At 55.9% G+C, this 55,035-nt stretch carries 55 protein-coding genes and 3 pseudogenes (2 of these 58 cut by a window edge); 25 read left to right on the forward strand and 33 right to left on the reverse strand.

Features of this window, described 5'->3' with window-relative positions; genetic code table 11:
• Nucleotides 1-987: the 5' portion of a terminase large subunit domain-containing protein gene (locus AB6V08_RS06730; RefSeq protein ID WP_368541963.1), read on the reverse strand. The gene continues 321 nt to the left of window position 1, outside the view; 987 of the gene's 1,308 nt are visible here — the first part of the coding sequence; it begins with the start codon at nucleotides 985-987; its stop codon lies beyond the left edge, outside the window.
• On the reverse strand, nucleotides 965-1,954 hold the full coding sequence (locus AB6V08_RS06735) for a terminase small subunit (RefSeq protein WP_368541964.1): 990 nt from the start codon (nucleotides 1,952-1,954) through the stop codon (nucleotides 965-967). The genes AB6V08_RS06730 and AB6V08_RS06735 overlap by 23 nt, the downstream gene beginning before the upstream one ends.
• 481 nt (nucleotides 1,955-2,435) lie before the next feature.
• Here AB6V08_RS06735 and AB6V08_RS06740 point away from each other — a divergent pair, with 481 nt between their 5' ends.
• Nucleotides 2,436-2,720 carry a hypothetical protein gene (locus AB6V08_RS06740; RefSeq protein ID WP_368541965.1) on the forward strand — a complete coding sequence of 95 codons (285 nt, stop codon included), beginning with the start codon at nucleotides 2,436-2,438 and terminating at the stop codon, nucleotides 2,718-2,720.
• Nucleotides 2,721-3,007: 287 nt separating this feature from the next.
• Here AB6V08_RS06740 and AB6V08_RS06750 read toward each other — a convergent pair.
• Nucleotides 3,008-3,424: pseudogene (locus AB6V08_RS06750) on the reverse strand (terminase small subunit); the annotation flags it as partial.
• A 24-nt stretch (nucleotides 3,425-3,448) separates the two neighbouring features.
• Between AB6V08_RS06750 and AB6V08_RS06755 the strand changes: the two are divergent.
• On the forward strand, nucleotides 3,449-3,778 hold the full coding sequence (locus AB6V08_RS06755) for a hypothetical protein (protein WP_368541967.1): 330 nt from the start codon (nucleotides 3,449-3,451) through the stop codon (nucleotides 3,776-3,778).
• Nucleotides 3,779-3,907: 129 nt separating this feature from the next.
• Here the strand turns inward: AB6V08_RS06755 and AB6V08_RS06760 are convergent, their stop codons facing one another.
• From AB6V08_RS06760 to AB6V08_RS06780, 5 genes and pseudogenes are all read right to left on the reverse strand, one after another.
• The gene (locus AB6V08_RS06760) at nucleotides 3,908-4,705 is read right to left on the reverse strand and encodes a serine protease (RefSeq protein WP_368541968.1); all 798 of its coding nucleotides are present in this window, start codon (nucleotides 4,703-4,705) and stop codon (nucleotides 3,908-3,910) included.
• Between the two features lie 69 nt (nucleotides 4,706-4,774).
• On the reverse strand, nucleotides 4,775-5,182 hold the full coding sequence (locus AB6V08_RS06765) for a lysis protein (RefSeq protein ID WP_439649862.1): 408 nt from the start codon (nucleotides 5,180-5,182) through the stop codon (nucleotides 4,775-4,777).
• A 65-nt stretch (nucleotides 5,183-5,247) separates the two neighbouring features.
• Nucleotides 5,248-5,726 (reverse strand): annotated as a pseudogene (locus AB6V08_RS06770) (lysozyme).
• Nucleotides 5,704-5,925 (reverse strand): class II holin family protein, encoded by a 222-nt coding sequence (locus tag AB6V08_RS06775; protein ID WP_368541970.1) that lies wholly within the window; start codon nucleotides 5,923-5,925, stop codon nucleotides 5,704-5,706. The pseudogene AB6V08_RS06770 and the gene AB6V08_RS06775 overlap by 23 nt, the downstream one beginning before the upstream one ends.
• A 358-nt stretch (nucleotides 5,926-6,283) precedes the next feature.
• Nucleotides 6,284-6,448: a hypothetical protein gene (locus AB6V08_RS06780; RefSeq protein WP_368541971.1), complete on the reverse strand. Its 165-nt coding sequence runs from the start codon at nucleotides 6,446-6,448 to the stop codon at nucleotides 6,284-6,286.
• Nucleotides 6,449-6,822: 374 nt separating this feature from the next.
• On the opposite strand from AB6V08_RS06780, the gene AB6V08_RS06785 reads away from it, so the two are divergent.
• The 3 genes from AB6V08_RS06785 (at nucleotide 6,823) to AB6V08_RS06795 (ending at nucleotide 9,724) form a co-directional block, all read left to right on the forward strand.
• Nucleotides 6,823-7,380 (forward strand): DUF6037 family protein, encoded by a 558-nt coding sequence (locus AB6V08_RS06785; RefSeq protein ID WP_368541972.1) that lies wholly within the window; start codon nucleotides 6,823-6,825, stop codon nucleotides 7,378-7,380.
• 271 nt (nucleotides 7,381-7,651) lie between these two features.
• Nucleotides 7,652-8,050 carry a hypothetical protein gene (locus AB6V08_RS06790; RefSeq protein ID WP_368541973.1) on the forward strand — a complete coding sequence of 133 codons (399 nt, stop codon included), beginning with the start codon at nucleotides 7,652-7,654 and terminating at the stop codon, nucleotides 8,048-8,050.
• Between the two features lie 411 nt (nucleotides 8,051-8,461).
• Entirely contained in the window at nucleotides 8,462-9,724 is a 1,263-nt protein-coding gene (locus AB6V08_RS06795; protein WP_368541974.1) for a colicin-like pore-forming protein, read from the forward strand.
• A 16-nt stretch (nucleotides 9,725-9,740) separates the two neighbouring features.
• On the opposite strand, the gene cui is transcribed toward AB6V08_RS06795, so the two are convergent.
• The 3 genes from cui to AB6V08_RS06810 are packed head-to-tail and all read right to left on the reverse strand — an operon-like array spanning nucleotide 9,741 to nucleotide 10,818.
• Nucleotides 9,741-10,271: a colicin immunity protein Cui gene (cui, locus tag AB6V08_RS06800; RefSeq protein ID WP_368541975.1), complete on the reverse strand. Its 531-nt coding sequence runs from the start codon at nucleotides 10,269-10,271 to the stop codon at nucleotides 9,741-9,743.
• A gap of 44 nt (nucleotides 10,272-10,315) precedes the next feature.
• On the reverse strand, nucleotides 10,316-10,492 hold the full coding sequence (locus AB6V08_RS06805; protein ID WP_368541976.1) for a hypothetical protein: 177 nt from the start codon (nucleotides 10,490-10,492) through the stop codon (nucleotides 10,316-10,318).
• On the reverse strand, nucleotides 10,489-10,818 hold the full coding sequence (locus AB6V08_RS06810; protein WP_368541977.1) for a hypothetical protein: 330 nt from the start codon (nucleotides 10,816-10,818) through the stop codon (nucleotides 10,489-10,491). Before AB6V08_RS06810 ends, AB6V08_RS06805 begins: the two co-directional genes overlap by 4 nt.
• A 173-nt stretch (nucleotides 10,819-10,991) precedes the next feature.
• Here AB6V08_RS06810 and AB6V08_RS06815 point away from each other — a divergent pair.
• A pseudogene (locus tag AB6V08_RS06815) lies at nucleotides 10,992-11,533 on the forward strand (tyrosine-type recombinase/integrase); the annotation flags it as partial.
• A gap of 7 nt (nucleotides 11,534-11,540) precedes the next feature.
• Entirely contained in the window at nucleotides 11,541-12,476 is a 936-nt protein-coding gene (gene ttcA, locus AB6V08_RS06820) for a tRNA 2-thiocytidine(32) synthetase TtcA (protein ID WP_368541978.1), read from the forward strand.
• 44 nt (nucleotides 12,477-12,520) lie between these two features.
• Here ttcA and dbpA read toward each other — a convergent pair whose 3' ends face one another.
• The 3 genes from dbpA to zntB form a co-directional block, all read right to left on the reverse strand.
• Nucleotides 12,521-13,894, reverse strand: coding sequence for an ATP-dependent RNA helicase DbpA (gene dbpA, locus AB6V08_RS06825; RefSeq protein ID WP_368541979.1), 1,374 nt, complete (start codon nucleotides 13,892-13,894; stop codon nucleotides 12,521-12,523).
• Nucleotides 13,895-13,924: 30 nt separating this feature from the next.
• The gene (gene ynaL / locus AB6V08_RS06830; protein WP_368542120.1) at nucleotides 13,925-14,101 is read right to left on the reverse strand and encodes a proline-rich small protein YnaL; all 177 of its coding nucleotides are present in this window, start codon (nucleotides 14,099-14,101) and stop codon (nucleotides 13,925-13,927) included.
• Nucleotides 14,102-14,379: 278 nt separating this feature from the next.
• Entirely contained in the window at nucleotides 14,380-15,363 is a 984-nt protein-coding gene (gene zntB / locus AB6V08_RS06835) for a zinc transporter ZntB (RefSeq protein WP_368541980.1), read from the reverse strand.
• A 196-nt stretch (nucleotides 15,364-15,559) separates the two neighbouring features.
• On the opposite strand from zntB, the gene AB6V08_RS06840 reads away from it, so the two are divergent.
• Nucleotides 15,560-16,690 carry a GGDEF domain-containing protein gene (locus tag AB6V08_RS06840; RefSeq protein WP_368541981.1) on the forward strand — a complete coding sequence of 377 codons (1,131 nt, stop codon included), beginning with the start codon at nucleotides 15,560-15,562 and terminating at the stop codon, nucleotides 16,688-16,690.
• Nucleotides 16,691-16,724: 34 nt separating this feature from the next.
• On the opposite strand, the gene AB6V08_RS06845 is transcribed toward AB6V08_RS06840, so the two are convergent.
• A complete protein-coding gene (locus AB6V08_RS06845; protein WP_368541982.1) occupies nucleotides 16,725-17,879 on the reverse strand; it encodes a methyl-accepting chemotaxis protein in 1,155 nt (384 codons plus the stop codon).
• Nucleotides 17,880-18,332: 453 nt separating this feature from the next.
• Between AB6V08_RS06845 and AB6V08_RS06850 the strand changes: the two genes are divergently transcribed.
• The 3 genes from AB6V08_RS06850 to AB6V08_RS06860 all read left to right on the forward strand — a co-directional run bounded on the left by AB6V08_RS06850 (nucleotide 18,333) and on the right by AB6V08_RS06860 (nucleotide 22,002).
• Complete coding sequence (locus AB6V08_RS06850) at nucleotides 18,333-20,462, forward strand: putative bifunctional diguanylate cyclase/phosphodiesterase (protein ID WP_368541983.1); 2,130 nt, start codon at nucleotides 18,333-18,335, stop codon at nucleotides 20,460-20,462.
• A gap of 92 nt (nucleotides 20,463-20,554) precedes the next feature.
• A complete protein-coding gene (locus AB6V08_RS06855; RefSeq protein ID WP_368541984.1) occupies nucleotides 20,555-21,787 on the forward strand; it encodes a GGDEF domain-containing protein in 1,233 nt (410 codons plus the stop codon).
• Nucleotides 21,788-21,861: 74 nt separating this feature from the next.
• A complete protein-coding gene (locus tag AB6V08_RS06860) occupies nucleotides 21,862-22,002 on the forward strand; it encodes an Ecr family regulatory small membrane protein (RefSeq protein WP_368541985.1) in 141 nt (46 codons plus the stop codon).
• A gap of 151 nt (nucleotides 22,003-22,153) precedes the next feature.
• Here AB6V08_RS06860 and AB6V08_RS06865 read toward each other — a convergent pair whose 3' ends face one another.
• The 7 genes from AB6V08_RS06865 to AB6V08_RS06895 form a co-directional block, all read right to left on the reverse strand.
• On the reverse strand, nucleotides 22,154-22,684 hold the full coding sequence (locus tag AB6V08_RS06865; RefSeq protein WP_368541986.1) for a DUF3833 domain-containing protein: 531 nt from the start codon (nucleotides 22,682-22,684) through the stop codon (nucleotides 22,154-22,156).
• A gap of 21 nt (nucleotides 22,685-22,705) precedes the next feature.
• A complete protein-coding gene (locus AB6V08_RS06870) occupies nucleotides 22,706-23,926 on the reverse strand; it encodes a class I SAM-dependent methyltransferase (RefSeq protein WP_368541987.1) in 1,221 nt (406 codons plus the stop codon).
• Nucleotides 23,923-24,645 (reverse strand): DUF1365 domain-containing protein, encoded by a 723-nt coding sequence (locus AB6V08_RS06875; RefSeq protein ID WP_368541988.1) that lies wholly within the window; start codon nucleotides 24,643-24,645, stop codon nucleotides 23,923-23,925. Before AB6V08_RS06875 ends, AB6V08_RS06870 begins: the two co-directional genes overlap by 4 nt.
• A gap of 1 nt (nucleotide 24,646) precedes the next feature.
• Nucleotides 24,647-25,903: an NAD(P)/FAD-dependent oxidoreductase gene (locus AB6V08_RS06880; protein ID WP_368541989.1), complete on the reverse strand. Its 1,257-nt coding sequence runs from the start codon at nucleotides 25,901-25,903 to the stop codon at nucleotides 24,647-24,649.
• Nucleotides 25,900-26,619, reverse strand: a complete 720-nt coding sequence (locus AB6V08_RS06885) for an SDR family NAD(P)-dependent oxidoreductase (protein WP_368541990.1) — start codon at nucleotides 26,617-26,619, stop codon at nucleotides 25,900-25,902. Before AB6V08_RS06885 ends, AB6V08_RS06880 begins: the two co-directional genes overlap by 4 nt.
• A complete protein-coding gene (locus AB6V08_RS06890; protein ID WP_368541991.1) occupies nucleotides 26,616-27,050 on the reverse strand; it encodes a nuclear transport factor 2 family protein in 435 nt (144 codons plus the stop codon). Before AB6V08_RS06890 ends, AB6V08_RS06885 begins: the two co-directional genes overlap by 4 nt.
• Nucleotides 27,051-27,214: 164 nt before the next feature.
• Complete coding sequence (locus AB6V08_RS06895) at nucleotides 27,215-28,117, reverse strand: LysR family transcriptional regulator (protein ID WP_368541992.1); 903 nt, start codon at nucleotides 28,115-28,117, stop codon at nucleotides 27,215-27,217.
• A gap of 132 nt (nucleotides 28,118-28,249) precedes the next feature.
• On the opposite strand from AB6V08_RS06895, the gene AB6V08_RS06900 reads away from it, so the two are divergent.
• Nucleotides 28,250-29,179 (forward strand): aromatic alcohol reductase, encoded by a 930-nt coding sequence (locus tag AB6V08_RS06900; protein ID WP_368541993.1) that lies wholly within the window; start codon nucleotides 28,250-28,252, stop codon nucleotides 29,177-29,179.
• A 72-nt stretch (nucleotides 29,180-29,251) separates the two neighbouring features.
• Here AB6V08_RS06900 and AB6V08_RS06905 read toward each other — a convergent pair whose 3' ends face one another.
• Nucleotides 29,252-30,232: an NAD(P)H-dependent flavin oxidoreductase gene (locus tag AB6V08_RS06905; RefSeq protein WP_368541994.1), complete on the reverse strand. Its 981-nt coding sequence runs from the start codon at nucleotides 30,230-30,232 to the stop codon at nucleotides 29,252-29,254.
• Nucleotides 30,233-30,431: 199 nt separating this feature from the next.
• Between AB6V08_RS06905 and AB6V08_RS06910 the strand changes: the two genes are divergently transcribed.
• Nucleotides 30,432-31,322 carry a LysR family transcriptional regulator gene (locus AB6V08_RS06910; RefSeq protein WP_368541995.1) on the forward strand — a complete coding sequence of 297 codons (891 nt, stop codon included), beginning with the start codon at nucleotides 30,432-30,434 and terminating at the stop codon, nucleotides 31,320-31,322.
• A gap of 78 nt (nucleotides 31,323-31,400) precedes the next feature.
• Here AB6V08_RS06910 and AB6V08_RS06915 read toward each other — a convergent pair whose 3' ends face one another.
• Nucleotides 31,401-33,017, reverse strand: coding sequence for a peptide ABC transporter substrate-binding protein (locus tag AB6V08_RS06915; protein WP_368541996.1), 1,617 nt, complete (start codon nucleotides 33,015-33,017; stop codon nucleotides 31,401-31,403).
• A 184-nt stretch (nucleotides 33,018-33,201) separates the two neighbouring features.
• Between AB6V08_RS06915 and mpaA the strand changes: the two genes are divergently transcribed.
• Nucleotides 33,202-33,915 (forward strand): murein tripeptide amidase MpaA, encoded by a 714-nt coding sequence (mpaA, locus tag AB6V08_RS06920; RefSeq protein ID WP_368541997.1) that lies wholly within the window; start codon nucleotides 33,202-33,204, stop codon nucleotides 33,913-33,915.
• Here mpaA and ycjG read toward each other — a convergent pair.
• A complete protein-coding gene (gene ycjG, locus AB6V08_RS06925) occupies nucleotides 33,906-34,871 on the reverse strand; it encodes an L-Ala-D/L-Glu epimerase (protein ID WP_368541998.1) in 966 nt (321 codons plus the stop codon). The genes mpaA and ycjG overlap by 10 nt on opposite strands.
• Before the next feature lie 109 nt (nucleotides 34,872-34,980).
• Between ycjG and tpx the strand changes: the two genes are divergently transcribed.
• On the forward strand, nucleotides 34,981-35,487 hold the full coding sequence (gene tpx / locus AB6V08_RS06930; RefSeq protein ID WP_368541999.1) for a thiol peroxidase: 507 nt from the start codon (nucleotides 34,981-34,983) through the stop codon (nucleotides 35,485-35,487).
• Between the two features lie 59 nt (nucleotides 35,488-35,546).
• On the opposite strand, the gene tyrR is transcribed toward tpx, so the two are convergent.
• The 7 genes from tyrR to pspA all read right to left on the reverse strand — a co-directional run bounded on the left by tyrR (nucleotide 35,547) and on the right by pspA (nucleotide 41,297).
• Nucleotides 35,547-37,088 (reverse strand): transcriptional regulator TyrR, encoded by a 1,542-nt coding sequence (gene tyrR, locus AB6V08_RS06935; RefSeq protein WP_368542000.1) that lies wholly within the window; start codon nucleotides 37,086-37,088, stop codon nucleotides 35,547-35,549.
• Between the two features lie 121 nt (nucleotides 37,089-37,209).
• Nucleotides 37,210-38,256: a TIGR01620 family protein gene (locus tag AB6V08_RS06940; protein ID WP_368542001.1), complete on the reverse strand. Its 1,047-nt coding sequence runs from the start codon at nucleotides 38,254-38,256 to the stop codon at nucleotides 37,210-37,212.
• Nucleotides 38,253-39,650: a YcjX family protein gene (locus tag AB6V08_RS06945; RefSeq protein WP_368542002.1), complete on the reverse strand. Its 1,398-nt coding sequence runs from the start codon at nucleotides 39,648-39,650 to the stop codon at nucleotides 38,253-38,255. The genes AB6V08_RS06940 and AB6V08_RS06945 overlap by 4 nt, the downstream gene beginning before the upstream one ends.
• 113 nt (nucleotides 39,651-39,763) lie before the next feature.
• The gene (gene pspD / locus AB6V08_RS06950; protein WP_368542003.1) at nucleotides 39,764-39,982 is read right to left on the reverse strand and encodes a phage shock protein PspD; all 219 of its coding nucleotides are present in this window, start codon (nucleotides 39,980-39,982) and stop codon (nucleotides 39,764-39,766) included.
• A gap of 12 nt (nucleotides 39,983-39,994) precedes the next feature.
• Nucleotides 39,995-40,351: an envelope stress response membrane protein PspC gene (pspC, locus tag AB6V08_RS06955; RefSeq protein WP_368542004.1), complete on the reverse strand. Its 357-nt coding sequence runs from the start codon at nucleotides 40,349-40,351 to the stop codon at nucleotides 39,995-39,997.
• The gene (gene pspB, locus AB6V08_RS06960; RefSeq protein WP_368542005.1) at nucleotides 40,351-40,575 is read right to left on the reverse strand and encodes an envelope stress response membrane protein PspB; all 225 of its coding nucleotides are present in this window, start codon (nucleotides 40,573-40,575) and stop codon (nucleotides 40,351-40,353) included. Before pspB ends, pspC begins: the two co-directional genes overlap by 1 nt.
• Nucleotides 40,576-40,628: 53 nt before the next feature.
• A complete protein-coding gene (gene pspA / locus AB6V08_RS06965; RefSeq protein ID WP_368542006.1) occupies nucleotides 40,629-41,297 on the reverse strand; it encodes a phage shock protein PspA in 669 nt (222 codons plus the stop codon).
• A gap of 166 nt (nucleotides 41,298-41,463) precedes the next feature.
• Here pspA and pspF point away from each other — a divergent pair, with 166 nt between their 5' ends.
• The 10 genes from pspF (at nucleotide 41,464) to pdeR (ending at nucleotide 54,208) form a co-directional block, all read left to right on the forward strand.
• Nucleotides 41,464-42,441 (forward strand): phage shock protein operon transcriptional activator, encoded by a 978-nt coding sequence (gene pspF / locus AB6V08_RS06970; RefSeq protein WP_368542007.1) that lies wholly within the window; start codon nucleotides 41,464-41,466, stop codon nucleotides 42,439-42,441.
• A gap of 88 nt (nucleotides 42,442-42,529) precedes the next feature.
• The gene (sapA, locus tag AB6V08_RS06975) at nucleotides 42,530-44,167 is read left to right on the forward strand and encodes an ABC transporter substrate-binding protein SapA (RefSeq protein WP_368542008.1); all 1,638 of its coding nucleotides are present in this window, start codon (nucleotides 42,530-42,532) and stop codon (nucleotides 44,165-44,167) included.
• The gene (gene sapB, locus AB6V08_RS06980; protein WP_368542009.1) at nucleotides 44,164-45,129 is read left to right on the forward strand and encodes a putrescine export ABC transporter permease SapB; all 966 of its coding nucleotides are present in this window, start codon (nucleotides 44,164-44,166) and stop codon (nucleotides 45,127-45,129) included. The genes sapA and sapB overlap by 4 nt, the downstream gene beginning before the upstream one ends.
• Nucleotides 45,116-46,006: a putrescine export ABC transporter permease SapC gene (gene sapC / locus AB6V08_RS06985; RefSeq protein ID WP_368542010.1), complete on the forward strand. Its 891-nt coding sequence runs from the start codon at nucleotides 45,116-45,118 to the stop codon at nucleotides 46,004-46,006. Before sapB ends, sapC begins: the two co-directional genes overlap by 14 nt.
• Nucleotides 46,006-46,998: a putrescine export ABC transporter ATP-binding protein SapD gene (gene sapD / locus AB6V08_RS06990; protein WP_368542011.1), complete on the forward strand. Its 993-nt coding sequence runs from the start codon at nucleotides 46,006-46,008 to the stop codon at nucleotides 46,996-46,998. Before sapC ends, sapD begins: the two co-directional genes overlap by 1 nt.
• 1 nt (nucleotide 46,999) lies before the next feature.
• Nucleotides 47,000-47,806 carry a putrescine export ABC transporter ATP-binding protein SapF gene (gene sapF, locus AB6V08_RS06995; protein WP_368542012.1) on the forward strand — a complete coding sequence of 269 codons (807 nt, stop codon included), beginning with the start codon at nucleotides 47,000-47,002 and terminating at the stop codon, nucleotides 47,804-47,806.
• Between the two features lie 124 nt (nucleotides 47,807-47,930).
• Complete coding sequence (fabI, locus tag AB6V08_RS07000; protein WP_368542013.1) at nucleotides 47,931-48,719, forward strand: enoyl-ACP reductase FabI; 789 nt, start codon at nucleotides 47,931-47,933, stop codon at nucleotides 48,717-48,719.
• Nucleotides 48,720-48,872: 153 nt separating this feature from the next.
• Nucleotides 48,873-49,868, forward strand: coding sequence for a CMD domain-containing protein (locus AB6V08_RS07005; RefSeq protein ID WP_368542014.1), 996 nt, complete (start codon nucleotides 48,873-48,875; stop codon nucleotides 49,866-49,868).
• Nucleotides 49,869-49,956: 88 nt separating this feature from the next.
• Nucleotides 49,957-51,891 (forward strand): exoribonuclease II, encoded by a 1,935-nt coding sequence (locus AB6V08_RS07010; RefSeq protein WP_368542015.1) that lies wholly within the window; start codon nucleotides 49,957-49,959, stop codon nucleotides 51,889-51,891.
• 325 nt (nucleotides 51,892-52,216) lie between these two features.
• Nucleotides 52,217-54,208, forward strand: coding sequence for a cyclic di-GMP phosphodiesterase (pdeR, locus tag AB6V08_RS07015; RefSeq protein ID WP_368542016.1), 1,992 nt, complete (start codon nucleotides 52,217-52,219; stop codon nucleotides 54,206-54,208).
• Here the strand turns inward: pdeR and AB6V08_RS07020 are convergent.
• Nucleotides 54,205-55,035: the 3' portion of a crotonase/enoyl-CoA hydratase family protein gene (locus tag AB6V08_RS07020; RefSeq protein ID WP_368542017.1), read on the reverse strand. The gene runs 39 nt beyond the window's last position; the window shows 831 of its 870 coding nt (coding positions 40-870); the start codon falls outside the window, past its right edge; the stop codon is at nucleotides 54,205-54,207. The two genes, pdeR and AB6V08_RS07020, sit on opposite strands and share 4 nt — an antisense overlap.

A 55,035-nucleotide genomic window follows, 5' to 3' on the forward strand; every position in this document is an offset into this window, starting at 1 on the left:
GTTCTGTGATTTGCGGGAATCACCTGACGCATCTGGATAGATGTAAATCTCCCGGCTCTTCACGTAGCGACCATCCTCATAGCGCCAGAACTCTTCCTGAATGCGCTTTATCATCGCCGGCGTATCGTAGACCTTCACCAGTTCACGAACAGCGCGCGGCAGGCCGTTTCGCTTTACGTGAACAATTGCTGCCATTTTCCCGACGTTGAAGTCCATGCCGATAAATAGCGGATCCCCATCCTGAATCTCGTCAGAACAGTTATTCAGCTTACGGTTGAACGTGTGGTAAATGGTCCCGCTGTTGAGGTTGGTGAACTTCCCGCGCAGGTATGCCTGAATCAGTTCGTCAGGGTAAGAGCTCAGCAGCGATGGGATGTAATCCGCGGGCAGGTTCTTAGCGTTATCGAACGTGCTGGCCTGTATCAGACCATACATAGCCGAGAGCTCTGGTTTTTCACTCACCGCCTTCACGAACTGCTGGTAGACGAACTTGAACCCTTCCGGCATGGTCGTGACATCGATGCCGTTACGCAGTCCATCTACCTTGTAACGCATGCGGGCGATGATTTTTCGCCATGCCTGTTGCGCTTTGGCAGCCGCCATAACGTCCAGCTCATCCACCATCGCGTTACCGATTTTGGAGCCGACTATCGAGCCGGGCTTTTCCACGGAGCGGCAGATTGTCGTCCCGCGGTACCGTCGCCCCTCGTAGAAGTGAACCTCTTTATTGCCTTCGTTGATTTTGACGCTCAGACCCCAGTCAAAGGCCACCTCTTCAATCGTAGGATAAAATATGTCACGAATCTGCGGGTAAGTCGGCGCGAAGTAACCCTGGTTAATCTTCGGATGCTCCCACATCCCTTTGCAGATGCCGCCACAGCCCACCCACGTCTTACCGGAACCGAACCCGGCAACGTAGGCTTTGAACTTGTGCTGCATCGCGAGGAAGCGCGCCTGAGGAATGTTAAGTGTCGGGCTGATCCCCATCTTCCGCCCTCGCGTCCACTACGTTGATATTGATCTGCACTGGGGTTGGTTCGTCGTCCTCACCATCACCGGCTAGCTCTTTACGGAGTTTCTCGACCTCCAGTTGCCGGCGTTCGATTTCTATCTGCTGCAGGCGCTGCGCAAACTCGCTGTCAGCCAGGCCAAGGCGCTTCATAACAACCTCGAACATCCGCTCGCGGCTGATTGCTGTGATTTCGACGCCATTTTTGCCGACCTTCACACCGGAGTAAGCGAGCCGAGAAGCTGCCGGGAGTTTGCGCGTATCGGGGAAATAAGGCTGGCCAATGCCGTCGCCATTGCAGCGCGGACATTCAGGGTTAGGCTCTCTGTTGTGGTCATCGCCGTAACCGCCGGAATCTTCAGGTTCACGTCTGTCACGCTCAACAGCCTCGAGTCTTTTCTCTTCGAACTCCACGGCATCCCGCCACTGGTAGTGGTGACCGAAGCCCCAGCAGTAACGGCACGCGCCGCGGCGATATTGTGAGAGCTGGTTTGCATCGAAGGTTGCGAGTTGCCACATCTGCGCCAGGACTTCATCGGCACTGCCAAGCGTGCGCGCAATGGAGGCTTTCTGCTGCTGCGCAATGGCCTGAGCAACGTTAGGATTCGTTATGAGCTGGCGACCGTAGTTTGGGTCACTATAACCAGCACGTGCAGCGGCAGCGGTCGCGTTGTTGTCTTTCAGGTATTCCGCGACAAATAAGCGCTGCTGTGCGGTAAGTCCATCATCATCCACCAGTTCATTTGCGCTTTTTTCTTTCTGCGCAGTGCGCATTTTTTTCTGCGCAGGTTTTTGCGCAGTTTGCGCAGAAGGTTTTTTGATATATCGACGGGCGGTAGCATAGTTCAGTCCCTGCGCTTCACACCATTCCTTTGGTGATACGCCGGTTGCGGCATGTTCGGACAGAAACCGTTGCTGAAGGTCGCCCCAGTCCGGTTTTGCCATTTCTTACTCCAATAAAAAAACCGCCCTGAGGCGGTTAAACTTTGTTGAATGCTACGTACTGTATCCAGAGGTTTTCTCGAAGCCTCTGTTTTTCAGCCATTAAGGACTCTAATATGTCACCTGAGGATTGTCCACCATCGCAACTGTAGACTTCACCATACGAATACGCCGGTAAGTGCTCCCATGTGGTTGCATCGTAAGCATTCCATGAAAAAACCACTTCTCTTTCTCTTCCATAACCCCTCCATATGCCGAGGAGTTATTGTGCATTATCACAGGCACTCAGTGAATACCTGCAGTAATGCCGATCCCCTTGGTGGAGGCAACCATTATCAAGCCTACTTACAGGCGGCTTTTACCGCAGTCGTTGCTACTGAAGTGATCATACCCATGCCTAAATCTCAGTTCGAGTAAAAAATCTTTAAAGAAACACTCTAGAGTTGCCGTCTTTATTGTTTAGACACATAAAAAAGGAGAAAGTATGAGTATAGATTCGATGATGGCAGCCCAAGACTACCGTGGATATTTGGGTGTTGCAACCGAAACTGTTGCAGAAGTGACCGGTTACGTGAAGGGGTCTGAATATAAAATCACTGTGACTATTGACCATAACAAAGTAGAATTTGCATTTAATGAGCCGATTGGTCAGTTTCAGTACTTCAACACAGACTGGCAAATCATGGAATGGGACGAAGTAGAAAAGATTTTGACCGTGAGCAACAATAGTCCTAAATACTCCTTCAAAGTATTTTTCCCTCAGCAATAAATAATCTTTTTACGTACGAGCCTTTCAAGGGCTCGTTATTTACACAGTTTCTGCTCCATACCAAATTATGAGCCGAGATGTTTTTCTTCGTCTGCTGGTCCATAACGTTGATACCATGATCAGTCAGGTAGATTGGCTTTACCCGGTCACAGGTGGTATCAACATCCGCCGGCCCGCTTCTGTGTTCCACCCAGTCCGCGAACAACCTCGTCGCAGGCATATGTTTAAAAGTATGCTTTATCTTTCGTTTGTTTAGGTGTCCCTATGCGACTTCAATGCTGGAGATTCCCGAGCGGGTCAAGATTCTTCGCATTATCAGGCCGCTTTATCTTCTTGAGCAGTGCGATGGTGTTTCCTTCAATCGACATCTAAACGATATTCAATCCGGATAGCGTTGTCCTCCAGACTTTAGGCCACAATGACACTGGCTTGACTTCAACGGTCGAGGCTACGATGTCCAGCACGTCCATCTGGTCAATTTCAACGAGGCGATTCAGTGAGTATGTCGCATTTATGCCAACCAGATCATTGCGTTGCGCTTTAAGTTCGGCAATTCTGGAGTTGATGTCAGGTTTTGACAGGTTTTCGGACGCAGTACGGTTAGCTGTCTTTGCGCTGTACCCCGCCCGAATAGCCGCTTGCGTGGCATCTAAATCCATGAGGTACTCGCGACAGAACATTTCTTGTTTGTCGGTGAGTGCCATAACTACTCCCTAAGGAACTTTTAGATGAAAAATTGGGCGGATGACTTAATTTGCGCACACGTTGATTGTGATGCCGAACAGGATATTATTGAAACCTTGAGAGATCTGGGTAATCAGGGGCTGCTTGCAGGTTGGCGTCTTGAACCTTTGAATATTCCAGGGGGATTTCCGTGGTGCTTGTCAAAAGGAGGTATCCAAGTGGCTCTGGTTCAAACAAGAAAAAACATTGCTATGACCTCAAACGTCTTCCCCTCAGATCCCAATGAAGATGCTGCGAGTAGCAATATATATATCAAGCAGGTTCATGAGATCTTTAATAATACAAATGGTGTTGTTAGTAGCAATCTCGGTTGACGCTGAGGAACTTCATCCTCTCATTACATAACAAGTTGGGATTACCCCTTGTGTTCCAGCATGCCATTACGATGGGTCTGCCCATGGTGATGGCAATAAACAACCGCTCGGAGGCGGCTGTCTTCTATCTCAGATACCTAGCAACGGCCTGAGTCCATTCAACTGCTCTGCCTTGATCACCATGCCTAAATTCATCATTAACGTTGTGCTAACCACTGGTGTAGCTACAGTAGGAACATCTACTATGTTAATGCTTCCATTTACATCAAGAGTAGGGCCGGCATATAACACCCCCAAAAAGAGAAATCTATTTCCAATCGCCCAGCCATCTGAGGTGGCAAAGCCTCCTTCATTCATAATGTATACAGGCGAACCGCTGGATCCCCCAAAACAGGCCATATCAATCATGAACTCAGGCCTGCCCTGCCAATCCTCAAGCAATGATGAGGCAGTGATGCCCTTTCTGGTAATAGGCCTATTATTGACCGTATCCCATAAGCCATTTGGATAGCCAGTCATAAAAACTTCTTCAACTGGAGTAACGTGATGCTGGTTAAGAAAACTACGATCGGTAAAGATAAATTTATCGACCTCAATCCCTTGTGAACTTAACTCGTTCAGAAAATGACCAATAGGTAGGGCGCAAAGATCAATATTTGGGTCTGGGTGCTGTATGAAATCACTAGGATTATTCACCGTTGCGTCATAAAATTTTAATTGTGGGTTCGCAGCGGATGAAACGTTGAATCTAATACGAATTGTGGTGGAATTAGCAATCACATGTTTATTTGTTACGAGTAATGGAAGGCCTGTGTCTCCTGTAGTTGAAAAACCAAACCAAAATCCCGTACCAACCGACACGCCACCTCCAACAACATCACACTCAATTCTAACTGTAGATTTTGAGATTAACTGACTCACTGACATAGACTTAGTCCTCTTAATTTAGGCCAGTCCATGATAAAAGACAGTCTGGGCATTCAGTAGTATTTTGTGTTATTTCATACACAGATCTTTAATGTAATCCTGCAGATATCCGACCTGCTTCGTCACTGTGACTATTCGCTCTCTGAGGGTGAAATAATCGCGTTCAGCGGAGTCAGTAAGTTTGGGGCTGGTAGCATCGCCCATGCCGCCGGTGCTGGTCGTTCCGTTCGCGGGACATTTTGCGTTGAGCTGCAGCCGCTTACGGCCAGCAATGACATCGCTATGCAGACGCTCAATGATTTCTTTCGCATCAGCCAGTTCTCCAGTGTATTTGGCATCCAGTGCAGCGACATCGCGCTGGCGCACCTGCATGTCTTTGATGATGGCGTTCGCCAGGCTGAGTTGTTCGGTAGCATTATCGCGCTGGTCTTTGTAGGTGATGGCGTTGTCGCGGTAGTGGTTAATTCCCCAAGCCATGGAAACCAGCAGGCAAATAACGACAGCGCAGATGATTGCGGTTAATCGGCTCATTTCTGTTCCCACTAGCAAACTTCACGCTCAATCTCGCGCCGGGTGATAAGCCCCTTCCACTGTTTGCCACCTGCATAGTCCAGCGCTGCAGTTCTTTGCAGGCCCCCGGCACGTCTCCGTCGTTCAGCTTCTTCAGAAGCGTCGAGCTGGCGAAAGCACCAGAACCAACGTTATAGGTGAAGGAGTAAAGTGCGGCACGCGTAGGTTCAGGGATGCGAACCTTTATAAGCGGATCGATTGTCGTCGCCACCTTGCGCAGATCAGACTGGAGCAGAGCATCACACTCTTTGTCTATATAGCGGTGACCGCGCCGAACGTCAGTGCCAGTATGCCCATCGCAAACAGTCCAGACGCCGACCACATCCTGATAAGCGTCATACCGTCGCCCTTCCAGCCCGTCAGCATTGCCCAGCATCAATGCTGCAATCGTGATTGCTCCGGATCCGCCAACAATGGCACCCACCAGCTTATTCCTGAGTGTCGGGTTCATTTCGGCTCCTGCTGCGGCGGTTGTCTTCACGGATCTTGAAATAGAGATTCGTCAGATAAGTAAGAACGGCGATGATGCCCACCAGCACGCCGATAGCGTTCCACTGCTCGGGGCTGAAGGTATTCAACATGCCGTTAAGGATACTCCCGGCTGAAGCGCCATAGGCTGCACCAGTGGTTATTTTTTTCATGCGATACATGCTCTCACCTCGCGTTATTGGCGGGTGCTATGTGTTTGGAAAGGGTCGGCTCAGGACGATTTCTAAAGTAGGCATGTCGATGATGATTCCCAGGCCCTGAAATAGAAAAAGGCCGCCCAATCGCGGCCTAAAGTTAAGAGCGGAACACTTACTGCCGAGTGAATGTAACGTTATCGAATGAGAACACTTCTCGGACACCGGCAGTATTCGTATAAGCGCGAGCACCACTCATAAGGATTTTGGAAGGATTATTAGAGGAACAACCAACCCATGAGTCAAAAATAACATAACCCCAGTTCGAAGGACGATAGCGACATGTCACTCGCACGGCCAGAGATACTTGTCCCTGTAGGTAATCCTAGCCCCCGTTAAAACCCACTGTTGCATCATAGGTAATATCACCCACAGGTGTATCAAGCGCTGTTAAAGTACCTTCGAATGTACCGTTATTTACATTCACTGAAGTAACAGTGAGTTTGTGTTTACCATCTCCACTAACAAAAACACCCGTTGATAAAGCCATATATAACCTCTGTATGTTGAGAACAAACGACATAAAATCGATTTTGGAAAACAAAAAAGGCCGCCAGTTGGCAGTCTTAGATAAGAATGATGGTATTAAATTGGGGGAGAAAGTGTGCCAGCAAGAACCTCAGCCTCACCATTGTCACAAATGTCATCGCCTCGCGTCAGTTGCCAGATGCCAGTTATGGTTTGGCCGGTTTCAAGGTCTTCGGTCTCGCCGTTGATGTGGTACTTAGGCCAAATTAACTACGCAAACCCAATGGTAAAATCAGACGTTTGCCCATATATAAACTCATTGAAAATGATGCGGATCACAAAATGCGTACGCGCTGTAAGTCATATTAAACAATGAATTAGGAATGGGAGATATCTATGCAGATTTCAGGATTGAAAGAACTACACAAAGACATGAGACGAAATGGTAAAACTCGGACTCAGTTTCAGTACAGGCATAATCAGGTAGCCTTCGATGTGCTGTTTTTCACAGATGGCACCCCATACAAACTACTTTTCGGCGCAATAGGGGAAAAGTGTTGTTTCGTGGTAAACGTCAAACCGGGCTATTCTATCGATCCCTTCTTGCAGCCTAAATCGGCATATAGCGACTTATGTCGTGTCTTAGGTATCGAGTACGACCCTGAAAATCCTTTCAGTACTGCAAAATTCTTTCGACACTTTGCAGAAGCAGTTCCACATACAATAACCACGACTAAAGAACCGAAGACGCTACTAAGCACTCAAGCAAACCTTAATGATGACGGAGATAAAATCTTCTTCAGCCATTGGCGAAACAACGGTAACAGCAGCCATGTAACTGGCCTTAATCTCGATAAAACGCAGAAAGCATTTGGAATCGAGATTGCAAATTTCTGCCTGGAGCGGAATATCAGCAGCTGCTGGACTGTAACGGAGAAGAGAAAACCTGAGTGATACTGAACAATGTAAGCTGTGTGACGAAGTAACGACTTTTAACAGGTTACGATAGTTTTTGCGTACGCGTTAGCTTTATTGTAATGTTTTGAAATAGGTATGACTCTATGCCAGAGCATTGTTACACAGCAAATTATATATAAATTTATATTTTCAAGGTAAGATTTTTATGAGCGGATTCGCTTGTTAGGAATATGGAAACGTCATAGATGACTTCGAATAAGATTGTGGGGCAAATCCCAATGTCGCAACAATCGGCAACCAAAACTTCATGGTTGTGAATGCAATCACAGCACATTTTGAAAAAGAGAAATTTTTTGAGTTTACAATGGGGCAGTTATGGAATCTTACCACTCCTGTCGCTACGGAATTCATTACTAGAATTGAAAAGAAATTTCGTCGCATGAATAAATTCCATAATTACTTAGTCAAAGACACTCTTCCTAATTCAATTCCTACTCTATTATCAAAATTTAGCACAGGCACCATTATTTTCGAAACACTTTGTCAATCTGTGATAAATAAATTGAAATTAAATTCCAATAACGAGGATATTGTATCAAAGTTGGTTGATGGGACATTGGTATTTGTACATTATAAATCTATCAATGACGCCGATGATTTAGGCAAACTCAGTTACGCCGGCTACACGCTCTCTCCTCTAGGGTAAAAAACTTAAGTTGCAGTTGAAATAATCTCATTGGAAAAAATTATCATGATGTCCAAATATGAGAAAATTAAAGGAGATAATGAAATTAAGAAAATTACACGAAGTTCTTTATGTCATTGATAAAAAATTAATACTCAATTAGATAAAGAGAACTTACAGGAACCCTACCAAACCGCGAAAATTCTGAATTTACATTTAAAACATCACTTGCTTTAAACTGTTAACATTGAGTAATTGACAAGCCAAAGCAGCAGTGTATGCTTTTTAAGCACTGTGTGGATGATCAGCATGCTGAGTCAGCATATTGTTTCAGTTGGGAATTAACTTTCTCGCTCAATGGATTGGGCTTCCTATCATATCTTTAGCTTTTCAAAAGCTAAATGCACATTTCGCGCTTAAAAGGAGATAATTATGGCTATCAATTATGGTGATGGAACAAAGTGGAGCTCTGAACGTGGCGAGCAATTACCTCGCCCAGAAGGTAATAATGGTAAACACGACAGTAATAATAACGCACCCTCAACCCCACAGTCAAAACAAGTATCTGCAGTTCAGTCAGATCCAGTAGTACGTGAAAAACTGGCAAATTTATTGATTGCTGTTCGTGCACTTAATCCCACAGCGAAAGTTCATCTCGTAGGTTTATCAGCCTCAGGAACATTGAGTATTTCTATTGATAATTTAGATGTTGATCAGGCTAGTTCTCTAGGACTGAGTGGTATGCTGCTCGGATATAAATTTAGTCAGGGCAAGTTAGTTTTAGGGGAAATTGAAACAGGTCATAAACTCTCTGGGACTAACCCTTCAAAAAACTCAGGAACAGCGGGAGGGCTTGATGGCATTATATCCAATGCGAATAATGCTACTAAGCCTCAGGCAATGCCAACAATAGAAGAAAGGGCTTCAAAGCTATACCGCTCCGATAATGTATCTCGTAAGGCTTTAATCAATATGTATAAAGAGTCTAAGGCCAAAGGTGCAATACCCAGCAAAGTCAAAGGAGATCTTAGAAAAAAAGTTCAGATGATGCTTGATGAAGATAAAAAGATTGCAGATGAAGAGGCATACAAGAAGCTGACAGAGAAAGACTTACTTATCAAGACCGCCGAACTATTGCAGGATAGCGGGGAAAAAGTCACTGGCGTTGCAAGCGCAAGATACAAATCACTGGCAAAAGAAATTGCAGATAACATCAAGAATTTTCAGGGGAAAAATATTCGTAGCTATAATGATGCTATGAAGACTTTAAACCGTCTCACCTCAAGCCCCAACATGAAAATCAGTGCAAAAGATAAAGCAGCACTTGTTAATGCATGGAGAAGTGTTGACAAGTCGAATATGGCCGCAAGACTTGCAAGTTTAAGCAAAGCATTTACTGCTGCGGGTTGGGCAATAAAAATAGGAAAGGTATATGAAAAAAGCGTAGTCGGGTATGATACAAACAACTGGGGTCCACTTATATTAGAAGTCGAGTCCTGGGTGCTCAGTGGTATTACCTCTGCTGTCGCTTTGGCTGCTCTTAGCGCTATTGTCTCAACATTTTTAGTAGTTGGTTCTCTTCCTGCAACAGCAATAATGATTGCAGGAGTATTGGGAATTGTTTACGTTTCGTCTTTGATTGATGATAAAGTCGCAGAAAAAGTAAATTCACAATTAATCAAAGCTGCCTGGTAAAAAAACAGAGGGGCTTCTAGCCCCTCTTCTTCAACTCTTTAACCACGCCGACACTAAACCACAGAAGCATAACAGTAAGGACGTAGATTACTGCGTATAAAAGCATATAGAAAAACGTCAACAGAAAATCATTTTCAGAAAACAATCTAACCCACTTGCGTGTATTAGCTATGTCATGGTCTGAAAATATAGTCAAATAGGCTATCACCGCATAAAAAACATAGTACATAAGTAATGAAAAAATTAACGAACTTACTGCCACACCTTTCTTAATTAACATCAACCTATGAAAATAAAAAAAGAATATTATCGCTATTAAAGGAGCAGTTTTAACATATGTACCCATACTGGTACTCAGTGGGATATTTTGTGAGGATATGACATTTGGTAAATTGGGAATGGCGTCATTTAGCTCATTAAATAAAAGCGAGCAATAAGAAGAAAAGCTAATAATGAAGAGTATTAATAAAGGCACGACTGCAAATACAAGTACCTTTATCATTTCCTTACCGACTTTATTATGTAAATCCTTAATAGTACTTTCCATTTTTCTCACCATGAAAAGGTCATCTGTGGCTATCTCACATGACTCTAATAAATATTTTGCAATACTTCAATATTTATCATGTGGCAAAGAGGAGCATTATCTTTTAGGAAGAAAAAATGCTCCAACGGATTGTCTGCTATTTCTTTGAGGCGGCCAGTGCTTATATCTCCACCGTCAGCGCGGTAAGGACGTTTGTCGATGTTGCTCAGTAAATCGCTCATGCTCGCGCGCTCCCGATAATTTTATGGATCTGATAGCCCTGCCAGTTCTGGCGACACATGTCAGCGATACTGGGCTTCTGACGCACTACAGGCATCGGCTTAATGCGTGCTTCTCCGCCTGGCTGCATCACGTAGACCGGGTGGCGGCGCTGACCGATATTCTTCACGGCGCCAGCAGACACGAGATGCTCCACCAGACGACAGGCCTTTTTGCTGTAGCAGCCCAGCAGCCGGCGAACCTGGCGCGGGGCGATCTCGCCATCGTGCTGGATGGCGCGAATAATTGTCCAAAGATCGCCGTGAAGAGCGGGAGGCAAACCCAGCATAGGCGCAGCACGTAAGCCTTGCTGACATTTTTAATGACCATGTCACTACGACTGAAACGGCTTAGGAATAAGCTCAAAACATCGAAACACTTGCCGACTCTTTCCTTGACCGTATTGAAGCGGCTCAAGGTGCAGATAGTGCCAAAATGCTACGCGCCTACATCGAAACCGCGAAAGGTACGGTGAGCGTTCGGCGCAACCTGAACGCCCTGAGTATGTTCGGTCCGCCCAAAACAGAAGTGGGGTTCCGAACGTTAACCTTGCTAGAGCCAGCGCTCGATGCCCTGATAGCTCAGCGTGAACTGACTGCACTATTTCCCAAGACGGAGATCACCTATTATCACCGTGAATATGGGCTGACTGAAAAGCAGAGCGTGCATTTCGTTTTCATGCCCAGGATGAAGAACGGAGCCCAGAAGCCCTACTACTCTCTGAGCAGTATTGCCGCTCGCTGGAACTCTGCTGTAAAACGTGCTGGCATTCGTCGCCGCAATCCGTACCATACACGGCACACTTTCGCGTGCTGGTTATTATCGGCAGGCGCCAACCCGTCTTTTATTGCCAATCAGATGGGGCACGAAACTGCGCAGATGGTGTATGAAATCTATGCTAATGGATAGAAGAAATGAACAGCGAACAGGTGGCAATGCTGAATGCGAAGCTGGCGCTTAAAAAGCGTTTTGCCCCACTGGTGCCCCATTTGATATTTGAGTAAAGAATAAATGCAACATAATCAAGAAGTTACCAAGAAAGAACAATATAATCTCAACAAACTGCAAAAACGCCTGCGCCGTAACGTGGGTGAAGCCATTGCGGACTTCAATATGATTGAAGAAGGCGATCGCATCATGGTTTGCCTCTCCGGCGGCAAGGACAGCTACACCATGCTGGAGATCCTGCGCAATCTTCAGCAGAGCGCCCCGGTCAACTTTTCGCTGGTAGCGGTCAACCTCGACCAGAAACAGCCGGGCTTCCCTGAGCATATTCTTCCTGAATACCTGGAGAAGCTGGGCGTCGAATATAAGATCGTCGAAGAAAATACCTACGGCATCGTTAAAGAGAAAATTCCGGAAGGGAAAACCACCTGCTCTCTGTGCTCGCGCCTGCGCCGCGGGATTTTGTACCGCACCGCGACCGAGCTGGGCGCAACGAAAATTGCCCTCGGCCACCACCGTGACGACATCCTGCAAACGCTGTTCCTGAACATGTTCTACGGCGGCAAAATGAAGGGGATGCCGCCGAAGCTGATGAGCGATGACGGTAAACACATCGTTATCCGCCCTCTCGCCTACTGCCGCGAGAAGGACATCGAGCGCTTCTCCCAGGCGAAGGAATTCCCAATCATTCCATGCAACCTGTGCGGCTCGCAGCCTAACCTGCAGCGTCAGGTGATTGGCGACATGCTGCGCGACTGGGACAAACGCTATCCGGGCCGTATCGAAACCATGTTCAGCGCCATGCAGAACGTGGTGCCGTCCCATCTGGCGGACGTTGAGCTGTTTGACTTTAAAGGGATTCACCACGGTTCAGAAGTGGTCAACGGCGGCGATTTAGCCTTCGATCGTGAAGAGATCCCGATGCAGCCCGCGGGCTGGCAGCCGGAAGAAGATGACGCGCAGTTTGACGAGCTGCGCCTGAACGTTGTCGAAGTGAAATAAATACAGTTGCGTCCCGGCTCTCGTCGGGACGCCCTTCCCGCCGCTTACTTCAGCAGTCGTACCCGACAGGTTTTGCCCTTAATTTTGCCGTTCTGCAGCTGCTTCCAGGCCTTGTGCGCAACCGACTGGCGAACCGCCACGTAAACGTGCGCCGGATGCACCGCAATCTTGCCGATATCCGCCCCGTCCAGACCAATATCCCCGGTCAGCGCGCCCAGCACATCGCCGGGACGCATCTTGGCTTTTTTACCGCCATCAATGCATAGCGTCGCCATTTCAGCTTCCAGCGGCACGATGCCGACATTGCCCGGCGCGTTTACCCAGTTCAGCTTTAGCTGCAGCATTTCAGACAGAATGTTGGCGCGCTGCGCCTCTTCCGGCGCGCAGAAGCTGATCGCCAGACCGCTGTTCCCGGCGCGCGCGGTACGCCCGATACGGTGAACGTGAACTTCCGGATCCCACGCCAGCTCGAAGTTAACCACCAGCTCAAGGGATTTAATGTCCAGGCCGCGCGCCGCAACGTCGGTTGCCACCAGCACGCGCGCGCTGCCGTTTGCAAACCGCACCAGGGTTTGATCGCGGTCGCGCTGCTCCAGGTCACCGTGCAGCGACAGCGCGCTTTGCCCCGCCGCATTCAGGGCATCACAAACGGCCTGACAATCCTTTTTGGTATTACAGAACACTACGCAGGACGCGGGCTGGTGCTGGCTGAGCAGCTTTTGCAGCAGAGAAATCTTGCCGTGCTGTGAGGTTTCGAAGAACTGCTGTTCGATGGCGGGCAGCGCATCGACGGTATCAATTTCGATAGTTAAAGGGTTTTTCTGCACGCGACCGCTGATGGCGGCAATGGCTTCCGGCCAGGTGGCGGAGAACAGCAGCGTCTGGCGATCGGCAGGGGCAAAACGAATGACCTCGTCGATGGCATCGCTAAAGCCCATATCGAGCATACGATCCGCTTCATCCATTACCAGGGTTTGCAGCGCATCAAGGGACACGGTGCCCTTTTGCAGGTGGTCCAGCAAACGGCCCGGGGTTGCCACAATGATGTGCGGCGCATGTTGCAGAGAATCACGCTGCGCGCCGAACGGCTGGCCGCCGCACAGGGTCAGAATTTTGGTATTTGGCAGAAAACGCGCCAGACGGCGCAGTTCACCCGCAACCTGATCGGCCAGCTCGCGCGTCGGGCAGAGCACCAGAGACTGGGTCTGGAACAGGCCAGCATCGATATGTTGCAGCAGTCCCAGACCGAACGCGGCCGTTTTACCACTGCCCGTTTTTGCCTGCACGCGGACGTCGCGTCCTTCAAGAATGGCAGGCAGCGCGGCGGCTTGCACCGGGGTCATGGTGAGATAGCCCAGCTCGTTAAGGTTATCGAGTTGGGCGGCAGGCAAAACGTTCAGTGTTGAAAAAGCGGTCACAATGTCATCTCGTGGTCAAAAGGCTTACGGTCAGCAGGCGCGTATCCTCGCAGATCTCAGAGTTCGATGCGACAATTTAATGGGTTCTTCATCCGGCGGCGGATCGGGCATCGGCTGCGGACGCGGGATGGGGTCTGGCATCGGGACGGGATCGGTCGGAACGGGATCCGACTGTCGCCAGTGGAGCAACGATACGGTGAGCAGCATTTTCATCTTCCCTCCAGGTTAGCACGCTGTCCTTTTAGGGTAGACGCTGAGACTCTGCAGGCAAAAAAAAAGCCGACTATTAAGTCGGCGTCGTACGAATCAATTGTGCTATGCAGTAATTCAAAAAAGGAAGTAAGACAATATGGAGCGCAACGCCCATCGCTTGACGTTGCATTCACCTGCGGGAGTAATAGTGCACCTTACGGAGTATTTGTTTATTGACTTCGCTCAAATAAAATCGCGTTTTGAAGCCTCATAAGCAGCGAAAAAGTGAAAATTTACAGCCATTTACTACGATGCAACCACCATGTAACACCGCCAATCAAAACGACTAACATGATGCAAAACGCCGAAAAGCCGTACCGGTACGCGCCGCCGGGAATGCCGCCGAGGTTGACGCCAAACAGCCCGGTCAGGAAGGTGCTCGGCAGAAACACCATCGCCATCAGCGACATGGTGTAGGTTCTTCGCGCCAGCGATTCCTGCATCACCTGGGCAATTTCATCCGCCATCACCGCCGTTCGTGCGATGCAGGAGTCGATTTCATCCAGCCCGCGCCCCAGCCTGTCCGCAATGTCCTGCATGCGGCGGCGCTGGTCATCGTTCATCCAGCTCAGGCGTTCGCTGGCCAGCCGCGCGTAGACGTCGCGCTGGGGAGTCATGTAGCGGCGCATCACGATAAGCTGCTTGCGAAGCAGCGCCAGAAACCCGCGCGGTGGGATTTGCTGATCGAGCAGATTATCTTCGAGATCGATGATTTTATCGTGCAGCTCCTCGATAAACTCGCTGGCGTGATCGGTCAGGGCATCGCACACGTCCACCAGCCATCCGCCGCAGTCCGTCGGCCCGGTGCCCTCTTTTAAATCATTCACCACGTCGTCCAGCGCCAGCACCTTGCGCTGGCGGGTGGAGACAATCAGCCTCTCGTCCATATAAAGACGCATCGCGACCAGCTGATCGGGGCGTTCGTCGGTGCTGCCGTTAATGCAGCGCAGCGTGATCAGCGTCCCCTCGCCCAGCCGGCTGACGCGCGGGCGCAGGCTTTCTCCCGCCAGCGCGTCGCGCACGCTGTTTGGCAAAAGCGGGGTCGACGACAGCCACTGCGCGCTGTCCGGGTGCGTGTAGTTCAGGTGCAGCCAGCACGGGTGCTCGTTGTTAATTTCATCACCGTTCTCCAGCGGCTTTGCGCCGCCGCGACCGTCGAGCAGCCACGCAAAAACCGCGTCAGGAACGTTAACCTCAGATCCTTTAATGCTTTCCACAGCACCTCCACCTTTTATCTCTTTCGTTGTCAGTCTAGCTTTCGCCTAAGGTTAAGCAATAAATATGTACGCCATCGCGCTGAATTAGCTCAGGAATTGCGCATTATCCGTCAGGTTTAGCTAGACAGGTAACGGCAAAACGTTAGAGTTAATGAAATGCTGCTGTTTTGATCTAAATGTACTCCGGAGTGAGCTGGTGACCCCAAAAAAGAGCTGTGCCGCATTCGATTCACGCCTGGCTGAGATGCGTTCGATTGCGATTAAAACCAGCATGAACTGGTTCCTGTGGGTGAACATCCTGTTCTCGCTGTTCATCCTGGGACGACGCTACTTCTCCACGTCCGTTGTCTTAACTCCGCCGCTGCATCCGCAGGGATGGCTGGAGGCCATGCAGGTCGTTGTGCTGATGCTCTCCGCGGGGGTGCTCTTTATTCTGCGCATGGCGCCGATACAAAATGCGAAATGGCTCAGGGCGCTGGCGAGAAGCGTGGTGATCGGTCTGAGCCTGTGCTGGGCGGTCTGTTTTTACGTGCTCATCACCAGCGAAGATATCCGCATTATCTTCCCCTTTGCCGCCCTGCTTCTCTTTACGGCGCTGATTTCACTCTATTTTGATGCCAGAGTGCTGCTGAGCTTTATCGCGCCCATATGGCTTACCATCCTGGTGACCAGCCTTTTTCATCCCACAAACCTTACGGTAATGAACGCGCTGCTGTGGATGCTGCTGGCGGGGCTGATTGAGTCGGGCCGCCGCATTCTTAACAGCTGGTTCATGCTTGCGCTGCGCCGGGAGCAGGAGAATATCGACCTGATTCAACAGCTGGGGCAGCTGGCGAGTAAAGACCCTTTGACGGGCATCGCGAACCGACGCGCCTTTGAGTCGCAAATGGACCGGGAAATTGCCAGCCACCAGCGCGACGGCACCGCCTTTGGGCTCATCATGCTCGACGTCGACCACTTCAAGCTCTACAACGATTATTACGGCCACCAGAGCGGCGACCGCTGTCTGACGATGATTGCCCGCACGCTGGAAAGCGCCACCCGGCAAAACGGCGGCGTTGTCGGGCGTTTCGGCGGAGAGGAGTTTGTCGTGCTGCTGCCGGATGCCGATCTGGCTACGTTAGAAAGCACCGCGCAGGCGATAGCCCGCGAGCTGCAAACGCAGGCGCTCGCCCACGCGCGCTCGCCGGTGAGCCCCTACGTGACGGTCAGCCAGGGATTAGCCACCTGGGCATCAGGGCAAACGGCGCAGTCGGTCATTGCCCGCGCCGACAAAGCGCTCTACGCGGCGAAACAGCAGGGACGAAACCGCTGGGTGCTGGCATAAAAAAAGCCTGGCGAACCAGGCTCTATTTTTGCATTTAGAGGGAGTGCTCGGGATGTCGGGGGTAGGCAAGCGTGCGGCTGCGCTGCCCGGCGTTGGCGCTTTGCTGGAAGCCCTCTTCGAGGCGGAAGTTGCGCGTTCTGGCCTGCAGCTCAATCACCTGGTTGCGCAGCACGTCCGATGAGCCGTTCAGCTCCTCCGCCATCGCGACGTTGCTTTGGGTTACGCGCTCCAGCTCGGAGAGCGCCAGCGTAATCTGCGATATCCCTTTTTCCTGCTCCGACGTTGACGATGAGATATCGTCCATCAGCCTGCTGACCTGCCCCGATCCGCTGACGATCTCGTGCATGTTTTTCTCTGCTTCCGCCACCACGTTCGCGCCCTGCGTCACGTTGGTGCTGGTGACGTCAATCAGTGACTTGATGCTTTTCGCGGCCTCGGCGCTGCGGTGCGCCAGGTTCCTGACCTCACCCGCCACCACGGAAAAGCCCTTACCGTGATCCCCTGCGCGCGCCGCTTCCACGGCGGCGTTCAGGGCCAGAATATTGGTCTGGAAAGCAATGCCGTCAATGAGCGTGATGATTTCCGTCATCTGCTGCGCGCATTCGGTAATAGATTGCATGTTATTGGCAACCTGCCCCATCAGCTCGCCCCCCTTGCGGGCCTGCAGCGTCGCGACGTTCGCCTGCTCGCTGGCCAGGCGCGTGTTATCCGCATTGTTGCGGGTGCTGGCCGCCATTTGCTCCATGCTCGCCGCCGTTTGCACCAGCGAGGCGGACTGCTGTTCGGTCTTCACCGACAGCTGGGCGCTGCGGGCAGAGAGCTGCTCTGACAGCGACATCGCCGTTTCCGACGAGGCGCGAATCTCCCGCACCAGCGTCGCGATGTTGCTCGATAGGCTGTTGATCCCCGGGATAAGGCGTCCGGCGCAGTTATTCCCAAACTCCGGAATGGAGACGGCAAGATTGCCCGACGTCACTTCTTCAATGCTTTTTTTCACGGTGTTGATCGGCGTCACAAGATATTTTGTCATGTACGCCCACAGCAAAAATAAGGCAATGAAATTAATAACGGTGACGGCAATTAAGAGCGATGTGTTTTTTGCCAGTACAGCTACCAGTACATCTATCAATAAAAATTCGCTTACCAGAAAATAGAGAATAAAGGTTCGGACACTAATATTTCTTAGCATGATTTTTTCCATAGCTGGATATTTTTGTCGGCATTTATGTTTATAGCACTGGCGCCCCCCTTTTTCACCTCAATCCACGCGGGTTTAACGTTTCGCCTTTTGATTTGCGCGGTTTGACTTAAGTAACAATAAAAAGCTGAATTACGGAAAATGTTATGCGCATCATTCCGCTCCGCTGGTTTTCACGACACGTAAGCGATAGCATCTTCTTATGTGAATGAATAGTTTTACGCTGTTATTTAAGATTCATTGCTGTCACAGAGCACCATTGTTTAGCCACGCTTAATTAGTCCATGAGAGAATATATTCTTTCAACGTTTAAGCCAGCAAAATAATTAAACTGAGTAGATATTCTTCACGATAAATAACTAATATTGTTTGACAGAGCATTCTTTTCGCTCACATCAAACCAGCAGGCGAACTCTGTAACCCTCTTTGTCGCAGGATTGCATAATGCTCAATGTATCGTGGGACCCCGTATTAATTGCTATCTCTTTCCTGGTGGCGTTTATCGCGTCGTTCGTGGCGCTGGACAGCGCGGGCAAGATCCCCTTGTCCACGCGCAAAGCGGCGATGTTCTGGCGCATCACCGGCGGGATGACGCTGGGGATTGGGATATGGGCGATGCACTTTATCGGAATGCTGTCGATGCAAATGCCGATAATCATGAGCTATGCGCTGGGGCTGACCCTCGCCTCGCTCGCCGTCGCCGTTCTGGCCTCTACGCTCGCCATCAATATCGCCGTTCCCAGGAACACGCTTTCCCCGTTTCGCCTGATCCTCGCCACCGCCATCCTCAGCGCCGGCGTGGTTTCCATGCACTACGTTGGCATGGCGGCGCTGATGATTGACGGCGGAATTAGCTGGGATCGCCGCATCGTGTTGCTGTCGGTCGTGATTGCGGTCGTCGCCTCCGGCGTGGCCCTGTGGCTCGCTTTCCACCTGCGTGAAAACCGCAAAGGCATCTTCATCAACCGCATCGCGGCCGCGCTGGTGATGGGCACGGCGATTTGCGCCATGCACTACACCGGGATGAGCGCCGCCCATTTTCACGACATGGCGCACAGTACGCGGGGCGGGATCGGCGAGCTGGGGCTGTCGATTTGGGTGTCCGTCACCACCCTGTGCCTGCTGGGTCTGATGCTGATCATTTCGCTGGTGGACTCCCACTGGCGCACCGCCAGGCTGACGGAAAACCTGCGCCAGCTTAACCGCCAGCTGGAGCTTCAGGCGCGCTTCGACGCCCTTACCGGGCTGGCAAACCGGCACCAGATGGACGTCCGCTTGCAGGATTGCCTGCACAGCGCCCTGCTGAATAAAAAGCAGTTTGCGGTGATTTTCCTCGACGTCGACCACTTTCGCCGCGTGAACGACACCTGGGGACACCACGTGGGCGATGAGCTGCTGATTGGCGTGGCGCAGCGTATTACCGCCCGCCTGACGCGCGACATGACCCTGGCCAGGCTCGGCGGCGACGCCTTTATTCTGCTGGTGCCGGACGCCGACGATGAGAAAATTAACCTTCTGATTACCATCCTGCTCGACGACGTTCGCCGTCCGCTGTCCATCAGCGGCCACGCGCTCACCGTCACCCTGAGCGCGGGGGTGAGCCTCTATCCGCAGCACGGCGAGACCCTGCACGAGCTCAAGCTGAAGGCGGATGCGGCGATGCATCACGTGAAGAAAGAGGGTCGCAACGGCTGGGCGCTCTACCGCCCGGATATGTCCACGACGGTTCCCGCCGTGCCGGGCTTCTTGCAGGAACTCTCCCTGGCGCTGGATCGCGGCCAGTTTGAGCTCTGGTATCAGCCCACCTACTTTGCCGGGCAAAACACCATCCACGGGTTTGAAGCGCTGATCCGCTGGCGCCACCCGGAACAGGGCGTGCTGCTGCCGAATCTGTTTTTACCTTCACTTGAGCAAACCGGGCTGATTATCCCCGTGGGCAACTGGGCGATAGAGGCCGCCTGCCGCCAGCTGCACTTCTGGACGGAACAGGGCTTTAGCCAGTGGACGCTGTCCTTTAATTTGTCCCCGGTTCAGTTCGAGCAGCAGGATATATTCCAGGTGGTGTCGTCTACACTGCAAAAATATAACCTGTCGCCCTCGCGTTTGATTCTGGAGGTAACGGAAAGCACGGCGCTTAAAAATCTCGACCGCAGCATTGAGCTGCTAAGCGCCTTTAACCTGGCCGGTATTACGGTGTCGATTGACGACTTTGGTACGGGCTATTCCAACCTGCTGATGCTCAGCGTGCTGCCTGCGAAAGAACTCAAAATAGATAAAAGCTTCGTCAGCTCAATGCTGGAAAATGAGAAAAGCCGAAAGCTGGTGGAAACCATTATTAATATTGCCCGCACGATGGAGATGAACGTCGTGGCGGAAGGCATTGAAACGGAAGAACAGCAAACGGTGCTGGCCGCGCTGGGCTGTGATTATTTGCAGGGCTTTTTGTTCTCTCGCCCATTACCGGCAGAACAGGTGCCCTGGCTGCTGTTACAAAAAAACTCCGACAAACAAATTATACCAATCGGTAAAAATCAAACGGAGCCCGCATTTATTTCACAAAAAAATCATGCCTGACCTAATGAAGTAGAGTATGTTTCAAAGGAGCCCACGCGAGCCATTTCCGTCGTGATCGTCAGGCATTTTGTGCCGATGAACAGGATTATCCTATGTCGCAATTTTGCTTCGATGCGCTGAATTTAGTGAAAACACCCGTATGGCTGATTTCACCTGTCTCGGAACAAATACTCTTCGCGAATACCGCCGCCAGAGAGGCGATGCGGAATAAAACCGTTAATGACATGCGTAAGGGCACTTATTCTGCCAGCGCGCAGACCGTGCTCTCAATGTACGTTCCCGACCTTAAAACCTGTCAGGAAATTATCGAAATCTGGACGGTGTGGCGCAACGATCTCGAAACGACGATGAGCTGCCGCCTGACGCTCGCCCACCTTGAACCGCATGGCGACGTTATCGTGTTTGAGGGGATTGCCCAGCAAACGCCCTCCGGCCTTAAAGCCAGCCGCTCCGCCACCTATCAGCCCAAAAAACAGGGGTTCTACGCCCGCTTTTTCCTGACCAACAGCGCCCCCATGCTGCTGATCGACCCCGCCCGGGACGGAAAAATCGTCGATGCAAACCTGGCCGCGCTGAACTTCTACGGCTATAACCACGACGACATGTGCCGCAAACACACCTGGGAGATCAACACCCTCGGGCGCGACGTGCTGCCGGTGATGGCCGAGATCGCCTCTCTGCCCGGCGGACATAAGCCGCTTAACTTTGTGCATCGCCTTGCGGACGGCTCAACCCGCCACGTCCAGACCTATGCCGGACCGATTGAGATTTATGGCGACAAGCTGATGCTGTGCATTATTCACGACATTACCGAGCAGAAGCGGCTGGAGCAGGAGCTGGAACATGCCGCCCTGCGCGATTCCATGACCGGCCTGCTCAACCGCCGCCAGTTCTATTACATTACCGAACAGACCAACCCGCCCCATCTGACCGCGCAGCAGCAGTTCAGCCTGCTGCTGGTGGATACCGACCACTTCAAGAACATTAACGACGTGTTTGGTCATCTCAAAGGCGACGAGGTGCTGATATCCCTTTCCCGAACGCTGGAGGCCTGCAGCCGCAAGGACGATTATGTGTTTCGCTGGGGCGGCGAGGAGTTTGTGATTTTGCTGCCCCGCACGCCGCTGGACGCGGCCATGGAGATTGCCGAAACCATTCGCGCCGCCGTGGCGCGCATCACGATCCCCGGCCTGCCGCGCTTTACGGTAAGCATCGGCGTGGCCCGGCACAATCAGGGCGAGAGTCTCGACGATCTGTTTAAGCGGGTGGATGACGCGCTTTATCGCGCCAAAAATAACGGACGCAATAAGGTGCTCGCAGCATGACGCTGGTGAATTAATTAAAGCCTCGCTACAATGCCCACCTCGGAAAAACGGACGTCAGGTGGGTGTATCCAGCAATGGGAAAGACTGAATTAATACTCATCTTAATTATTTCAAGCCTTATCATTTTTGGCCTGTGGTTTATTTTCAGCGGAGAGATCTGGTATTTCGTCGCCTATCTTGAAAACAGCCTTTATCCGTCAATTGAAGCCCCGTGACGCACGTTTAATCCCTTGTTTCACCTACCGAATTTGTCAGGTACACCCCCGCATCGCAGTTGCGTAAAATAGCCGTCGTTAGCCTCCGTGATGGCGGATAACGAATCAATAAATCATTTGCTTATTTCGCCCGTTCTCTGACGGGCTTTTTTTATTGCGCTTTACGCGAGAAAAAGAGCGTGACGGTTCCGACGGTGAAGCCGAATTTTTTCATTTCGGTTTTATTGAACAGATAATTCCCGTCCTGCAGGTACATCCAGTCGTCAAAATGCAGTAGCCAGGTTTTTCCGCTGGCTTTTACATTCATGCTGTACTGCCAGTTGAAGGCGTTACCCGCCGCCCTGCCCGTTGCGACGCCCTCGATGTCGCCCGCGGTGCCTTCATACCTTCCATCCTTCAGGCGACGGATATGCCACACCCGCTGCTGCTTCTCGCCGTCGTCATAGGCAAAGCGTTCGCTGAGGGTTAACGTCTCCCCGACCACATCTCCGGTGATATCCACGTGGAAGCGGCGGATCTGCCTCCCGCTGCGATCCTGTACCATTCCCCAGGCCTGAGTTTGCCCCTGAAAATAGTGGAAGATATCAAGCCGCGGCTGCTGCTGGCGGTAGTCGGCAATCTCTGCGCTACAGCCCGCCAGCTGCACGAGCACCAGCAGGATCAGCGCCAGTAATGCTTTCATTTTCAACCTCCGGTAAGCGATTCAGACCCGCTCTGCCGTGAGCTGCACAACGCTGATGGTACGGGCGTTAAACCCGGCCTCGCAGTAGCCGAAGTAGTACAGCCACATCCGGCGAAAGCGGTCGTCAAAGCCCAGCTTTTCAATATCCTGCCAGGCGTGGATAAAGCGCTGCCGCCAGTGCGCCAGCGTGCGGGCGTAGTCTGGCCCCATGTCAAACAGGTTGCGCACGACAAAATCGGTATGCCGGGTCATGAGTTCATTCATCACCGTGATGCTCGGCAGAAAGCCGCCGGGGAAGATATAGCGCTGAATAAAGTCCACGCTTTTGCTGTAGTCGCGATAGCGTTGATCCTGAATGGTAATAGCCTGAATCACCATTTTGCCCCCCGGACGCAGGCGCGCCTGGCAGGTGCGGAAGAACGCAGGAAGGTAGCGCTCCCCGACCGCTTCTATCATCTCAACGGAGACCAGCTTGTCGAACTCGCCGCGCAGATCCCGGTAGTCGCACAGCAGCACCTCGACCTTATCCTCCAGCCCAGCCCTGGCAATCCGCGCTTTGGCCCACTGGAACTGCTCCTGCGACAGCGTGGTGGTGGTGACGCGACAGCCGTAGTGCCGTGCGGCGTATTCCGCCATCGCCCCCCAGCCCGTGCCGATCTCCAGCAGACGATCCCCGGGGCCGAGCGCCAGCTGCTCGCACAGGCGCGCCATTTTGGCCTGCTGGGCCTGGGTTAGCGGCTGATCCGGGTCGGCGAACAGCGCGCTGGAATAGAGCAGCTCGTCGTCGAGGAAATGCGCGTAAAATTCATTGCCCAGATCGTAGTGCGCGGCAATGTTTTCCCGCGCCTGCCGACGATGGTTGCGCCGCGTCCAGTGCCGCAACCGCTCGGCGGGTTTCCCCAGCAGGCGGAAGCCTTTTTCCAGGCTGCTGCGGGTTTTGCGGTTGAGCGCAAAAATCTGCAGCAGCGCCGTCAGGTGCTGGGTTTCCCACTCGCCGTCCATCCAGGCCTCCGCCGCCGCAAGGCTGCCGCCCGTCAGCACGCGCCAGTAAACTCTGGGCGAAAGAATATGCACGTCGGCACGCAGCGCGGCTGACGCGTCACCAAAATGAAAGGTCTGCGCGCCTTCCCGCAGCGTCAGCGAGCCGCTGTGCATACCGCTCAGAAAGCGAAAAAGCAGCCAGCGCGCGATACGGAGGTTGCGCGGCAGATCGGGTTCAAGCGCAAAGGCGGGATCGGTCATGATCCTTTACTCCTGCTAGCGGGATGAGAATAGAGAGGCACGCGTCTGAGCCACAGCCTGAGCGCCTGCCAGTAAATCGCGAGTACGGTTTTGAGCGTCATAAACGGGATGCGAACCAGCAGCGCGCGCAGGTTTTTCCGCGTCAGCGGCGCGCGCCTGAGCGTCAGTGTGGCATCAAACACCTTCGCGTCCTGATGATTTTCGATGTGCATGTGAAGCCTTTCGCCCGGGTTATTGAACCGCCAGTGATAGACCATATCCATCGGGTTAAACGGCGAAACGTGAAACGCTTTCTCCACCGGCAGCATTTCCACGGCGTCCACGGCATAGTAGTGGCGCTCGTTCCAGGGGGTATTGCGCACTTCAGCCAGCACCCAGCGCAGGCTGTCCGTGCCGTCGTAGCAGTAGTAGAAATTGACCGGATTAAAGTGAAAGCCAAAGTAGCGCAGCTGGGTCAGCAGCATCACGCGGCCATCCAGGGTTTCACCGGTCAGGCGGGTCAAGGCGTTGAGCACCTGCGCCTTGAGCGGCGTGCCCAGCGGGTAATCCGCATCGTAAAAAGACGCCGCCGCGATGCCGTTTCGGCGAATGCCTGCGTCCCGGAGCTGGTGCAGCTTGTCCAGGTCGAGCCAGGCCATAAATACGCTGTAGCTGAACTGGTGCGCTCTGGGCTGGAAGCGGCGATGGCGCAACACGCCCCGGTAAAGGCAGCTGTTCATCTTAGCGTACCTCCGCCGCGGCAATGCCGTGTACCACATCCAGCGCGCTGCGCACCCCGTCCTCGTGAAAGCCGTTGTACCAGTAGGCGCCGCAGAACCAGCTGCGGTTCTGCCCGCTGATCTCCCCGCGACGCGCCTGCGCCCGCCAGCTTTCAGGGTTAAACAGCGGATGTTCATAGACAAAGCGCTGCCAGACGTGGCGTTCATCCACCGGGCTGTCGGGGTTAAGCGTCACGCAGAACAGCGGGCTGTGGTCAGGCAATCCCTGAAGAATGTTCATATTGTACGTGACGCAGGCGCTGGCCCTGTCGTGCTCGCTCAGACGATAGTTCCAGCTCGCCCAGGCGCGCTCGCGCACCGGCAGCCAGCGGCGATCGCCGTGGAGCACGACCTCGTTACGCTGCCAGCCGATTCCGCCCAGCACCTCGCGCTCCGCGGGCGTGGCATCGTGCAGCATCTCCAGCGCCTGGCGGGAATGGCAGGCAAAAATCACCTGGTCAAAAGTGTGCACGGATGATGACAGCTGAACGTCCACCCCGCCATCCCGGCGCGTCACCCGCTGCACGGGGGCGTTAAGGTGCAGCGCAAGCCGGTCGCCGAGCCGGGCCAGCATGGCGCGGATATACTCCCGGGAGCCGCCCGGAACCACATACCACTGCGGGCGATGGCGGATATCCAGCAGGCCGTGATGTTCAAAGAAGCGCAGAAACAGCGGGAGCGGAAAGCGGCGCATTTCGTCCAGCGAGGATGACCAGATCGCCGCGCCCATCGGCAGAATGTAGTGCCGGGCAAAAAACGGGCTGAAACTGTGCTCGTTGAGAAAGGTTTGCAGGGTGGCGTCCGGGGAGACATCCCTGATCGCCCGTTTCGCCAGGCGGTTAAACCGGACGATCTCCTTCAGCAATGTCCAGAACGACGGGCTGAACAGGTTTCTTCGCTGGGCAAACAGCGTGCTGAGGGTGTGGCCGTTGTACTCAAGCCCGCTTTGCGGATTGTGTACCGAAAAGCTCATCTGCGTTTTTTGACCGTGGATGCCCAGCTCGTTCAGGAGCCCGATAAAGCGCGGATAGGTTCGATCGTTGTAAACGATAAAACCGGTATCGATGGCGAAATCCCCCTGCGGCGTGGCGATATCCACCGTGGCGGTATGGCCGCCCGGCGTAGCGCCCGCTTCAAAAAGCGTCACCTGATGATGTCCGGCAAGCCGCCAGGCGCAGGTCAGCCCGGCGATGCCGCCGCCAATAATCGCGATCTTCATGAGCGCACCATCCTGCGCAGCAGCACGCGCTGCAGGCTTTCGGGCAGCGCGGCGAGTAGTCGAAGCGTCATCCCGAAGCCCGTCGGGAACATGATATGGTTTTTGCCTTTTGCAAGACCGCGGCGAATCGCCTTCACCGCGCTGTCGACGCTCACCCGGCCGGGCATGGCAAAGTCGTTTTTCCGGGTTAGGGGCGTATCCACGAATCCCGGTGAAACCACGGTGACGGCAATCCCTTTCGGCTCCCAGTCCAGGCGCAGACTTTGCGCAAACCAGGTCAGCGCGGTCTTCGAGGCGCCGTAGGCCTCTGCCCGGGGAAAATGCAGCCAGTGCGCCATCGAACTCACCAGCACGACGCGGCTGCCGGAGGCTAATTGCCCCTGCAGCGCGGCAAGGCAGTTAACCGGGCCCATAAAGTTGGTGGTCATGACCCGCTCCACGCGCTCCGCGTCCACCACGCCGCGCTCCAGATACTCGCAGGTTCCGGCGCAGAGGATCGCCAGGTCGGGGCTGCACGCCCCCAGCGCCTCACGGCAGGCGTCGCGGTCGGTCATGTCGAAGGCTTTTGTGGTGATATTGGGGCTTTCACGGCCCAGCGCGTCCAGCCGCTGCGCGTCGCGACCGCAGGCAATGACCCTGTGCCCGTCAGCCGCCCAGGACTTCGCCAGCCCGGCGCCAATGCCGGAGCTGGCCCCGGTGATCAGAACCGTCATCATGCGCGCACCCTCCCCTTAACCCTGCGCACCGCCCAGCCCAGCAGGGGCAGATGCTCGTAAAGCATCTCTCCGGCGTCGTAGTAATCGCGCTGGCGGACTATTCTGTCGCGGTGGATGTCGAGCACGGAGCAGCCCGGCAGAATGCAGGTTTCGCCCCGGGCAATGCGGGGATGCGACCAGTGCATAGTCCACTCCACGGCAAAACGGGGGGCATCTTCCAGCATGGGCTCAATGGTAAAACGGCAGCTTTCGACGTTTGCCAGCAGGTGCGTGAAATAGCGCTCAATAGAGGGCAGGCCCCGATGCTCGCCGAAGGGGTCGATAAGCGTGGCGTTCACGTCATAGATCCCCTCAAGCGCCGATACTGGCCGGGCATCCAGCGCAGCATAGTAATCAACAAACCGGTCGATAACGGAGGATGGTGTGCTCATGGCTCCAACCCTGTAACTGGAAAACATCGTGTAGTGGTATTATTAAAACTTACACAAACACTCTTGATTGTCCAAGTTACAGAGTGAAAATATCGTTAAACCGCTGTCTGGGAATGGATTTATTTTTCTCTGAGAGCCCCTTAAATGTTCAGAATGCGATGTCGTCACTCACCGGGAGGCTGCTGCAGCACCTCCCGGCTCCATTCATAAAACGCGCGTACCGAGGGCGGAAGGTAGCGGCTTTGCGGGTAGACCAGCGAAAGCGGCAAATCGAAAGCGTCGTCCTGCATGCAGTGAATCAGCGCCCCGCTCTTCAGCCAGGGCGCCGCCAGATAGCTGGCAACGCGGATCAGGCCAAGCCCAGCGATCCCCGCCTGGATGTAGGCGTCCGTATCATCGACAATCAGCGTATCGTTCATGCGGACGGCACAATCGCCGCCGTCATCCGTGAAAAACCACTCGGTGGTGCGTCCGGTGCGGTGGTTCAGGTAGCCGACCGCGTGATGCGCCGCCAGATCGTCACGCGTTTCCGGCCTGCCGTGGCGGGCAACGTACTCCGGCGACGCCAGAATCACCCATGTGAACGTCGCCAGCGGGCGCGCCACCAGCGTGGTTGAGTCCTCGATCCTGCCGGTGCGGATCGCGCAGTCGTACCCTTCCTGAATCATGTCCTCCACGCTGTCGCTGGAGCAGATCGTCAGCCTGATTTCGGGATAGCGGTGCAAAAATGCCGGAAGCCGGGGAAGAATGCAGTGTCGGGCGAGAGACTGCGGCATCCCGACCTTAAGGCGGCCTCCTGGCCGTGCGGATTTGCCGGGAAACGCGGACTCCATCGACGCAATATCGGCCAGGATCGTTTTGCAATCGTCGTAATAGCGCTGGCCGTCTGCGGTCACGCTGAGCCTGCGGGTGGTGCGCTGCAAGAGCTGAATACCCAGGTACGCCTCCAGCTCCTTAACGACCCTTGATACCGTTGAGCGCGGCAGCCCCAGCACTTCTGCCGCCCTGGCAAAGCTGTTGGTATCGACCACGCACACGTAGACCTGCATTGATTCCAGCTTGTCCATCTTCCCCCCGCGCCGATTATCCCATTTATACGAACAGTCTAACCTGTCCTCACCCTCTTATCGAAGCAGGATTGCCGCCATAAACTTTCCCTGTATGCCGAAACACGCGGCTCACTGATAAGAGGTAGTGTCATGAGAAAACAAAATTCGAACGGCGGGGAAAACGTATTGGTGCTGGGTGCGGGACAGCTTGGCGCAGCCGTGCTGGAATTCCTGGTCCCAGCGGTCACGAAACGCCACGGCCGCGTTTCGGTTATCGTGTCGCCCGGTTCCCGGGATGAACAGGGCAAGCTGGTATCGGATACGCATCAAAAGCTGGCGAACGCCGGAGCGGAGTTTATCGCCGTCGATGTCGCCGCCAGCACGCCCGAGGCGCTAAAAACCCACTTTGCCGATGTGGATACGGTGATCAACTGCATGGGGTTTGTCGCGGGAGCGGGCACGCAGATCAAAATCACCCGCGCGGTGCTGGAGGCTGGCGTGAGCCGCTACTTCCCCTGGCAGTTCGGCGTGAACTACGATGTGGTAGGTAAAGGGAGCGGCCAGCCCGTCTGGGACGAGCAGTATGACGTCCGGACGCTGCTGCGGGGGCAGAGCGCGACGGAGTGGGTGATTGTTTCAACGGGCATGTTTACCAGCTTTCTCTTCGAGCCGGCCTTTGACGTGGTGAATTTAGCCAACAAAACCGTCAACGCGCTCGGAGGTTGGGATACGCAGGTCACCGTCACCTCTCCTGCGGACATTGGTCGGCTGACCACCGACATCTATTTGCACCAGCCGCGCATCGTTAACGACGTGATATTTATCGCAGGGGAAACCACCTCGTACCGAAAACTGGCGGAAACCGTTGAGCGGGTGACAAAGCAAGCCTTCACCAGGAACGTTTTGACCCTGTCCGCGTTGCAGGACGCACTGCGTCACAACCCGGACGATCCGATGCTGAGCTACCGCGCCGCCTTCGCCCGGGGCGAGGGCGTATGGTGGCCGATGCACGACACCTGGAACGCGCAGAATAATTTGCCGACCCAGGACATCGCGGCCTGGCTAAAGACCGCTCTATAACCCTGCTCCCTCACCGCAGCCGGGCAATCCGCATTACGTGCGGATAGCCCGGCTTTATATTCAGCGCGGGAGTCACCCGACGGTGAGTTCGTCCACCACCTCCGCGACGCTTTTCACGCTGCGAATGTTTCCGATGCCCGTGCCGAGGGAGATATAGCCTTCATCGGTATTGCCTTCCAGCATCCCCAGACGCAGGCCGCGCAGCCCGCCCATTTTTTCAGCCAGCGCCTCATCGGTCGCGCCCGCTTTGTCCATCGTCGCCAGCGCGTTTGCCAGCCTGCCCGGCAGCGAGCGGTAATAGTGGGGAACGGTACGGAACAGCAGCAGATCCAGCCCGTTTGCGTCGACGATTTTATCTTTCACCGACTGCGGGACGCGGCTTTCTTCGGTGCCGATAAACACCGAGCCGGCAAAGACCCCTTCCGCGCCGAGGGCGTGAGCGGCTTTAGCGGTACGGCCATCGGTAATGCCGCCGGCCGCCATGACGGGAACATTCACCACCGAGTCGGCAATCAGCGGCACAATCGAGAAGGTGCCCAGCACGGTACCCGGCAGGGTGCCTCCCTCGTCAAACCCGGTGGCCACGATAATGTCTGCTCCGGCCTGCTCCGCCTGGCGGGTGTTCTCAGGGTTCGGGTTGATGTCCCGGTAAATGATGGCAATCCCCGCCGCCTTTAATTCGTCGAACAGGGCGGGAATGACCGTGCCTTCCCCGTAGCCGGTGTAGACCACGGCCCTGACGCCCTCTTCTTTAATCACCTGCAAAATGGGTGGCGTCCAGACGTCGTTTTCCGCTGCGGGGATCAGGTTCACGCCAAAGGGTTTTTCGGTCAGCCTTTTAGTTTTGCGGATCTCCTCGCGCATTTTTTCTGCCGTCTCTTCAGGGGTGGAAACGGCGGTCTCCGCGGTTAATCCCGCGTTGGGGCCCAGCACGCCCAGCCCGCCAGCGTTACTGACGGCGGCGACCAGGCGGGCATCGGTCAGCCAGGATAGCGGCCCCTGAATGACGGGTTTTTCGATGCCGAGAATTTGGCAGATACGGTTTTTTTTCATGGAAAGTGTCCTTCACTGTGGCCTGAGCCAGCCTGATGTTTAGCGTTATCGAAACGGTGTAACGGGTGAAGGCCAGTGTAGGGAGGAATATTATTCAGAAAAATAGCCAATATCTTTCATCACTGTTATAAAATCAGTAACAATAAGGCGCAGCGCTGGCTTCTCGTCTCTCCCTGTTTTCAACCACCAAACGGCCTCTATGCAAATAAACCTCTTCGAATCCATCCGCATTTTTATCGAAATCGTTGAATCAGGCAGCTTTACGCAGGCGGCGGAGAATTTGCGCATTCATCGCCCCGCCGTGACCCGGGCATTGCAGCTGCTGGAACAGCACAGCGGCACGCGCCTGCTGCAGCGAACAACGCGGCGTATCGACCTGACGCCCGACGGTGAGGCGTTTTATCGTCGCAGCAAGCCTTTGCTGGCGCAGGCGGATGAATTACTGGAGTCTTTCAGCAGCGAACGCGCGATGCGCGGCCAGCTGCGCGTCGATATGCCCATCGCCCTTGCCGCGCTGGTGGTCATTCCCCGGCTGCCCGAGTTTTACCGTATGTACCCTGAGATCGACATTATCCTGAGCAGCTCGGATCGCCGTCGGGATATGCTGCGGGACGGGCTGGACTGCATTCTGCGCCTGGGGGAACTGGACGACGGTGAGTACGTTGCACACCGGATGGGCACGATCAAAATGACGACCTGCGCCAGCCGGGAGTACATCGCCCGGCACGGTATGCCGGAAACGCTGGAGGATTTGAAAAACCACCAGGCCATTAACTGGGTGAACAGCAGAAGCAGCAAAATTATGCCCTGGACCTTTTCGACGCCTGAAGGGGCGGTAGAAATGACGCTGCCCGGCAAGCTTGTCGTGGATAACTCCGAGGCGTATGTCTCCGCGTGCCTTGCCGGACTGGGATTGCTTCAGGGAATGAACGTGTTTATCAAGCCCCATCTTGAAAGCGGCCAGCTCGTGGAGGTCTTGCCCCACAACCCCTGCCCCGACCGCAAGCTGTCGCTGCTTTATCCCCACCGGCATCTGTCACGCAGGGTGCGTATATTTACCGAATGGCTGGAGGGGTTGTTGCAGGCGTAATGGTTTTAAGAAATCAGAATGCGGTTAGGTGCCAGCGCGGGGAAGGGTTGCCTGAGGCTGTCAGGCAACCGACGCCTGTTAGTGCTTCACAATATACATCGTGCGGCTGTACGCCACGTCTTCCGGGTTATTAATCGGATACCCCTTCACCCACGGTTTAATCAGGCGTCCGTTGGTGTACTGATAAATCGGCGCGATAGGCGCTTTCTCCGTGAGGATCTTCTCGGCCTTGTTGTAATCGTCATTACGCGCTTTCGCGGTGGTTTCCAGCGAGGCCTGATTGAGGATCTTGTCGTAGGCCGGGTCGCTAAAGCGGGAGATGTTGCCGCTGTGCGTCGAGGTCAGCAGCGACAGGAAGGTTGATGGCTCATTGTAGTCGCCAACCCAGGAGGCGCGGATCACGTCGAAGTTCCCGGTGTTACGGCTGTCGATGTAGGTCTTCCACTCCTGGTTTTGCAGCTTGACGTCAACGCCCAGGTTTTTCTTCCACATAGACGCCACGGCAATGGCGATCTTCTGATGGTTTTCAGAGGTGTTGTACAGAAGGTTCAGCTTAAGCGGGCGCTGCGGGCCATAGCCTGCCGCCTGAAGCAGCATCTTGGCCTGCGCGTTCAGCTCCTGCTGGGACATTTGCTCGAACAGCGACGGCTCCGGCGTGAAGCCTGCCGTCACGTCAGGCGTAAAGTGCCAGGCCGGTTTTTCGCCGGTGCCTAACACTTTTTCCGCCATGATGCGGCGGTCAATGGTCATGCTCAGCGCCAGACGCACGCGGGCATCGGCGGTCGGGCCTTTCTGGGTGTTAAACGCATAGTAATAGGTGCCGAGCTGCGGCGGGGTGTAAACCTGCCCCGGGATATCTTTCAGCAGCTTCTGGTACATATTTTTCGGGAAGGATTCGGTGATATCGATATCGCCCGCCAGATAGCGCTTGGTCGCGGAGGACTCCTGGTTGATCGGCACGAAGGTGACTTTTTTCAGCACCGTGTTGGCGTTATCCCAGTAGTTCACGTTCGGTTCGACGACCAGCTTTTCGTTCACCACGCGGTCTTTCAGGACATACGCCCCGTTGCCCACCAACGCCCCCTGACGCGTCCACTCTTTGCCGCTTTCAACGTTGGCCTTTTGTACCGGATAAAACGCAAAGCTGGCGGTCAGGTTGGCAAACCACGGCAGCGGTTTATCCAGCTGCACGCGCAGCGTTTTGGCATCAACGGCGGTAACGCCCAGCGTATCCGGGCTGGCTTTGCCGTCAATAATGGCCTGAGCATTGTTGATGCCTGCCAGCGCCGCAAACCAGGCAAATGGCGAGGTGGTTTTTGGATCGACCAGACGCTGCCAGCTGTAGACAAAATCCTGCGCGGTGACGGGCGTACCGTCTGACCACTTCGCGTTATCGCGCAGGGTAAAGGTCCAGATGCGGTTGTCATTGCTCTGCCAGCGCGTCGCGACGCCCGGGGTCAGCTCGCCCTTTTCATTCTGATTGACCAGCCCTTCGAACAGATCGCGAATCACCTGGATTTCAGGCAGCCCTACGGCTTTTGCCGGATCGAGCGAGGCGGGCTCGTCTTTAATATGGCGAACGAGTTCCTGCTTTTGCGCCAGAACCGTCCCTTTTGGGATATCAGCAGCATGAGAGAGTGAAGAAAGTCCGCACAGCCAGAGCGCAGAACAGAGCAGCGAAACAGGATGCTTCATGAGATCCCCTTTAAGATGTCAGGTAACAGACAGATGCGTAATTATTTGTTTCGAAACAGAGAAATGCAAATACCTTAAATCGGAAAGTTGATATCCGGCAATTTTCCACGGTGAAGGAAACTATTTGATTAACCGCGAGTTTTGCACAACACTGCCAGTAGTTACTTCTTTATCAGGATTTCCTATGTCACTCACCCGACCAAGAACGGAACGTGGCGCCTTTCCGCCGGGAACCGAACACTATGGCCGTTCATTTTTAGGCGCGCCGCTAATCTGGTTTCCGGCACCGGAAGCCGACCGCAACAGCGGCCTGATCATTGCCGGAACTCACGGCGATGAAAATTCCTCGATCGTCACGCTTTCCTGCGCCCTGCGCACGCTGGCGCCAGAGCTGCGCCGTCATCACGTGATCCTGACGGTTAACCCGGACGGCTGTCAGCTTGGGCTGCGGGCCAATGCGAGGGGCATCGACCTGAATCGTAATTTCCCGGCGGCAAACTGGCGTGCGGGCGAAACGGTGTACCGCTGGAACAGCTCGGCGCAGGAGCGCGACGTGGTGCTGCTGACGGGTGACAAGCCGGGCTCGGAGCCTGAAACCCAGGCGCTGTGCCAGCTGATCCACCGCCTGCATCCGGCCTGGGTGGTCTCCTTCCACGATCCGCTGGCCTGTATTGAAGATCCCCGCCACACGGCGCTGGGGCAGTGGCTGGCGGATGAGTTCGCCCTGCCCCTGGTCACCAGCGTGGGCTACGAAACGCCCGGCTCGTTTGGAAGCTGGTGCGCCGACCTGGGGTTACACTGCATTACCGCCGAGTTCCCGCCCATCTCCTCTGACGAAGCGAGCGAGAAATACCTCAAGGCCATGGTCGGACTGCTGCGCTGGCAGCCTCAGAGATGAAGCGTGCCGGTCGTAAAGTGCAGGGCTGGCGAGACATCCACCGCCAGCCACGTCGGGCCGTCCAGATCGGCAAAACTCACCTGATTCACCAGCGGTAGCGCTGCATTGATGGCCCTCGACGTACACAGCATACAGCCGAGCATCAGCGCAAACCCCTGCGCTTTGGCCTCGTGCGCCAGCGCCAGCGCCTCGGTTAAGCCGCCGGTTTTATCCAGCTTAATATTGACCATCTCGTAACGACCCTTGAGTTCGCCGAGGCTTTCTCGCGTGTGGCAGCTTTCGTCTGCGCAAATCGGCAGCGGGTGGATGAAGTTCTTTAGCGCGGCGTCGTCTTTTGCCGCCAGCGGCTGCTCCAGCATAGCCACGTTAAGATCGGCCAGAAGCTGGCAGCGCGCCGCCAGCCCTTCGCTGTGCCATGACTCGTTCGCATCAACAATCAGCGTGGCGTCGGGCACCGCCGAGCGGATAGCGACCATGCGCTCGCTGATCAGCCGATCGTCGAGCTTCACCTTTAACAAGGTCGCACCGGCGTCGTACAGCGCCTTCGCGCTGGCGGCCATCTGTTCCGGCTCGCCGATGACCACCGTTTGCGCGGTCACCACCATGGAGGGCAGCGTGATATCCAGCAGGTCGGGCAGCGCGCGCTGCTGTTTCGCGGATTCAAGGCTCCAGAGCGCACAGTCGATGGCGTTTCGAGCCGCGCCCGCCGCCAGACGGTTTTGCAGCGCGTCGCGGGTCAGCCCCTGCTGCAGCTCGGGCACCAGGGTCATCACCTGGGCCATTACCGAGGCCAGGCTCTCGCCGTAGCGCGGATAGGGCGTACACTCGCCGACCCCTTTCACGCCGTCCTCTTCTATCTCCACCACCACCACGCAGGCTTCGCTGCGGCTGCCGCGGGAAATCACGAACGGGGAATGCAGTGGCCAGGCTTCTTCGTAGACTTTCACGCTTCTCATTCACTTACTCCTTGCGGCCCCGTGAGGCGGTAAAAATTGGTTTGCCGTGTTATCCGCTGTTGGCATACACTAGCCCCGACGTTAACTATATGTAAACAGGAAGATATCTATGTCACAACTCGTTCATTTCCAGGGCAACCCGGTTGCTGTTGCAGGTTCCATTCCGCAGGCCGGTAGCAAAGCGCAGGCGTTCACTCTGGTGGCTAAAGATCTGTCTGACGTCACCCTGAGCCAGTTTGCAGGCAAACGTAAGGTGCTGAACATTTTCCCAAGCATCGACACCGGCGTTTGTGCAGCCTCCGTGCGCAAATTCAACCAGCTGGCCACCGAAATGGACAACACCGTTGTGCTGTGCATTTCCGCTGACCTGCCGTTCGCCCAGTCCCGCTTCTGCGGCGCAGAAGGCCTGAGCAACGTAATCACCCTTTCAACGCTGCGCAACCCGGACTTCCTCGAGAAATACGGCGTGGGCATCTCCGAAGGCGCCCTGAAAGGCCTGGCCGCGCGTGCAGTGCTGGTCATTGATGAAAACGACAACATCGTCTTCAGCGAACTGGTTAACGAAATCACCACCGAGCCGGACTACGCTGCGGCGCTCGACGTGCTGAAAGCCTGATCGGTCGATGTATAAAAACCCCGCCTGAGAGCGGGGTTTTGTTTTTAGGGGCCAGTGACTTATTCGTCACCCTTCTTCTGGTTTAAACCGTATTCGCGCAGCTTATTCGCAATCGCGGTATGGGACACCCCAAGACGTTTCGCCAGCTTGCGGGTGCTTGGATAGCTGCGGTAAAGCTGGGTTAACACCGAGCGTTCAAAGCGGCTGGTGATGTCATCCAGCGAACCTTCCATCGCCTCTTCGCCCACCGATACCGTTCCCGCATCGTAATCCGGCAGCAGAATGTCCTGCGGACGCAGCTCATACCCTTCAAGCTGGGTCAGGGCGCGATAGACGGCGTTTTTCAGCTGGCGAATATTGCCCGGCCAGCCGTAGCGGGTCAGGACGTTACCCAGATCGGCGGACAGCTTCGGACGCGGCACGCCCTGCTCGTCGGCAAAGCGCGCCACGAACAGCTCGGTGAGCGGCATGATATCCTGCGGACAGTCCCGCAGCGGCGGAATGTTAAGCGTCAGCACGTTCAGGCGATAATAGAGATCTTCGCGGAATACCCCTTTTTGCACCAGCTCCACCAGGTTCTTCTGGGTGGCGCAAATCACGCGCACGTCGACGTGCACCTCATGATCTTCCCCCACCCGGCGGAAGGTGCCGTCATTGAGGAAGCGCAGCAGCTTGGCCTGCATCCGCGGCGACATTTCGCCGATCTCGTCCAGCAGAACCGAGCCGCCGGTGGCCTGTTCGAAGAACCCTTTTTTGCCCTCCGGCGCGTGGCCGAAGAGTTCGCTCTCCACCGCGTCTTCCGGAATCGACGCGCAGTTCAGCGCCAGGTAAGGCTTCGCCGCGCGCGGGCTGGCGAGATGCACGGCGTGCGCCAGCAGATCTTTCCCGGTTCCGGTATCGCCCGTGATGAGCAGCGGCGCGGTCAGATTCGCCAGCTTGCGCGCCTGGTCGACCACGTGACGCATTTTCGGGCTGACGGCGATAATCTGGCTGAATGCCCCGACGTCCTGGCTGGAGAGGTTTTGCAGCTGGCGTCCCATCCGCACGGTTGAGCGCAGCATGATGACCGCCCCGGTCAGGACGCGGGCGTCATTTTCCCCTTTCAGATAGACCGGGGTGATCTCCATCAGGAAGTTCTGCCCGTTGATCACCACGTGCTCGCTGTGGGTGTTTTGCGGGTTGCTGTCGAGCCAGCGCTGGAAGTTAAAGCCGGGGATCAGCTGCGTGGCGTGGTGGTTGCTGAGCTTTTCCTGGCTCTGGGCAAACAGCTGGCAGCTTGCCAGGTTCACGCGCTCGACCTTGCTTTTCAGATCCAGCGATAAAAACGGCTCCGGCATCGCTTCAAGCAGCGCGCTCAGCGCCAGATGCTCGCGCTCGGAGGGCATCCACGGAATGGTTCTTACATCCGTAACGCCAGCGATACGGCGGATCTCAGCCATCAGGCTGCTGAATGTATTGAATTCAATTTCGGCAAAATTGAGGTAAATTCGCCCGACAGGATCGATCTCAATGCCACGTAAATCAATGCTACGCAAAACAAGCAGATCGAGTAACTCGCGGGTCAGACCGAGTCGGTCTTCACAAAAGACTTCCAGACGCATGGGAAATTCACCGTTTAAGCCATTAACATTAAAATAATATGTCAGAATGCGGGGATCGGGAAGATGGCTGTCAACAAATATTGACAGCCTGATGGTTAAATGGACACGTTATGGCGGGAAATTAGGCTTTCTTGTTGAGGGTGTCTTTGAGCTGCCCAATCAGCTCGCGGCGGAAATCGCCCAGACGCGGCTTGTCGCCGTCGATCCACGGCAGCGGGCGGCAAATCTCCATCGCTTTAATGCCTAAACGCGCGGTCAGCAGCCCTGCTCCCAGCCCCTGAGCGGCTCGCGCGGACAGGCGCGCCGCCAGATCCTGAGACATCCAGTCCATCCCTACTTCCCGCACCAGCTCGCTGGCGCCGGCAAAGGCAATGTTCAGCAGTACCAGGCGGAACAAGCGCAGGCGGCTGTAATAGCCCAGCTCGATGCCATACAGCGTGGCGATGCGGTTGATCAGGCGCAGGTTGCGCCAGGCGATAAACGCCATATCCACCAGCGCCAGCGGGCTGACGGCGATCATCAGGGTGGATTCCGCGGCTGAGCGGCTGATTTCACGCCGCGCCTGGGCATCCAGCACCGGCTGCACCATATGGGCGTAGAGGGAAACTATTTCCCGGTCGTTCTGGGTTTCATGGATGGCGGCATACCAGCGCTGAAGCGCCGGATGAGACTTGTCGAGCCCGGCCTGGGCTGCCAGCTTCTCGCAGAACGCGCGTCCTTTTCCGGTGGCGTGGCTGTGCAGCAGGTCGCGCGCTTCGTCACGCTCGTGGGCGCGCTGGCGCAGGCGCCACAGGCGACGCCACTCGGTGGCCAGAGATCCAACGCCCGCCCCGATAATCAGCGCCCCGGCCGCGCAGCCGCCCAGCGCCACCCAGTCCTGGGTTTGCCAGGCGTTCATCGCCCACTGCACGCCCTGCCCGACCACGCTAACGCCAAACAGCGCCAGCCCGGCGGTGACCATTCTGCGCCACAGGCTGCGCTTAGGGCGCAGCGCCGCTTCCACCACCGCTTCGGCCTGGCCTTCTTCTACCAGCGGCTCGTCGGTCAACGCGGGGGCAAAATTATCCGCCTGCGGGCCGCTGAAGGTTTGCGCCGCCCTGAAGGCGTCAATCGGCGCCTGCTCAAGCTGGCCGCTAAAGTCCATGCGCGGTTTTAAGGGTTCCATCATCGCAATTTATCTCCAATCAAAAACTCCAGCGCCGCATCAAGACGAATATGCGGCAGCGGCTGGTCAACGTTCATCGCCTGAGGGCGAAATGCTTCGAACTGGAAGCCCTGGTTTTGCCAGAACGCCTGACCCGGCAGCCGCGCGGGCACTTCGCCGGGATAAACGGTGAGCGGCTCGCCGTCGCTGAGGCGATTCCCGCGCAGCGCCGGGATCTTCTCGCCGTTGACGTCAATCAGCCCGCTCTGCGTGGCCTGCACCGACGCCAGTCCCAGGCAGTCCATGCTAATCCCTTCAAACGCGGCGTTCTGCCACGCGTCCTGCACCAGCTGCTGGAGCAGCGACACCATGTTGGCGTGCTGATCGAGCGTTACGTGGTCGGCCTTGGTGGCGGCAAACAGCAGCTTGTCGATAACCGGGGCAAACAGGCGACGAAACAGCGTGCGCTGCCCGTAGTGGAAACTTTGCATCAGCTGCGTCAGCGCCAGGCGCATATCGTTAAACGCCTGCGGCCCGCTGTTGAGGGGCTGCAGGCAATCCACCAGCACAATCTGGCGGTCAAAGCGCAGGAAGTGGTTCTTGTAAAAGCCCTTCACCACCTTTTCGCAATAATAGTCGTAGCGCTCGCGCAGCATCCCCGCGTTGGTGTGTTTATCGGCCTGCGCCAGCTTCGACTCGCCGCTCGCGTCCACGTCCGGCCAGGGGAAGAACTGCAGCGCTGGCGCACCGGCCAGGTCGCCCGGCAGGACGAAACGCCCCGGCTGGATGAAGTGCAGCCCTTCCTGCTTGCACTGATGCAGGTAGTCGGTCCAGGCTTCGGCGACCTGCGCCAGGCGGTTTTCATCGGCGGGCGCGAGCGGGTCAAGACCTTCGCAAAGCTGCCGCCATTTCGCGGACCACTCGGCGCGCTGCCCCTGCAGCAGCCCGGTCATCTGCCGCGACCAGCTCAGGTAATCCTGCGCCAGCATCGGTAAATCGAGCAGCCACTCTCCGGGATAATCAACGATTTCCAGATACAGCGTGGAGGTGTCTTTGAAGTGGCGCATCAGGGAGTCGTTTGAGCGAAACCGCAGCGCGAGGCGAATTTCGCTCACGCCGCGCGTCGGCGTCGGCCAGGCGGGCGGCGTGCCGTACAGCTGCGCCAGCCCTTCGTCATAGGTGAAGCGCGGAATGCCAAAATCCCGCTGCGGCACGCGTTTTACCCCCAGCAGCCGCTCTTCCCGAACAGCGCTGAGCAACGGCAGGCGTGCGCCGGAGTGCAGGTTTAAAAGCTGGTTTACCATCGCGGTGATAAATGCCGTTTTACCGCTGCGGCTGAGTCCGGTCACCGCCAGCCGCAAATGGCGGTCGACGCCGCGGTTAACCAGAGAATTGAGTTCGTTTTTGAGTCGCTTCATCGCCGTCCTTTTTGCCTGAAGGCGTTTCTGTTCTTAGAAATATACATGGGGACAATATGAAAGGAATAAAACCGTAAAGCAAAACGACACGCCGTTGAGCGTGTCGCGTAGGTTTATTTCAGCTTACCGGAAAGGCGACCGGCTAATTTTCTCAGCATCGGTTCCAGCGCCACAGCCAGCAGCATCCTCACAGGCTTGCGGGCTACCGATTTCACCGCCCAGCCTGCAACCCCTGCCGGGCCGTAGCGTAAGGCGGTGAGTAATACCAGCTTCCCTGCGATTTTCAGGCCAGGCTTAACCTTTTGACCCGCCTGCTGCCAGGTGTGATTCATTCGCGCTCCTTATTAAAGCTGACGAAAACGGCTTCTTAACGTAAAGGTGTCCGACGTAACGTAGCGCTCCATTTCGCGCAGACGCTTCTCTCCGGCTGCCAGCTGTGCGTCGACGGCACTCAGCAAATCGCCTGAGGTTGGCGCATTTTCAGCGGCCAGCTCGCCCTCGGGCATCGGGTCGAGCACAAAGGATAAAATGATGTACGCGACCAGGGTGATAAAGGCCAGACCGAAGAAAATTGACAGCACCGTAACCACGCGTACCAGCTTCACCGGCACATCCAGATAGTGGGCCAGACCGGCGCACACGCCGCGAACCATGCCCTGCTGCGGAATACGCCACAGCTTTTTATTCAGATTGATTCCCATTAACGATCCCTCCAGTTCGGATGTTCCGCATCAAGGATGGCTTCCAGTGCCTGAATGCGTTCGCGCATTTTGTTTGCCTCGTCGGATAGCTGCACCAGACGCTGCTGTTCGTTCTGGGAAAGCTCGCCGCGAGAAGAACGATTGCTGTAATGCAGCCATAACCAGATCGGCAAAACGAACAGCACGAAAATGGTCAGGGGAATTGCCAGAAAAAGCGCGCTCATGTGTACTCCTTGTCTTACGATGCGTGGCGGCACGCGGGGTGCCGCCTATTTTATTATTGGTTATCTTGCTTCATTTTGGCTTTCAGCGCAGCCAGCTGCTCGCTGATTTCATCGTCCGCTTTCAGGTCGGCAAACTGCTGATCCAGCGTTTTTTGCTTGCCGATGCTGTGGCTTTCCGCCTCGGCTTCCATGTGGTCAATACGACGCTCAAAGGATTCAAAGCGGGCCATCGCCTCATCAAGCTTGCCGCTGTCCAGCTGACGACGAACGTCGCGTGACGAGCTGGCGGCCTGATGGCGCAGCGACAGCGCCTGCTGACGCGCACGGGTCTCGCTCAGTTTGTTCTCAAGCTCGCCGATCTCTTTCTTCATACGGGTAAGCGTATCATCAACCAGCGTCACTTCATGCTCCAGCGTACCGACCAGGTCGGTCAGCTTCTGCTTCTCGATCAGCGCAGCGCGCGCCAGATCTTCTTTATCTTTACGCAACGCCAGCTCGGCTTTTTCCTGCCATTCGTTGAGCTGCGCGGTGGCCTGCTCAATGCGGCGCGAAAGCTGTTTTTTCTCAGCCAGCGCGCGGGCGGAGGTTGAGCGTACTTCAACCAGCGTGTCTTCCATTTCCTGAATCATCAGACGCACCAGCTTCTGCGGATCTTCCGCTTTCTCCAGCAGCGAGTTGATGTTGGCGTTCACGATGTCGGCAAAACGAGAAAAAATACCCATAATTCAATCCTCACAGTTCTGTTATCGGGCGATGCCCTGCTGAACAGTTAATACAAATCCCGTGCCAACTTTTTATCTTATTGATTTCACTGAGTCTGATTGATTTTACACCGTTTCACCGCTACTCTCACCTGGTGAATATCGCTAACAAGTGGTGAATTTAACGATGGCTGAATTTAAAGATAACCTCCTCGGGGAAGCCAACAGCTTTCTTGAAGTGCTGGAGCAGGTGTCGCGCCTTGCGCCGCTTAACAAGCCGGTGCTGATTATCGGGGAGCGCGGCACGGGTAAAGAGCTTATCGCCAACCGCTTGCACTACCTGTCAGGCCGCTGGGACGGCCCGTTTATCTCCCTTAACTGCGCGGCGCTGAATGAAAACCTGCTCGATTCAGAGCTTTTTGGTCACGAGGCGGGCGCCTTTACCGGCGCGCAGAAGCGCCATCCCGGGCGGTTTGAGCGCGCCGACGGCGGCACGCTGTTCCTCGATGAGCTGGCAACGGCCCCGATGCTGGTGCAGGAAAAGCTGCTGCGCGTGATCGAATACGGCGAGCTGGAGCGCGTGGGCGGCAGCCAGCCTTTGCAGGTGAACGTGCGCCTGGTTTGCGCGACGAACGCCGACCTGCCGCAGATGGTGGCTAAAGAGACCTTCCGCGCCGACCTGCTGGACAGGCTGGCCTTCGACGTGGTGCAGCTTCCCCCGCTGCGCGAGCGCCGCAGCGACATCATGCTGCTGGCAGAGCAGTTCGCCATTCAGATGTGCCGGGAGCTCGGGCTGCCGCTCTTTCCGGGGTTCAGCGACTACGCCCGGGAAACGCTGCTCCGCTACCGCTGGCCGGGAAACATTCGCGAGCTGAAAAACGTGGTGGAACGTTCGGTCTATCGCCACGGCAGCAGCGACACCGAGCTGGACAACATTATTCTCGATCCTTTTCAGCGCGAGACGCCCCGCACGGAGGCGCCTTCGGCACACGCCAACGCCCCCCTGCTGCCGCTTGACCTGCGCCAGTTCCAGCACAATCAGGAACAGCAGTTACTGGAGCAGAGCCTGAAAGAGGCCAAATATAACCAGAAACGGGCGGCTGAACTGCTGGGTCTGACCTACCATCAATTAAGGGCATTGCTCAAAAAGCATCAAATGCGCTGACATTATCAGCACTTACCCGCAGACATTTTTACGAAGCAGGCGTAAGTGCGATACACTTTGCAGATCGAACCTAAAAACCTTAAAAATTATGCGTCTGGTTTTATCGTCCCTGATTGCGATCGGTCTGTTCAGTCAACTGGCCTTTGCTGCGCCCGAGCGTCCTGCGCTTCCTGATATTCGCGATAGCGGATTTGTCTATTGTGTCAGCGGGCAAGTTGACACCTTTAACCCGCAAAAGGCGAGCAGCGGCCTGATTGTCGACACTCTCGCCGCACAGCTTTACGACCGCCTGCTGGATGTCGATCCTTATACCTATCGCCTGGTGCCGGAGCTTGCCGAAAGCTGGGAAGTGCTCGACAACGGCGCGACCTACCGCTTCCGCCTGCGCGATGACGTCGCGTTCCAGCGCACGCCGTGGTTCACCCCAACGCGCAAGCTGAACGCGGACGACGTGGTCTTTACCTTCCAGCGCATTTTTAACCGCAGCCACCCGTGGCATAACGTGAACGGCGGCAGCTTCCCCTATTTCGACAGTCTGCAGTTCGCCGATACGGTGAAAAGCGTGCGCAAGCTCGACAGCCATACCGTTGAGTTCAGCCTGACGCGCCCGGACGCCTCCTTCTTATGGCACCTGGCAACCCACTATGCGTCGGTGATGTCCGCCGAGTACGCGGCGAAATTAACCCAGCAGGATCGCCAGGAGCTGCTCGACAGGCAGCCGGTCGGCACCGGGCCGTTCCAGCTCGCCGAGTACCGTTCCGGGCAGTACATTCGCCTCCAGCGCCACGAGCATTTCTGGCGCGGAACGCCGCTGATGCCCCAGGTGGTGGTCGACCTGGGTTCCGGCGGGACGGGGCGCCTCTCTAAGCTGCTCACCGGGGAGTGCGACGTGCTGGCCTGGCCTGCCGCCAGCCAGTTAACCATTCTGCGCGACGACCCGCGCCTGCGCCTGACGCTGCGCCCGGGCATGAACATCGCCTATCTGGCATTTAATACCGACAAGCCGCCGCTGAATAACCCCGCCGTGCGGCACGCGCTGGCGCTGGCGATCAACAACCAGCGTCTGATGCAGTCCATCTATTACGGCACGGCAGAAACCGCCGCCTCTATTTTGCCGCGCGCCTCGTGGGCGTACGACGGCGAGGCTAAAATTACCGAATACAACCCGGCGAAGGCGCGCGAGCAGCTTAAAGCGCTGGGCATTGAGAACCTGACCCTACAGCTGTGGGTGCCGACCAGTTCGCAGGCCTGGAACCCGAGCCCGCTGAAAACCGCCGAGCTGCTGCAGGCGGACATGGCGCAGGTGGGCGTAAAAGTGGTAATCGTGCCGGTTGAGGGTCGTTTCCAGGAGGCGCGCCTGATGGACATGAATCACGATCTGACCCTGGCAGGCTGGGCAACGGACAGTAACGACCCGGACAGCTTCTTCCGTCCGCTGTTAAGCTGCGCGGCCATTAATTCGCAAACCAACTACGCCCACTGGTGCAACCGCGAGTTTGACGCCGTGCTGCAAAAAGCCCTCGCGTCGCAGCAGCTGGCCTCGCGCATTGACGCCTACGACGAAGCGCAAAACATCCTGGCGAGAGAGCTGCCGGTGCTGCCGCTTGCCTCTTCCCTGCGCCTTCAGGCCTACCGCTATGATATTCGCGGGCTGGTGCTGAGCCCGTTTGGTAACGCCTCGTTCGCAGGCGTGTCGCGTGAACCCGAAGAGGTGAAAAAGCCGTGATTATTTTTACCTTGCGTCGTCTGCTTCTGCTGCTGGTAACGCTCTTCTTCCTGACCTTTGTCGGCTTTAGCCTGAGCTACTTCACGCCGCACGCCCCGCTTCAGGGCTCGTCGCTGTGGGACGCCTGGCGATTCTGGTTTATCGGGGTGCTGCACTGGGACTTCGGGGTGTCCAGCATCAACGGGCAGCTCATTTCGGAGCAGCTGAAAGAGGTCTTCCCGGCGACGATGGAGCTGTGCATTCTGGCCTTCGGCTTTGCGCTGATGGTGGGGATCCCGGTGGGAATGCTGGCGGGGATCTACCGCAATAAATGGCAGGATAAGTTTATCAGCGCCCTCGCCCTGCTCGGCTTTTCGATCCCGGTCTTCTGGCTGGCGCTGCTGCTGACGCTGTTCTTCTCGCTCACCCTTGGCTGGCTGCCGGTCTCGGGCCGTTTCGACCTGCTTTACGCGGTGAAAACGGTCACCGGGTTTGCGCTTATCGACGCCTGGCTGTCCGATTCCGTCTGGCGGCATGAAATGATCGTTAGCGTCCTGCGCCATATGGTGCTGCCGGTGCTGACGCTGGCGGTTGCGCCCACCACCGAGGTGATTCGCCTGATGCGCATCAGCACTATCGAGGTGTTCGATCAGAACTACGTGAAGGCCGCGGCAACGCGCGGCCTGTCTCGCCTGACGATTTTACGTCGTCACGTGCTGCACAACGCCCTGCCGCCGGTGATCCCGCGTCTGGGCCTGCAGTTCTCAACTATGCTGACGCTGGCGATGATCACCGAGATGGTCTTTAGCTGGCCGGGGCTGGGGCGCTGGATGATCAACGCCATTCGCCAGCAGGACTACGCGGCCATTTCTGCCGGGGTGATGGTGATTGGCTCGCTGGTAATTATTGTTAACGTTCTTTCCGATATTTTGGGTGCCATGGCCAACCCGTTGAAGCATAAGGAATGGTATGCCTTACGATAGCGTATACAGCGAAAAGCGCACGCCCGGTGCGCTACGTACCGTGTGGCGTAAATTCTATGGTGACACCACGGCGATGATCGGCCTGTACGGCTGCGGCGGCCTGGCGCTGCTGTGCATCTTCGGCGCGTGGTTTGCGCCTTACGGCATCGATCAGCAGTTCCTCGGCTATCAGCTGTTACCGCCTTCGTGGTCACGCTACGGGGAAGTGTCGTTCTTCCTCGGCACCGACGATCTGGGGCGCGACGTGCTGAGCCGTCTGCTGAGCGGCGCGGCGCCTACGGTGGGCGGCGCGTTCGTGGTGACGCTGGCGGCGGCGGTTTGCGGGCTGCTGCTCGGGATCTTCGCGGGCTGTACCCACGGCCTGCGCTCGGCGGTGATGAACCATATTCTCGATACGCTGCTCTCTATTCCTTCCTTGCTGCTGGCGATTATCGTCGTGGCCTTTGCGGGCCCACACCTGTCCCACGCCATGTTCGCCGTCTGGCTGGCGCTGCTTCCGCGCATGGTGCGTTCGGTCTACAGCATGGTGCACGACGAGCTGGAAAAAGAGTACGTGGTCGCCGCGCGTCTGGATGGCGCTACCACGTTCAACATTTTACTGTTTGCCGTGCTGCCGAACATTGCCGCCGGCGTGGTGACGGAAATCACCCGCGCCCTGTCGATGGCCATTCTCGACATCGCGGCGCTGGGCTTCCTGGATCTGGGCGCGCAACTCCCCTCTCCGGAATGGGGAGCCATGCTCGGCGATGCGCTGGAGCTGATTTACGTTGCCCCCTGGACGGTTATGCTGCCGGGCGCGGCCATCATGGTCAGCGTCCTGCTCGTCAACCTGCTGGGCGACGGTATTCGCCGCGCCATTAACGCGGGGGTGGAATAATGCCGTTACTTGATATCCGCAACCTGACCATTGAATTCAAAACCGGCGAAGGCTGGGTGAAAGCCGTGGATCGCATCAGCATTACCCTTGCGGAGGGGGAGATTCGCGGTCTGGTGGGCGAATCCGGCTCGGGGAAAAGCCTGATCGCCAAAGCGATTTGCGGCGTAGCTAAAGACAACTGGCGCGTCACCGCTGACCGTATGCGTTTCGACGATATCGACCTGCTGCGCCTTTCGCCGCGCGAGCGCCGCAAGCTGGTGGGTCATAACGTATCGATGATCTTCCAGGAGCCACAGTCCTGTCTCGATCCGTCCGAACGCGTCGGCAAACAGCTGATGCAGAACATCCCGGGCTGGACGTACAAGGGCCGCTGGTGGCAGCGCGTTGGCTGGCGCAAGCGTCGCGCCATCGAGCTGCTGCACCGGGTGGGCATTAAAGATCACAAAGACGCCATGCGTAGCTTCCCTTACGAGCTGACGGACGGCGAGTGCCAGAAGGTGATGATCGCTATCGCGCTGGCAAACCAGCCGCGCCTGCTGATCGCCGACGAACCCACCAACGCGATGGAGCCCACCACGCAGGCGCAGATTTTCCGCCTGCTGTCGCGGCTCAATCAGAACAACAACACGACAATTTTGCTGATCAGCCACGACCTGCAAATGCTCAGCAAGTGGGCGGATAAAATCGACGTGATGTATTGCGGGCAGACGGTGGAAACCGCCGTCAGCGAAGAGCTGGTGAATACGCCGCATCACCCGTATACCCAGGCGCTGATCCGCGCGATCCCGGATTTTGGCAGCGCGATGCCGCACAAAAGCCGCCTCAACACGCTGCCGGGGGCGATCCCGCTGCTGGAGTCGCTGCCGATTGGCTGCCGCCTGGGGCCGCGCTGCCCTTACGCCCAGCGTAAATGCATTGAAACGCCTCGCCTGACGGGGGCGAAAAACCATCTGTACGCCTGTCATTTCCCGCTGAACATGGAGAGAGAGTGAAATGGTCGAAACTTTGCTGGAAGTTCGCAACCTGAGTAAGACCTTTCGCTACCGTACCGGGCTGTTTCACCGCCAGACCGTCGAGGCGGTCAAGCCGCTGAGCTTTATGCTGCGCGAGAAACAGACCCTGGCGATCATCGGTGAAAACGGCTCCGGGAAATCGACGCTGGCGAAAATGCTGGCCGGGATGGTAGAGCCGAGCGGCGGCGAGGTGCTGATTGACGATCGTCCGCTGGAATTCGGGGACTACTCTTTCCGCAGCCAGCGCATCCGCATGATTTTTCAGGATCCGTCGACCTCCCTTAACCCGCGCCAGCGTATTTCGCAGATTCTGGACTTCCCGCTGCGCTTAAATACCGATCTGGAGCCGGAGCTGCGGCGCAAGCGCGTTATCGAAACCCTGCGCATGGTCGGCCTGCTGCCCGATCACGAGAGCTATTACCCGCACATGCTGGCACCGGGGCAGAAACAGCGTCTGGGCCTGGCGCGCGCGTTGATTCTGCGCCCGAAGGTTATTATCGCCGACGAAGCGCTGGCCTCGCTGGATATGTCGATGCGTTCGCAGTTAATTAACCTGATGCTGGAATTGCAGGAAAAACAGGGTATCTCTTATATCTACGTCACCCAGCATCTGGGGATGATGAAGCACATTAGCGATCAGGTTCTGGTGATGCATCAGGGAGAGGTGGTCGAGCGCGGAAGTACCGCCGACGTGCTGGCCTCCCCGCTTCACGACCTGACGAAACGCTTGATTGCCGGGCACTTTGGCGAAGCATTAACCGCCGATGCCTGGCGAAAAGATCGTTAACCGAACATCAGGAAAGTGGTCGGATTAACTAAGTTCGCGACACGTGATATTATCGCCGCGTTTTAACGACGATTGTCCCAATAAGATGACGATCGCCACAACAATGAATATAAGGATTAAAGCTATGGGTTTTCTTTCCGGTAAGCGCATTCTGGTGACCGGCGTTGCCAGCAAACTGTCCATCGCATACGGCATCGCACAGGCTATGCACCGCGAAGGCGCTGAGCTGGCGTTCACCTATCAGAACGACAAGCTGAAAGGCCGTGTGGAAGAGTTTGCTGCACAGCTGGGTTCCAGCCTGATTCTGGAATGTGACGTTGCACAGGACGAAAGCATTGATGCCATGTTTGCGGAACTGGGTAAAGCCTGGCCGAAATTCGACGGTTTCGTTCACTCAATCGGCTTTGCGCCCGGCGACCAGCTGGACGGTGACTACGTTAACGCCGTAACCCGTGAAGGCTTCAAAATCGCTCACGACATCAGCTCTTACAGCTTCGTGGCGATGGCGAAAGCCTGCCGCACCATGCTGAACCCGGGTTCTGCGCTGCTGACCCTGTCCTACCTGGGCGCAGAGCGTGCTATCCCTAACTACAACGTGATGGGTCTGGCGAAAGCGTCTCTGGAAGCAAACGTGCGCTACATGGCGAACGCGATGGGTCCAGAAGGCGTGCGTGTTAACGCCATCTCTGCTGGCCCAATCCGTACTCTGGCGGCGTCCGGCATCAAAGATTTCCGTAAAATGCTGGCGCACTGCGAAGCGGTTACCCCGATTCGTCGTACCGTTACCATTGAAGATGTGGGTAACTCTGCGGCATTCCTGTGCTCTGACCTTTCCGCGGGTATCTCCGGCGAAGTGGTTCACGTTGACGGCGGTTTCAACATCGCAGCAATGAACGAGCTGGAAATCAAATAAGCAGTCGCTCTCTTCCCTCCCCGGGAAGAGAGTTTTCCCCCCGCCACGCCTTTCGTTATTCCGTTCCGCTATTTGTTATCACCTAACAATATTTTTCCCCTCATCCGCCATACGCCAGGATATTGATCGCCATTTTGAGATCAAGGAACGCCCATGGAACAACGCCGTTTTTCCGGCAAAGGCCACTGGTATCACGAAACCCAGTCAAACCATTCGCAGACGGACGTTCTGCCTCTGGTGCCCGAAGCCGCTAACGTCGACGATCGTTTTTTGCTCGATTTAGCGTTACCCGACGAGATTGTCGCCGAATGCGAAGGCTGGCTCGCACCCGCCCGCGCGCTGTGCCACCAGCTTTTCCCCCTCGACGTAACCGTAAACCGGTTAAGAACCCTGAGCGCCTATGACAGGCTAAGCACCGCGCTGACGGTTGCCCAGGCCTGCGGCGTGCAGCGTCTTTGTAACCACTACGCCGCCCTGCTCGCCCCGCTTCCCGGCCCGGACTCCTCCCGAGAAAGTAATCGCCGCCTTGCCCAGATCACCCAGTACGCCCGCCAGCTTGCCAGTTCACCGGATGTTATCGACGATAAAGCGCAGCAGCAGCTCGATGAAGTTGGCCTGACTACGTACGACATCGTCTTAATCAACCAGATCATCGGCTTTATTGGTTTCCAGGCGCGGGTCGTCGCGGCGTTTCAGGCCCTGCTTGGCCATCCCGTGCGCTGGCTGCCGGGGCACCACATTCAGCCCCACGCGCTCATCCCGCCCGCTGAGGACAACGGCGCAGACTGGCAGGCGATTATTCCGGAAGTTGAGCTGCGCTACGCCAGCGCGCCGCAGCTTGAATCGCTCGCCCGCTGGCAGGCCGAACCGGAAATTCAGCGGCTGACGCCCGTGCTATGCCACGAGCCCGCGCTGCTCGATCTCACCGGGGAAATATTGGTAAGCGGCATTCGCGCCAGCGTGTCGTCGCCGTCGCTGGCCGCGGCAGTCGCGCTGCTGACCCGTTCGCCCGACCGTTTTAGCGCGGCGCAATTCACCCCGCTGGTGGATGAAGGCATCCCGGCGGCGCGGGCGATCAACCTGCTGACGTGGAGCGCATTTTGCGGCTGGCTCGACCGTTTACGGGTGGCCCTCGGCAAAGGCGAATAACCGTACTTCTTACCTAAAGAGCGCTTGCCGTAGCAGTGAGAATCGCGTAAAACTGTCAGCCGCTCAATGGCTACGAAAATAGAACATTATGTTTCAGGACAACCCGCTGCTAGCGCAGCTTAAACAGCAACTGCATTCCCAGACGCCGCGTGCAGAAGGGGTCGTAAAAGCCACGGAAAAGGGCTTTGGCTTCCTGGAAGTCGATGCGCAGAAAAGCTACTTCATTCCGCCTCCGCAGATGAAGAAAGTGATGCACGGCGACCGCGTAATGGCCGTCATTCACACCGAAAAGGAACGCGAGTCCGCCGAGCCGGAAGAACTTATCGAACCGTTCCTGACCCGCTTCGTGGGCAAGGTGCACAAAAAAGACGATCGTCTGTCTATTGTTCCCGATCATCCCCTGCTGAAAGATGCCATCCCTTGCCGCGCCGCGCGTGGCGTTGAGCATGATTTTAAAGAAGGTGACTGGGCCGTTGCAGAAATGCGCCGTCATCCTCTGAAAGGCGACCGCGGCTTCTATGCCGAGCTGACCCAGTTCATCACCTTCGGCGACGATCACTTCGTGCCGTGGTGGGTCACGCTGGCGCGCCACAATCTTGAAAGAGAAGCGCCGAACGGCGTTGCGACCGAAATGCAGGACGAAGGGCTTGAACGCCGCGACCTGACAGCGCTGGACTTTGTCACCATCGACAGCGCCAGCACCGAAGATATGGACGATGCCCTGTTTGCCGAAGAGTCCGCAGACGGCAAAATTGTCCTGACCGTCGCCATCGCCGACCCTACCGCATGGATTGTTGAAGGCAGCAAGCTGGACGACGCCGCGAAGATTCGCTCGTTCACTAACTACCTGCCGGGCTTTAACATCCCGATGCTGCCGCGCGAACTCTCTGACGATCTCTGCTCGCTGCGTCCAAACGAAGTGCGTCCGGTGCTCGCCTGCCGCATGACCATTGCCGCAGACGGCACTATCGAAGACGATATCGAATTCTTTGCCGCCACCATCGAGTCGAAAGCCAAGCTTGCCTACGATGACGTGTCCGACTGGCTGGAAAACAGCGGCAGCTGGAAACCGGAAAGCGATGCCATTGCCGCGCAGATCCGTCTGCTGCACCGCATCTGCCTGAACCGCAGCGAATGGCGTAAAACCCACGCGCTGGTATTTAAAGATCGCCCTGACTACCGCTTTGTGCTCGGCGAAAAAGGCGAAGTGCTGAACATCGTGGCCGAACCGCGCCGTATCGCCAACCGCATCGTCGAAGAAGCCATGATTTCCGCCAACATTTGCGCTGCGCGCGTGCTGCGCGACAAGTTAGGCTTTGGCATTTACAACGTGCACACCGGTTTCGATCCGGCAAACACCGACGCGCTGGCTGCCCTGCTGAAAACCCACGACGTTCACGTTGACCCGGAAGAAGTGTTGACGCTGAACGGCTTCTGCAAGCTGCGCCGCGAGCTGGACGCACAGCCATCCGGCTTCCTCGACAGCCGCATTCGCCGCTTCCAGTCCTTCGCGGAGATCAGCATCGAGCCGGGCCCGCACTTTGGTCTGGGCCTCGAAGCCTACGCAACCTGGACCTCCCCGATTCGTAAGTACGGCGACATGGTGAACCACCGCCTGCTGAAAGCAATCATTAAGGGTGAGTCCGTGGCGCGTCCTCAGGACGACACCACCGTGCAGATGGCAGAACGCCGCCGTCTGAACCGCATGGCTGAACGCGACGTGGGCGACTGGCTGTATGCGCGCTTCCTGAAAGAGAAGGCTGGCACCGACACCCGCTTCCAGGCGGAAATCATCGACATCAGCCGCGGCGGCATGCGCGTGCGTCTGGTTGATAACGGCGCCGTTGCGTTTATCCCTGCTCCATTCCTGCACGCGGTACGCGACGAGCTGATCTGTAGCCAGGAGAATGGCTCTGTGCAAATTAAAGGCGAAGTCGTTTATAAGGTCACCGACGTGATAGACGTTAACATCGCTGAAGTTCGCATGGAAACCCGCAGTATTATCGCGCGCCCTGCCGCCTGATAACTTATTAAAATGTCGGTCATTTCCTTTAGGGAAAGACCGACATTTTCTCATCCTCAGCTAAGCCGCAAAATTCATCATTTTTTCTTACTATTTTCCGTTTCAGTCCACCCAAACTTGCCAGAATTATCTACAGTAAAAGAGTGCCGTCATATTCGGTTACGTGAATTCTTATACGGCCAGTATCCTTTTCAGCTCGACTCGTTTTAATATAATAAAACCGGGAAAAACAATAACTTTGCTTCGGCTTTACCGCTGTTTAACAACGGAAAAATCGACTGCAAATGAATAAGTTTTGCGCAAATGAGCAGTGACGGGAGAAAACATGATGGACGATCTGGAGCAGAATTTGCTGTTTCGTTACATGGGAACCCACAGTCCCTGGTGGCGTCTGACAGCTGATAGCAATGCTCTGCATCTGGCTGCAAGTGAAAGTGCCGATGTCATTCAGGTAGTCGCCCTGGACGAAGATCAGGCCGACCTTATTCGCCAGTTAACCGTGATTACTTCCAGCATTTCAATGACGCTGTCTTTGTACGGTGTCGATGTTCCCGTCCATCTGGTTGGCCGTAAAATCAATAAAAAAGAGTGGGCCGGGACGGCCTCCGCCTGGAATGACACCCCTTCCGTCGCGCGCGATCTGGCGCAGGGCCTCTCCTTCGCGGAGCAGGTGGTTTCTGAGGCGAACTCGGTCATCGTCATTCTCGATCAAAACGGCAATATCCAGCGCTTCAACCGGCTCAGCGAAGAGTACACGGGCCTAAAAGAGCATGAGGTTATCGGCCAGAACGTGTTTAAGCTGTTCATGAGCCGCAGCGAAGCCGCCGCCTCGAAGCGCAACATTACCGGATTTTTTCGTAACGGCAGTTCCTATGAAGTGGAACGCTGGATCAAGACCCGCAAAGGGCAAAGATTGTTTCTGTTCCGCAACAAATTCGTCCACAGCGGCAGCGGAAAAAATGAAATATTCCTTATCTGTTCAGGCACCGATATCACCGAAGAACGCCGCGCCCAGGAGCGCCTGCGCGTGCTGGCGAACACCGATACCATCACCGGACTCCCCAACCGAAACGCCATCCACGAACTGATTTCCGATGCCATCGAAACGCGCGGCGAAACGCAGATTGGCGTGGTGTATCTCGACCTGGATAACTTCAAAAAAGTGAACGATGCCTACGGGCATATGTTTGGCGACCAGCTTTTACAGGCGGTGGCGCTGGCGATCCTGAGCTGCCTTGAAGAGGGTCAGGTCCTCGCCCGTCTGGGCGGCGATGAGTTTATCGTGCTCGCCACCGATACCTCGCAAAGCACGCTGGAGGCGATGGCCTCGCGCATCCTTACCCGCCTGCGCCAGCCCTTCCGCATCGGGCTGATTGAAGTCTATACCGGCTGTTCGCTCGGTATTGCCCTGGCGCCCCAGCACGGCAACGACCGTGAAAGCGTGATCCGCAATGCCGATACCGCCATGTACACCGCCAAGGAGAGCGGACGCGGCAAGTTCTGCGTCTTCTCGCCCGAAATGAACCAGCGCGTCTTTGAGTACCTGTGGCTGGATACGAACCTGCGCAAGGCGCTGGATAACGATCAGCTGCTCATTCACTACCAGCCCAAAATGACCTGGCGCGGGGAAGTGAGGAGCCTGGAGGCGCTGGTGCGCTGGCAGTCTCCGGAGCGCGGGCTGATCCCGCCGCTGGAGTTTATCTCCTATGCCGAAGAGTCCGGCCTGATTGTGCCGCTCGGGCGCTGGGTGATGCTTGACGTGGTGCGCCAGGTGGCGAAGTGGCGCGATAAGGGCATCAACCTGCGGGTGGCGGTTAACGTGTCGGCGCGACAGCTTGCGGATCAGACCATTTTCAGCGACTTAAAGCAGGCGCTGAAGGATTTGAATTTTGAATACTGCCCTATCGACGTGGAGTTAACCGAAAGCTGCCTGATTGAAAACGAAGAGCTGGCGCTGTCGGTGATCCAGCAGTTCAGCCAGCTGGGGGCGCAAATCCATCTCGACGATTTTGGCACGGGTTACTCGTCGCTTTCGCAGCTGGCGCGTTTCCCGATCGACGCCATCAAGCTCGACCAGGCGTTTGTACGCGACATTCACAAGCAGTCGATTTCGCAGTCGCTGGTGCGGGCGATAGTTGCGGTGGCGCAGGCGCTGAATTTACAGGTGATTGCGGAAGGGGTTGAGAGCGCGAAAGAAGACGCCTTTCTGACCAAGAACGGCGTCAACGAACGGCAGGGATTCCTCTTTGCTAAGCCCATGCCCGCTGCCGCATTCGAGCGATGGCTTAAGCGCTACCAGTCACGGAAAATGCGCTAGCTTGCTTTGCGTAAACCTGCCGCGTGATGGCGGTTTTGCAGCATCACCAGACGCTCCATATAGGCAATATCTTTGGGTTCAAGGCAGAACGCCGCATCGACCCAGTCCTCCGTAATGTCCATCAGTTCACTGCGCGGAAGCTGCAGCACCCGAGTGCGCGCGCGAAGCATCGCCCTCACGCCGTTCATCTTCGGCTGCAATGTGTCGATAAAGGTGCGTACCGACACGTAGCTTTGCCCCGGTTCAAACAACACGTCCACCAGCCCGTGCTGTTCATACCACTCCGCCGTGTGCGATTCCCCTTTGTAGATAAGCTCCTCCGCCAGCTTCATGCCCGAACGGCGCGCAACCAGCGAATAGCCGCCCATGCCGGGGAACAGGTTAAAGGCGATTTCCGGGAACCCTAAGCGGGCATCACGCTGTGCAAGCACAAAATGATGCGCCAGAGCCGCCTCAAACCCGCCGCCTAACGCGCTGCCTTCCACCATTGCCAGCGTGATGGCGCCGGTATCAAAACCGCGTGACGCGGCGTGTACGCAGTCAACGCAGGCGCGCGCATAGGCGCGTAACGCCTCGCGGCGTCCGTTCTGAATGCACTCCACAAAGAACTGCAGATCGCCCCCGGTGTTGTACATCTCCGGGACCAGCGAGCCGGTGACCCAGAAGTCGACAACAAAACCGGACTGTCTGACCAGCCAGGAGAGATTCATGATCTCCTCAATCAACGCGTGGTTGAAGCAGGGACGCGGCTGCGCCCGAAGCATCATCCACACCGTGCGACGCTCCTCCTCGTAATATGCTGCAAGCTGGGTGAATCGTTCAGTATC

Origin of the sequence: Enterobacter soli (assembly GCF_964208575.1) — a bacterium.
GTDB lineage: Bacteria > Pseudomonadota > Gammaproteobacteria > Enterobacterales > Enterobacteriaceae > Enterobacter > Enterobacter soli_A.

What these genes read in the sequence shown, in the direction of transcription:
- AB6V08_RS06740 (WP_368541965.1), top strand. Translation starts at nt 2,436, where the DNA reads ATGAGTATAGATTCGATGATGGCAGCCCAAGACTACCGTGGATATTTG.
- AB6V08_RS06845 (WP_368541982.1), bottom strand. Translation starts at nt 17,879, where the DNA reads ATGCTAAGAAATATTAGTGTCCGAACCTTTATTCTCTATTTTCTGGTA.
- pspB (WP_368542005.1), bottom strand. Translation starts at nt 40,575, where the DNA reads ATGAGCGCGCTTTTTCTGGCAATTCCCCTGACCATTTTCGTGCTGTTC.
- pspC (WP_368542004.1), bottom strand. Translation starts at nt 40,351, where the DNA reads ATGGGAATCAATCTGAATAAAAAGCTGTGGCGTATTCCGCAGCAGGGC.
- cui (WP_368541975.1), bottom strand. Translation starts at nt 10,271, where the DNA reads ATGGAAAGTACTATTAAGGATTTACATAATAAAGTCGGTAAGGAAATG.
- AB6V08_RS06945 (WP_368542002.1), bottom strand. Translation starts at nt 39,650, where the DNA reads ATGAAGCGACTCAAAAACGAACTCAATTCTCTGGTTAACCGCGGCGTC.
- AB6V08_RS06795 (WP_368541974.1), top strand. Translation starts at nt 8,462, where the DNA reads ATGGCTATCAATTATGGTGATGGAACAAAGTGGAGCTCTGAACGTGGC.
- AB6V08_RS06810 (WP_368541977.1), bottom strand. Translation starts at nt 10,818, where the DNA reads ATGCTGGGTTTGCCTCCCGCTCTTCACGGCGATCTTTGGACAATTATT.
- sapD (WP_368542011.1), top strand. Translation starts at nt 46,006, where the DNA reads ATGCCGTTACTTGATATCCGCAACCTGACCATTGAATTCAAAACCGGC.
- ycjG (WP_368541998.1), bottom strand. Translation starts at nt 34,871, where the DNA reads ATGAGAAGCGTGAAAGTCTACGAAGAAGCCTGGCCACTGCATTCCCCG.
- AB6V08_RS06910 (WP_368541995.1), top strand. Translation starts at nt 30,432, where the DNA reads ATGCAAATAAACCTCTTCGAATCCATCCGCATTTTTATCGAAATCGTT.
- AB6V08_RS06855 (WP_368541984.1), top strand. Translation starts at nt 20,555, where the DNA reads ATGTCGCAATTTTGCTTCGATGCGCTGAATTTAGTGAAAACACCCGTA.
- AB6V08_RS06940 (WP_368542001.1), bottom strand. Translation starts at nt 38,256, where the DNA reads ATGATGGAACCCTTAAAACCGCGCATGGACTTTAGCGGCCAGCTTGAG.
- sapF (WP_368542012.1), top strand. Translation starts at nt 47,000, where the DNA reads ATGGTCGAAACTTTGCTGGAAGTTCGCAACCTGAGTAAGACCTTTCGC.
- AB6V08_RS06895 (WP_368541992.1), bottom strand. Translation starts at nt 28,117, where the DNA reads ATGGACAAGCTGGAATCAATGCAGGTCTACGTGTGCGTGGTCGATACC.
- AB6V08_RS06805 (WP_368541976.1), bottom strand. Translation starts at nt 10,492, where the DNA reads ATGAGCGATTTACTGAGCAACATCGACAAACGTCCTTACCGCGCTGAC.
- AB6V08_RS06760 (WP_368541968.1), bottom strand. Translation starts at nt 4,705, where the DNA reads ATGTCAGTGAGTCAGTTAATCTCAAAATCTACAGTTAGAATTGAGTGT.
- ynaL (WP_368542120.1), bottom strand. Translation starts at nt 14,101, where the DNA reads ATGCTGCTCACCGTATCGTTGCTCCACTGGCGACAGTCGGATCCCGTT.
- AB6V08_RS06880 (WP_368541989.1), bottom strand. Translation starts at nt 25,903, where the DNA reads ATGAAGATCGCGATTATTGGCGGCGGCATCGCCGGGCTGACCTGCGCC.
- AB6V08_RS06755 (WP_368541967.1), top strand. Translation starts at nt 3,449, where the DNA reads ATGAAAAATTGGGCGGATGACTTAATTTGCGCACACGTTGATTGTGAT.
- fabI (WP_368542013.1), top strand. Translation starts at nt 47,931, where the DNA reads ATGGGTTTTCTTTCCGGTAAGCGCATTCTGGTGACCGGCGTTGCCAGC.
- AB6V08_RS06915 (WP_368541996.1), bottom strand. Translation starts at nt 33,017, where the DNA reads ATGAAGCATCCTGTTTCGCTGCTCTGTTCTGCGCTCTGGCTGTGCGGA.
- pspA (WP_368542006.1), bottom strand. Translation starts at nt 41,297, where the DNA reads ATGGGTATTTTTTCTCGTTTTGCCGACATCGTGAACGCCAACATCAAC.
- AB6V08_RS06775 (WP_368541970.1), bottom strand. Translation starts at nt 5,925, where the DNA reads ATGTATCGCATGAAAAAAATAACCACTGGTGCAGCCTATGGCGCTTCA.
- AB6V08_RS06865 (WP_368541986.1), bottom strand. Translation starts at nt 22,684, where the DNA reads ATGAAAGCATTACTGGCGCTGATCCTGCTGGTGCTCGTGCAGCTGGCG.
- AB6V08_RS06785 (WP_368541972.1), top strand. Translation starts at nt 6,823, where the DNA reads ATGCAGATTTCAGGATTGAAAGAACTACACAAAGACATGAGACGAAAT.
- AB6V08_RS07005 (WP_368542014.1), top strand. Translation starts at nt 48,873, where the DNA reads ATGGAACAACGCCGTTTTTCCGGCAAAGGCCACTGGTATCACGAAACC.
- sapC (WP_368542010.1), top strand. Translation starts at nt 45,116, where the DNA reads ATGCCTTACGATAGCGTATACAGCGAAAAGCGCACGCCCGGTGCGCTA.
- AB6V08_RS06780 (WP_368541971.1), bottom strand. Translation starts at nt 6,448, where the DNA reads ATGGCTTTATCAACGGGTGTTTTTGTTAGTGGAGATGGTAAACACAAA.
- AB6V08_RS06905 (WP_368541994.1), bottom strand. Translation starts at nt 30,232, where the DNA reads ATGAAAAAAAACCGTATCTGCCAAATTCTCGGCATCGAAAAACCCGTC.
- AB6V08_RS06870 (WP_368541987.1), bottom strand. Translation starts at nt 23,926, where the DNA reads ATGACCGATCCCGCCTTTGCGCTTGAACCCGATCTGCCGCGCAACCTC.
- AB6V08_RS06790 (WP_368541973.1), top strand. Translation starts at nt 7,652, where the DNA reads ATGGTTGTGAATGCAATCACAGCACATTTTGAAAAAGAGAAATTTTTT.
- tpx (WP_368541999.1), top strand. Translation starts at nt 34,981, where the DNA reads ATGTCACAACTCGTTCATTTCCAGGGCAACCCGGTTGCTGTTGCAGGT.
- pdeR (WP_368542016.1), top strand. Translation starts at nt 52,217, where the DNA reads ATGATGGACGATCTGGAGCAGAATTTGCTGTTTCGTTACATGGGAACC.
- AB6V08_RS06860 (WP_368541985.1), top strand. Translation starts at nt 21,862, where the DNA reads ATGGGAAAGACTGAATTAATACTCATCTTAATTATTTCAAGCCTTATC.
- AB6V08_RS06875 (WP_368541988.1), bottom strand. Translation starts at nt 24,645, where the DNA reads ATGAACAGCTGCCTTTACCGGGGCGTGTTGCGCCATCGCCGCTTCCAG.
- AB6V08_RS06890 (WP_368541991.1), bottom strand. Translation starts at nt 27,050, where the DNA reads ATGAGCACACCATCCTCCGTTATCGACCGGTTTGTTGATTACTATGCT.
- AB6V08_RS07010 (WP_368542015.1), top strand. Translation starts at nt 49,957, where the DNA reads ATGTTTCAGGACAACCCGCTGCTAGCGCAGCTTAAACAGCAACTGCAT.
- mpaA (WP_368541997.1), top strand. Translation starts at nt 33,202, where the DNA reads ATGTCACTCACCCGACCAAGAACGGAACGTGGCGCCTTTCCGCCGGGA.
- AB6V08_RS06765 (WP_439649862.1), bottom strand. Translation starts at nt 5,182, where the DNA reads ATGGCTTGGGGAATTAACCACTACCGCGACAACGCCATCACCTACAAA.
- pspD (WP_368542003.1), bottom strand. Translation starts at nt 39,982, where the DNA reads ATGAATCACACCTGGCAGCAGGCGGGTCAAAAGGTTAAGCCTGGCCTG.
- ttcA (WP_368541978.1), top strand. Translation starts at nt 11,541, where the DNA reads ATGCAACATAATCAAGAAGTTACCAAGAAAGAACAATATAATCTCAAC.
- pspF (WP_368542007.1), top strand. Translation starts at nt 41,464, where the DNA reads ATGGCTGAATTTAAAGATAACCTCCTCGGGGAAGCCAACAGCTTTCTT.
- AB6V08_RS06850 (WP_368541983.1), top strand. Translation starts at nt 18,333, where the DNA reads ATGCTCAATGTATCGTGGGACCCCGTATTAATTGCTATCTCTTTCCTG.
- AB6V08_RS06885 (WP_368541990.1), bottom strand. Translation starts at nt 26,619, where the DNA reads ATGATGACGGTTCTGATCACCGGGGCCAGCTCCGGCATTGGCGCCGGG.
- AB6V08_RS06735 (WP_368541964.1), bottom strand. Translation starts at nt 1,954, where the DNA reads ATGGCAAAACCGGACTGGGGCGACCTTCAGCAACGGTTTCTGTCCGAA.
- sapA (WP_368542008.1), top strand. Translation starts at nt 42,530, where the DNA reads ATGCGTCTGGTTTTATCGTCCCTGATTGCGATCGGTCTGTTCAGTCAA.
- tyrR (WP_368542000.1), bottom strand. Translation starts at nt 37,088, where the DNA reads ATGCGTCTGGAAGTCTTTTGTGAAGACCGACTCGGTCTGACCCGCGAG.
- AB6V08_RS06900 (WP_368541993.1), top strand. Translation starts at nt 28,250, where the DNA reads ATGAGAAAACAAAATTCGAACGGCGGGGAAAACGTATTGGTGCTGGGT.